We start from the raw sequence: 57671 nt of genomic DNA, 5'->3' as shown, positions 1-57671 counted from the left end.
TTCAGAACTTTAACTTATGGCCGCATAAAACGATTTTGCAAAATATCATTGAAGGGCCAACGCAAGTCCTGAAAATCAAAAAAGCCCAAGCCGTTAGTGACGCAGAAAAACTGCTCGATAAAGTGGGTCTATTGGATAAAAAAGACGCTTATCCAGCGAACCTATCTGGTGGTCAGCGCCAGCGTGTGGCCATCGCTCGAGCGCTCGCCATGCAGCCCCAAGTGCTCTTGTTTGATGAGCCGACCTCGGCGCTAGACCCTGAGCTGGTCAACGAAGTGCTGGCTGTCATGCGAGAGTTGGCAGAAGAAGGCCGTACCATGCTCATCGTCACTCATGAGATGCGTTTTGCTCGAGAAGTATCCAGCAAAGTTGTTTTCTTACATCAAGGCGTGATTGAAGAGATTGGTACGCCTGAGCAAGTCTTTGATAATCCTACCTCTGAGCGTGTCAAAGACTTTATGGCGTCGCATCGTCAGAACTAGTCTTATACTCAAAAACCAGTATTCAAAAACATAGGATGATAAAGATTTTATCATCCTAACGTCTTAGAGAACCCGTCAATAAATACTTCATAAGTCGCACTCACTGTTTATTACACTTTAATGACAGTTGGTATGCAAAATGTTTGTTTTTGATATTTGAGTCAGGTATTATCAGAAAGCTTACCGACAGCTAGTCATAGTAAGTTTCGGTATATTCTACGCTCTATATTGCTTGTCTGGCAGGGACGTCAGAAAACAAAATATCAGAACCTCGTATTAAAACCCATCAGAATTTAAGGAATATATGATGTCGAATTCTCGCCTATTGTGGTCATCGATGACTATTACCGCCGCGTTGATGCTGAGTGCTTGTAGTCAACCCGCTAATGATGCTACGGATGCCAGCGCTGATCCAGCGGCAGCAGACACGTCTGGCAAGACCATTCGTATTGCTACTGAGGGCGCTTACCCTCCTTTTAACTATACCAATGCTGATGGTAGCTTGGCAGGTTATGATATAGACGTCGCCAACGCTTTGTGTGATCAGATGCAAGCCAAGTGTGAAATCGTTGCTCAAGATTGGGATGGTATTATTCCTGGTTTGCTGGCACAAAAATATGACGCGGTTGTGGCTGGCATGTCGATCACGCCTGAACGCCAAGAAAAAGTGGATTTTACCGAACCTTACTTCGCCAACACCATGGTTTGGTTGACCAGTACCGACGGCAAATTTGATCCTATGGCGATTAGCAATTTAACGCTTGGCGGTCAACGCTCAACCACGCCTGGTGCGTATCTGCAAGACAACTATGAAGGCAAAAACGGTAATACCGTGCAGTTGTATGACAATTATGACAATGCTTATCTAGATCTGAAGTCTGGTCGTAGTGATGCCGTATTGGCAGAAAAAGTATCTGCAAAATCATGGTTGGCAGACAACCCTGAAGGCTTTGGTATTGTTGGCGATGAAATCGACAACGACGATAATATTGCCATTGCTGTTCGTAAAGGTGATGCCCTCAGAGACGACTTTAATAAAGCGCTCAGTGAAATCCGTAGTAATGGTGAACTGGCACGTCTTGAGCAAGCAAACTTTGGTCAATAACTCTCTATTGGTCCATAATCTTCTGATTGAAAAATGAAGGAATAGCAAACATGACAATCTCTATGACATCGTCTCTAAAACATAAGTCTCTAAAAAGCAAAGCGTTTTGGCTGGCACCACTCAGTGCCGCGGTATTAATGCTGGCAGGCTGTAACGACAGCTCAGCACCAGAAGAGGGTGCTGCTGCTGATACGCAAGCTGATGCCCCATTGAATATAAAAATAGCCACCGAATCAAGCTACAAACCATTTAGCTATACAGATGCTGATGGCAAATTGATTGGCTACGAAATCGAACTGGTTGACGCTCTGTGTGCGCAGATGCAGGCAAAGTGTGATGTTATTTCTCAAGATTGGGATGGCTTGATTCCAGGACTAAACGCACAGAAATTTGATGCCGTTATCGCTGGTATGACCATCACTCCTGAACGTCAAGAAGTCGTAGAATTCAGCGACCCGTATTTTCATACCGGTATTATTTTGATCGGTAAAAAAGGTGATGACGTCAGTGTGGCAGATCTGAAAGGTCAGCCTATCGCATCACAGCGTTCAACCGTTGCTTCACAATACTTGCAAGATGAGCATGCTGATGCTGATATCAAGCTCTATGATACCCAAGACAATGCGTATTTGGATCTGACATCAGGTCGTGTGCGTGCCATGATGTCTGATAAAGTCACAGGTATGGACTGGTTGAAAACTGATGCTGGTAAAGATTATGAAATAAAAGGCCAAGAAATCATTACTGACCAAGATGCGATGGGCATTGCGTTCCGTAAAGGCGATCCACTGATTGCCAAGTTCAACAAAGCTTTGGCTGAGCTAAAAGAAAAAGGGACTTACGATCAAATCACAGGTAGTTATTTCGGCACCAGCTCAACTGCCGCTGCACAAAAAGCAGCCACAACGGCAGACGTAGAAAAAGTGGTAGTGGTTGAAGGGGATAACACCAATGTTGATGCCAATGCTGTTATCGCTAATGAAGAGCAAGCAGAAGCAGCGACCAATTAATATTGTAGCTTTTGAACAAAGTGCCTTTTACCGAAGCACTTTTTATCGAAGTGTCTTTTTATCAAAGCAACTTTAAATGATGAGCAGATCTGGCAATGCGTGCATCGCATTGCCATTTTATAATGTGAAGCGTTATTTTTATTGGTAAATATCAAGGATGATCATGAGCGTTCATTTTGACCACTATTCTATGACCAAAAAATCTGTAACCAAAAAAGCAGCCGTTGCTACAGGTATAAAGGCACGACATTTACCTTTGTCGTTAGCTACAATGATGTTGGTATTCGCTTTGACAGGTTGCGGTAATGGTCGAAATGATACGACTGATACAGCGACTCAGGATAAAGCAGCATCAGGCGACGTATTGCGTATCGCTACCGAAGGCGCGTATGCACCTTTTAACTATACCAATTCTGATGGCACGCTTGGCGGTTTTGATGTCGATATTGCCAATGCGTTATGTGCTGATATTAACATGACTTGTGATATCACGTCACAAGATTGGGACGGTATCATTCCTGGTCTAAAAGCGGGTAAGTACGATGCGATTGTGGCTGCCATGTCAGTGACACCTGAGCGCGCGCAACAAGTGAGTTTTACAGAACCGTATTTTAGCAATACGCTGGTTTTTTTGGTCAAAAAAGACAGTAGTTTTGATCCTAGCAAGAGTGAGGACATCAATTCGCACTCTATTGCTGCTCAGCGCTCAACCATCTCTTCACAATGGCTTGAAAAGGCGTACCCAAAAGCGGAAATGAAGCTTTATGATACCCTAAGTAATGCGTTTTTGGATTTGGGCTCAAATCGGGTCGATGCGATGGTTTCTGATAAGTTGCCAGCGTTAGAGTGGCTTGGCACCAAATCAGGCAGTGCTTATGCGCTCAAAGGTGAAGAGATCGATATCAATGATGATTTTGCCATTGCTGTACGTCCAAACGATGCATTACAAGCGAAGCTCAATCAGGCATTGGCCAATATCAAGGCTGATGGCACCTATGATAAAATCCATCAAAAGTATTTTGCGATTCCAAAAACAAGTGCAGCAGAAAACACAGCGACAGAAAAACCTGCTGAATAGGTAATAGCCGTCTTGTACCAAGATAATAATGAGTACGCTGCTACCTATATTTGTTTTAAAAAAGATATTGTCTCAAAGGCAGTATCTTTTTTTATGGGTCATCAAAACGCTTCGATTCTGCCGTAATGACGGTTTGATTTTTGTGAATATGACCGATTCAACTCACTTTTAGGCGCATAAGTACCTATTTAGACACAGCTTTTACGCGTGAGTATTAACATAGCGCGTAGTGATTATGATAAAATCAGCGCTCATTTCTACCGTGTCAATTTTCGCAGCAGTCATCGTATTGATTTGACGTCAATTTATGACGCATAAGACCACCATGTGATGGGTCTAACATACGACTGTCAGCAGCGCTCAGCCATTGATGCTGATTCTTTTAACTCATATTTTGCAAATTGCTAATATAAAGAGACTGAGTGGATAATTGTGTTTGATTTACAAGGATTTGGCGCGCTATTACTAAGCGGCGCTACCGTCACCATCAAACTTGCCGTGACCAGTTTGGTCATTGGTATGGTTTTGGGACTACTCGGTGCCACAGCTAAGCTGTCAAATATTTGGCTGCTGCGTAAGATTGCGACTGTGTATACGGCGACAATGCGCGGTATTCCAGAGCTGTTATTGGTACTGTTTATCTATTATGGCGGCTCTATACTGCTGATGACACTGCTCAAAAAATTCGGCTATAACGAATATATCGAGATCAGTGCATTCTGGGGCGGCGTCATGGCGTTGTCTATCGCTTTTGGTGCTTATGCGACCGAAATTTTTCGTATGTCGATTCAAGAGATTCCGATAGGGCAGAGTGAGGCGGCGCAAGCGATTGGTATGCGTCCTTTGCAAACGTTTTATCGTATTACTTTACCGCAAGTGTGGCAGATTGCCTTACCGGGTTTGGGTAACTTGTTTTTGGTATTGCTAAAAGATACGGCATTGGTATCGGTCGTGGGTCTAAAAGACATTATGTATCAGTCATCGCGTGCCGCTCAGTCAACGCAGCAGCCATTTACGTTTTATATGGCAGCCGCGATTATTTATTTGGGTTTGACCATGTTGATTACCGGTTTTATGATGTGGCTTGAGTGGCGCGCCAATCCAGCGGCACGCTATGCCAAAAAAATAAGCCGTCAATCAACTCACAGTCAATCGACCATAGGATAGAGGAGAGATACTATGGATTGGAATTGGCAGGTCATTTTCGATAATATTCCTGAGCTGTTGAATGGGGCGGTTTTGACCGTACAGCTGGTCGTGCTTTCAGGCGTGATTGGACTGTTTTTCGGTTTGGTTTTGGCACAGCTGCGTCTGTCAAAAAACTGGTTGGTACAGATACTACCGTTTTCTTATATCTTCTTTTTCCGTGGTACACCACTACTGGTACAGATATTTTTGATTTACTATGGTTTGGGTCAGTTTGAAGCCGTACGTAATTCGTTCTTATGGGAGCCTGTGCTGAGCCAAGCGTATTGGTGTGCCATTATTGCGTTTACCATGAATACCAGTGCTTACTTAGCCGAAATCATTCGCGGTGCGATTCAGACGATTCCTGTTGGTGAGCTAGAAGCTGCTGATGCTATTGGTATGTCAAAATGGCAAAAGCTCACGCGCATCACGTTACCTCGTGCCTTTGGTATCGTGATTCCTGCCTATAGTAACGAAGTGATTTTTATGCTTAAAGGCAGTGCGCTGGCATCCACCATTGCATTGATGGATATTACAGGGGTTGCTCGTACCATTAGTGCGCGTACTTATACCTTGATGGAGTTATTCTTTGCAGCTGGTGTGATCTATCTTCTATTATCATGGGTGATATTATTTAGCTTTAGATTGTTTGAAAAAAGAATGAATCGCCATGCAAGCTATGTACCACCAGATGTGATTACCAACACCATACCTTAGTGGTTTGGCTCAAAATAGTATTAAAAAACACACGAAATAGCGGGTTAATATTCATATATTAACCCGCTATTTTTTCGTTGGATGGCCACTTATTTTGTTTTTAGGACTATCTTTAAAATGAAGACAAGCTCTAGAAAAATAGCGACAGATAGTGCAGTATGTATGGCCCACTTATCTATAATCTGCTGTGAGCGCCTAATATGAGTCAATCACCACATATGTCTTTAGTCGATGCCATTACTGATAACGTCAATGCTGATACGAGCACTACCAATGTCAATGACAACGTACGTGCCTCTATTGGCAAAGTAGTCTGCGTTGGTCGCAACTATGCCGAGCATGCTCGCGAGCTTGGTAATGAAGTGCCAAAATCGCCTATATTGTTTATGAAACCTGCCTCCTCAGTCGTCAGTGTACGTCATGATATTGTTCGCCCCAATCCTGAGGTGTATGGCGATACGCATTATGAAGCGGAGCTTTGTATTCAACTGTCAGCGGATTTGTCAGCGGCAACTGCTGAGCAAGCAAAGCAAGCGATTGGTGGGGTGACGTTGGGGCTTGATTTAACCTTACGTGATTTACAAAGTAAGCTGAAAGAAAAAGGTCACCCGTGGGAGCGTGCTAAGTGTTTTGATGGGGCGTGCGTGCTTGCTGATTGGCTCAAGCCAGAATCTTTTGGTGATTTTAGTCAAGTAAATTACCAACTCACCATCAATGATGAGCTAAAACAAGATGGCGATAGTGCGATGATGCTGTTTTCAGTTTATGAGCTACTGGCAGAGATTAGCCACGCTTTTAGCTTGCAGGCAGGGGATGTGATTATGACTGGAACGCCAAGCGGCGTTGGTATTTTACAAGCGAATGATAAATTGAAATTAACGCTTGGGGCGCACGAATGGCAGGTAAATGTTCGCTAAGTTGGTTGTATCAGAACTGCGTTATCTTTTTGATATAAATACATCCTATAGTCAGTTCGACATACAATCGATACGTTGAGGTTACGTGCGACTGGTATGAATTTTTCGTAGCCTCTGTGTTAGCAGCACGCAAGGAAAATTTATACCAGTTGCACTGTTTCGATTTTAAAGTCAATCGACTATATAAAAGTCCCAAGTGATTACTTGGGGATTTTTTTATGTCAAAATTTTAGCTATCTAGCATATTTAGATAGAATCAGCATAAAATTTCAACGTACTGTCACAAACCAGCAGTAAACTTGGACGTAATTCGTACTTTAGCGGTAAAAAATTTTAGCCGCATTTATCTTTTTACGCCAATCCAGCCAACTGCAAGGTGACTGATAATGACATTGTTAAATAAAGAGCTAGAACTCGCGCACGAAATCGTTGAAGATTCAAATCCTACCAATAACACTGATTTTCAGACCATTATCAATCGTCGTCTGAATCGCCGTAGTATTTTAAAAGGCGGTACAGGATTGACAGCAGCCGCATTCTTTGGGGCGCTACCTTTGGTGGGTTGTAGCGATGATGATGACAACAGCCGTCCTATCGTAGAAAATGGTAATGATGCAGCCATTCCTGCTCAAGGCGATTTAAAACGCCCTGAAACGTTAAAGTTCAAAGCCGTAGCGCATTCAACTGCCGAGACAATGACGGTAGCAGACGGTTATAAAGCAGAAATCATATTGCCACTTGGCACACCACTGATGCCTGGGATTGAGGATTGGAAAGACAATCGTGAGCAATCAGCTGAGTCCTTTGAATGGCGCATGGGCGACAACCATGATGGGATGTGGTTTTTTGGCAAAAAAGGCAACGCATATGATGCCAAGGCCGCAGAAAGTGGTCTGCTGGTAATGAATCATGAATATGTGAACAGTGAAGAGTTGAGCCCATTTGGTTATTACGTCACTCAAGATAAAGATGCCGCGCCTTTATTTCAAAGCCGTCGTCTTGCCAGTGATATCCGCCGAGAGGTCAACTGTCACGGAGTAGCAGTGGTCGAGATGACCCGCCGTGCAGACGGCAAAGGCTATGAGATGGTACCAACGTCAAGATACAATCGCCGTATTACCAGCAGTACGACTTCGCAGTTGGCTGGCCCCGTGGCTGGATCTGATTTGGTAAAGACCAAGTTCGATCCAACAGGGTATCAAACTCGCGGTATCAACAATAACTGCGGCGCAGGGTTGTCACCTTGGGGCACATACCTCACCACAGAAGAAAACTTCTTAGGTGTGTTCGCACGTGGGCAAGATGCCAGTCAATTAAGCGCTGGACACAACTATGGTCGTGAGCGTTATGGGGCATCAGAAAACTCTCCAGGCTCCAGATATTTATGGCATACCCCTGACGCAAAAGACGCCATCATACCAGATGAGTTTTCACGCTGGGATATGACGGCAGTTGGGACAAATGCCACTGAAGATTACCGTAATGGCTTTAATACTTTTGGCTATATCACAGAGATTGATCCTTTTGACCCAAAATCTATGCCACAAAAGCGCACAGCGATGGGACGTTTTGCTCATGAGAACTGTGCCTATGCGCCCGTGGAACAAGGCAAGCCCGTCGTTTTTTATATGGGTGATGATGCCCGAGGCGAATATATCTATAAGTTTGTCTCAAAAGCTGTGTGGTCAAACAGTGACATTGGTGGTGGCTTAAAAGCAGGCGATAAATATCTGAATGACGGCACACTATATGTGGCTATTTTCAATGAAGATGGCAGTGGTGAATGGAAAGCCTTGATTCATGGTCAAAATGGCTTGGATGCGTCTAATAGTGAACTGCCTTTTAGTGGACAAGATGAGGTATTGATTTTTGCCCGCGCAGCAGCTGATGTGGTTGGTGCCACTAAGATGGATCGACCTGAATGGGTGTCAGTCAGTCCAATGACAGGCGAGGTATATGTGACCTTGACCAATAACACCAATCGCGGCGTCAAAGATGACCAACCACTTTCTGCTTCTAATCCGCGCAGCTATAACGTTGATGGTAAACTCAGGGGTAATGAAAATGGTCACATCATTCGCTGGGCAGAAGCAGGCGGTGATCATACAGCGATGAGTTTTGAGTGGGATATTTATCTGTTTGCCACACCTTATGATCTGGCTGCAGAAAACTTGTCACAGTTAAATGATAGCAATGATTTGTCTTCTCCCGATGGTCTGTACTTCGACCCACGTGGCGTATTGTGGATTCAGACAGATGATGGCGCTTACACCGATACCACCAGCTGTATGTTGCTGGCAGCGTTGCCTGGTAAAGTCAGTGATGGAACCGCCATAACGACGTCGGCAGGACAACAAACACGAGTTGGAATGCCTGCTAGTAATGATAATATCAAACGTTTCTTTGTCGGTCCCGAAGGCTGCGAAGTGACAGGTATTACCATGACGCCAGACTTCAAAACCCTCTTTATCAATATCCAGCATCCAGGTAATAGTTGGGGAGCCATCGCAGGTGGTACGATTCCGCGCTCAGCCACGGTAATGATTACTCGTGATGATGGAGATGTTATCTTGGCAGAGTCCTTTGATACAGTAGAAAATGTGGCTTAAAAATCTAAGCGCTTAAAAATCCAAGCCCTTAAAAATCCAAGCGCTTATAAATAAGTGGCGAACGAAAAGAGTAGTCTTTGCTCAAACCACCAAAAATCCCAAGTTAAGGCTTGGGATTTTTTGTTTTTTGTGATTATCCCTTTGATAATAAACCACTTACCGATCAAATCATTCGCTTTTATTTCATGCGTTTAAAGGATAGTATAGGCAACTATTCTCTTCATTGAATGTGCCAACGTCATGAATGCTACGAGCAGTCCAGATTTATTCTATGATAACCGTACTAATCGAAATAGTAGTAACAGCGATGCCAACCTCGATATCGATGCGTATACGGATGCAAGTCAGGCGTTTGAAACCCATTCAAACCCAGATACCAGCGTGCCTTTACACAGCAATTTGTACGAGCAAATCGACCAGTTAGAAGCCATTGATGTCGATGAGCTGCTTAAGTTACTGGCAGATGAAGGTGATGAGACAACCACCCAATATGTCACGTTGGCTGATTTTTTTGAAGGCTTGGCACAGCTTGCGACGATGGGCGTGGTTGAGATTACTGATATTGTGGAAGCCATCCACCGTGAAGTTATTTTACGCCCGTTGGGTCTTTTTAATGAAAAATATCTCAATAACTGGCAGCGCGGTATCACTGGACGTATATACGGTACGATACGCCATATTGTACTATTGGTGGGCAACAATCTGGCTTCAGTGCTGCGCCTATACAAAAATAACGTGCGCCAAAAAACGGCACAGCCACTGCCTGATGCCTTAAAAAAATTGGTACATGTGCTCAATGGTGTCATGGGTGACCATCTTGTGACGCATAAAAATGTCCTTGCTGTGCCCATGAAGCTCTACGATAGAGAGGGCAAGCTGCAAACCAATACGCTATCAGGTCGTGTCACTATTTTATGCCATGGCCTGTGTATGAGTCATTTGAGCTGGCAATCACAAGACGACCATATTGGCTTGGGTGATGCCATCGCTAAGAGCCAACCAGACACGACGGTCTTATACCTTGATTACAATACAGGACGGCGTATCTCGCGTAGCGGTCGTCAGTTTTCGCAATTATTACAAGATTTAGTCGATGACAATCCCAACATCAGTCAGATAGATTTGGTCGGTCATAGCATGGGCGGCTTGGTTTCGCGCAGTGCGCTGTTTTATGCCGAACAAGAACATTTAGATTGGATCATGCGCGTCGGCAATCTGATCACGCTAGGCTCACCGCATCATGGTGCTGTGCTTGAGCGTATTGGCAATCATGTGCAAGACATCATTGCCAAGCTGCCGTTTGCAGGGTCACTTGCCAAGCTTGGGGATATGCGTAGTGCGGGTATTATTGATCTGCGTCATGGCAGTATTCGAGATGCTGACTGGAATGCACTAGAAGGTCGTAGCGTACTGCCACAAGATTTTCGCCACCCTGCGCGCTTGCCAAGTGGTATCAAAACTTATTTTGCTGCCAGTGCTTTGATTGAAACGCATTATGACTCTAAGATGACGAGCTTATTGGGTGATGGTTTGGTGTCAGTGGCATCAGCGCTTGGGGAAGATGATGTCGAGCACGCGTTATTTGTGCCAGATGGACACAAAGCGGTATTTTATGGCGTAAGTCACATGAACTTAATTAACAGTAGACGGGTTCGTGAGCAGGTAGTGGAGTGGCTCTTGGACAATGGGCACAGTGATTATGCGGACAGACCGCGAATATACTCTTATCCAAAAAGTTTGGCGTTGGTGTTATAGAGAAAAATGTTGATTTGAATAACAAGTATTGATCATTACATAATAAAAACCCTCAAGCATTACACTTGAGGGTTCTTTTACAAAGACTGATGTATAGTGATAAAAAACTACTCAGCAAATATCGCTGCCACATCGTCTTTATCAAACTTATAGACTTCACCGCAGAATCCGCAGTCCATCTCAAACGTACCGCCTTGCTCTTCAACGATCTCAAGCGCTTCCGCTTCGCCGATTTGCTCAATTGCCATTTCGCATTTTTCGCGTGAGCAAGTACAACCAAAAGATAACGACACAGGGTCCGGCGCGACGACACTTTCTTCATGGTACAAGCGATACAAAATTTCGTTGGCATCAAGCGTGGTCAGCTCTTCTGCTTTAAGCGTTCGTGTCAACACACTCAGACGTATCCACAAATCATCATCGATACCAGCGTCTTCGTTTTGCTCAACTTCATACGTCTCTTCTGCCGTACGAGGTAACATCTGTACCAATATGCCGCCCGCTTGTAAGCCATCAGAGGCCAAGTTAATCAAGGTTGGAATCTGCGCCGATTGTTTCTGATAATGTGCCAAGCAATCTGCCAAATTGTCATGACTGCGCTCAACGATACCTTGATATGGCTCGCCACCTTCAGGTTGGATATTGATAAACAATACGCCCTGACCGGGTGCACCAAGCTCTGCAAATGCTTCTTTGGCGTGGGTCATGTTTTCCCATGCCTGCACTTGCTCGTCCGTCTCGCCCTTCCAGCTGGCAAGCGCGCGAATGATGCCGTCTTGATCGCATTCTGCCATCGCCCAATTGAGCAGGCTGTCGCTGTCTGATGATTGCAGCTGAATCGACAAGCGGCCGTTTATTTTAACCGTACTAATGAGCAAACTTGCTGCCGTCAGCATCTCGCCTAATAAGCGTTTGATGGCTTCAGGATAAGGCTTTTGAGAAATGGTGCTCGCGTAGCTTCGTGATAGGCGCACCACATCACCGCGCACTGGCGAATCCTCGATAAAGAAACGTTGACGTACGTCATTGTCGCTATGGTGGCCAGTGGTTTGGCTGTCTGTATTAGGGACTTGAGTATCTTGTGTCATAGGTCAGTTATAGTATTAAGAAGTTGTTAGCTTTATGGGGATTCATCCTGATTTATCAATTGGCTTTTTTAGATTGAGTTACTGTTTTAAGCGATTTATACAGCACAAATAAGCGCATTTTCTTATAAATAACAGAGGGTATAAGACGGCATCAGACACACTTTATTTGAATATAGAAAGATAAATAGCGCACGAGCCACAAAATAATAGTCTCAATAAAAAAAACTTCCCTACACCTGTGAATTTGTTGTACAGTAACATTAAGTTGCATTGTGATAAATACTAGCAACAACCACAGGGATGCGTGGCAATAGGGTCGATGTCTACGACCTGTGTCGTCAAAGCACTCATTCAATATTGTGTAATGTGATAAAAGGATGTGTTTCATGAGCTATTTATTCTCCAAACCGTTGACGTTGGCTGCCTTTATGGCACTAGGCCTAGTGGGTTGTAATAACAGCAATCAGACTGCTACTGAGACAGCGCCAGCTGATGACGCCACAACAACAGAACCTGCAGCAAACACCAACGGTACGCTCCAAAAAATCAAAGATTCAGGCACTATCGTTGTTGGTCACCGTGACTCTTCTATTCCTTTTTCTTATATTGCTGATGATCCTAATCAACCTATCGGCTACGCGCATGACTTAGAAATGAAAGTGGTCGAAGCCGTTAAGCAAAAGCTTGATATGCCAGATCTAAAAATCCGCTATAACCTAATCACATCACAAACCCGTATTCCATTGGTACAAAATGGCACGGTAGATTTTGAGTGTGGTTCTACCACCAACAATGAAGAGCGCCAAAAACAGGTGGCATTCTCGAATGGTTTCTTCGAAATTGGTACGCGTCTACTGACCAGTAAAGATTCAGGCATTAAAGATTTTGCTGATCTAAAAGGCAAAACTTTGGTCACCACAGCCGGTACAACATCAGAGCGTTATATCCGTCAGTACAATGATGATAACAAAATGGATATGAATATCATCTCAGCAAAAGATCATGGCGAAGCATTCTTAATGCTAGAAAATGGCCGTGCCGATGCCTTTATGATGGATGATGTGCTATTGGCTGGCGAAAAAGCCAAAGCAAAAAATCCAGATCAGTGGGTTATCGTGGGTGAGCCGCAATCATTTGAGATCTATGGTTGTATGATGCGTAAAGATGATCCTGAATTTAAAGCAGTGGTCGATGAAGCGCTGAACAATGTCTTTAGCTCAGGCGAGATCAATAGTATCTATGATAAGTGGTTCTTAAACCCAGTCCCACCAAAAAACGTCAATCTAAACTTTGAGATGTCAGACAACTTAAAAGCTTTGATTGCCAATCCTCATGACGGTGCTCAGCCAAAAGCTGCGACCGCGCAATAATTTTTGTCTTTCACTATAGCGTTGCTTACGTATTTGCCTGACATCATCGTCAAGCTGATACGTGAGCTTTTTAATCGTTGCTCGGAGAGACAATCATGAATTATAGCTGGAACTGGGGTGTGCTCTTTGAGCAAGCTGGCATCGGTAATGAGCTGTATATCCACTGGATAATTACCGGTCTTGGCTGGTTGTTGTTGATTGGCAGTATCGCATGGGCTATCGCCATGGTTGTGGGTACCATCTTTGGCATCATGCGCACCTTACCCAACAAGACAGCTCGTGCAATCGGTACGGCTTATGTGACATTTTTTCGTAATATTCCCTTGCTTGTTCAACTGTTTTTTTGGTTTTATATTGCCCCTGGATGGCTGACACCTGCGATTCAAGATTGGTGGTATAAAGACTTATCGCCAAATACATCCGCTATGTTGTCGGCGAGTATTGGTCTTGGTTTATTTACTGCTGCTCGTATTGTCGAACAGGTGCGTACTGGTATCGAATCATTGCCGAAAGGACAGGTCAATGCCGCTTATGCACTTGGCTTTAATGTCTCACAAGTTTATAAAGAAGTGTTATTACCGCAAGCCTTTCGTATTATTTTGCCGCCGCTTAGCTCTGAGTTGACCAACTGCTTTAAAAACGCGTCCGTTGCGTCGCTGGTTGGGGTCATGGAGCTGATCAGTCAAACCAAAACCATCAGTGAATATACTCAAAATAGTATTGAGATCTATACGTACGCGACAATTATCTATTTGGTATTCAATCTGTCTTTGATTGCAATTATGGGTTTCATTGAACGTAAACTGCGCGTACCTGGACTGATTGCAGGAGGTCGCAAATGAATATGATGACCGAATTGGCAACCGCTTATCCCGGCCTGATGGGCGGCATGATGACCACCTTGAAAGTGCTGGTGTTGGCCATTATTGGTGGTATCAGTTTAGGAACAATACTGGCATTGATGCGTTTGTCTGGTATCAAAGCCCTTGAGATACCTGCAAAATTGTACGTCAACTATTTCCGTTCAGTGCCGCTGCTGCTGGTGTTGCTCTGGTTTTATTTTGCCGTACCGATGATTTATTTTTGGATAGCTGGCAAATATCTGCAACTTGATGCCGCTTTTGCGTCTTGTGTGGTGGCCTTTATGATGTTTGAGGCTGCTTACTTCTCAGAAGTGGTACGAGCAGGTATTCAGTCGATTGGTAGCGGGCAGGTCAATGCTGCAAAAGCGCTTGGCATGACTTATGGTCAGACCATGCGTCTGGTAATTTTGCCACAAGCGTTTCGAAAAATGCTGCCATTGATTTTGCAGCAATGTATTATTTTATTCCAAGACACGACACTGGTATTTGCCATTGGCCTGACGGACTTTTTCCGCGCAGCCTATGTTCGCGGCGAATTAATGGGACTGCTCACGCCTTATATCTTAGGCGCTGGCGCGATTTACTTCATCATCAGTTTGAGTGCGTCTATTGGCGTACAGCAGCTACAAAAACGGTTAAGATTTTAAGACCGTTTTTGTACCAGCTTTTTCGTGTTAACACTTTTATTGAGTAGCGACTATCAATAACAATTATCAAAAATAATGTGGTTAGGAGCCAGTGATGAGTAATGCTGATACGTATATAAACGCTTTTGGTGGACTGGTCACCAATAATGGTCATGCGAGTGACGAGATAGTCATTCAAATGAGTGAAGTCAGCAAATGGTATGGCGATTTCCAAGTACTAAAAGACTGTACCGCCCACGTTCATAAAGGCGATGTGGTGGTTGTTTGCGGCCCATCGGGTAGTGGTAAATCAACTCTGATTAAGACAGCCAACGGACTTGAACCTTTTCAAAAAGGTAAAATCATGGTCAATGGCATCTCTGTCGGTGACTCAAAAACCAATTTGCCCCAATTGCGTAGCCGCGTTGGGATGGTGTTTCAGCATTTTGAGTTGTTTCCGCATTTGACCATTATCGATAATTTGACAGTGGCGCAGATCAAGGTATTGGGACGCAAAGAGTCTGAAGCCAAGCAAAAGGCAATGGCGTATCTAGATCGTGTCGGTCTGACGGTACAAGCTGCCAAATATCCAGCGGAGCTGTCTGGTGGCCAGCAGCAACGTGTGGCAATCGCTCGAGCGCTTGCAATGGATCCAGTAGCGATGCTGTTCGACGAACCAACGTCGGCGCTTGATCCTGAAATGATTCAGGAAGTACTTGATGTCATGGTGGAGCTGACTCGTGATGGCATGACCATGATGTGTGTGACTCATGAAATGGGTTTCGCCAGTCAGGTAGCCAACCGAATCATCTTTATGGATGAGGGCAATATCGTCGAAAACTGTAGTAAAGATGAGTTCTTTGAAGGTGCAAAAAGTGAGCGTGCGCAGATGTTCTTATCGAAGATTCTCAATCATTAAAATATAGTTTTAACATTTTAGTTAAAGAGCATTTGATTTCGTTTAAAGAATACAGTGCTGCTGGGATGAACTTTGCGTAGCCTCTGCGTTGACAGCAAGCAAGGAAAGTTTATACCAGCGGCACTGGTTATTAACTCATACATCTTGTTTTTTCAATCTTATTTATAAAATAACTCATAAAAGCGTCTATTTATAGGCGCTTTTTTGTGTGATTGACTATTTGCAATTAGTACCTCTCACTGTTGAGGTGAGTGCATGTCTGTTTACTGGTACAATGGCTGCCATGATTTTTGATAATTAAAATAATCCCTTATTGATACTGGAGCTACTATGAACGCAGAAACCCTATCGGTAACATCATCAGACAATGGTGTCGTCATTATCGGAGCAGGCTTGGCAGGTTGGCATGTCATCGACGCCATTCGTGCAAAAGATAAAGATATTCCAATCACGTTGGTCACGACTGATAGTGGTGATCGTTATCATAAACCCATGCTTACGATGGCAATTAGCCAAAACAAACGCGCCTCAGACTTGGTACGGGCGACTGGCACTGATGCGGCAGAGGCGGCGCAAGTCACATTACTGGCCAATACTCATGTTGTCGATATTGATCCTGTGGCGCAAACCATACAGCTTGATACGACCGATTCGACAGGCGCACCGACCTCTCTTGGCTATGATAAAATGGTGCTGGCAATGGGTGCCCATCCCATTTTCCCAAAAAGCTTACCAGAGGATTTGGTCTGGCACGTCAACCATATTGAGCGCTTTGGGCAGCTGCAAGAAAAGCTTGCGACTGGTAGTCAGCATGTGGCCATTGTGGGCGCTGGCATGGTCGGTACTGAGATTGCCGAAGACTTACTCAAGGCAGGTCATCAGGTAACCTTGATTGACCTAAATGACGCGCCACTCTCGCAAATGCTACCAGCGAAAGCGACGGCTCGTATCGCCAAAGCGGTGCAATCACAGGGCATTAACTTTTTGGGTGGTTATCAGGTGTCTGGCGTCCGCCGTATCAGTAATGGCGACGAGGCTCATGAGAGTATCGGTAAGCTACAAGTCAGCTATGAGCCGATAGCATCATTTTCAGACGGCAATAATGACTCATCGGCTCAAACAGTGGTAGTTGACCATGTGATTGCCAGTACTGGTTTGACCGTTGATGATAAATTACCAACCGCTGCAGGCGTTGAGTTCGATCGCCGTACCGGTATCGTGGTTGATGCACCCACATTACGTACCCATACCGACAATATTTATGCCATTGGCGATTGCATGTCGATCAATGGGGTTGCTTGTCGCTACGTCGCACCATTGCGTGCGCAGGCGGCGACTATTGCTGATGATATCTTAGGTCTAGAACATGGTGGCTATGATCATAAACCACCCATGATACGCCTAAAAAACAAGGCCATCTCTGTCATGGCAACCGGTGTACCGCAGGCGAATGGCAATTGGCAAGTTAAGAGCGAAAGCGATGATGAGCTAGTCATGGAATTGTTTAATGATAATAATGACGTTAGCGCCACCGTGACTATCAAAGCACCAGCAACACCCAGCGCGTAAAGGCAGTCATCATATTCAAAAGCATGAAGCTCAATGAGACAGTTATTTGATCGTTGTCTCTAACGACTAAGCCAGTCATACTGAAATAGTATGACTGGCTTTTTTGTGTCAAATATTCGTCATGTTTTTATGGTATCTTTAATAAACGCTATAATTTGACAACTCAATTAAATGATACATTTTGTATTGATATTATTGACAGTCTTTCGTTTATGGCGGTATAGTAATTGACGTTATGTAAGAGCTGTTCAAGGAAGAGTGATTTATTTTAAGCTATTGATAAGTACCATAAAAGTAAAACGAAAGGACTCGTTATGACTCAAACCCCTGATTTTGAAAACATCCTCAATACTATCCCTAGTATTAATATGGGCGCGCGCTCAGCCAATGCCCCGCTTACTCAAAGTTATGATAAAGGCCCTGATGTACCGCTGATTGAAGCGACCATTGGCGACTTTTTTGACGCCATTGTCTTCAAATATCCTGAGCGTGAAGCACTGGTATCGTGCCATCAAAATATTCGTTGGACCTATCGAGAGCTACAACAACAAGTCAATCAATTGGCCAGCAGCATGATTGAGATGGGACTTGAGATTGGTGATCGTATCGGTATTTGGTCACATAACAATGCTGAATGGCTATTGATGCAACTTGCGACTGCCAAAGTCGGCGTTATCTTAGTCAATATCAATCCTGCCTATCGTACCTTTGAGTTGCAATACGCGCTGAATAAACTGGGCTGCTCGGCGCTTGTGCTCATGCGCCATTTCAAAAGCAGTGATTATGCCAGCTTGATTCGAGAGCTGTGCCCTGAGATTTATCATAAAGATTATACGCAGCTTGATTTGGTTGAGATTCCAACGATTGAGCGTATTATTTGGATTGATGAGCCAGAAAGCGACGAAGAGTTTGGCTTTATGCAAAAGTTCTCGGCGTGGATGCGTGAAGGCGATGCCAACGACCCAAGAGTGGCGGCGCGTCAAGCACAGCTTAAAAACACTGACGCTATTAATGTACAGTTCACCAGTGGGACGACAGGTACGCCAAAAGGGGCAACGCTCAGCCATCGCAATATCTTAAATAACGGTTACTTTATCGGTGAGGCCATGAATCTCACTGAAGAAGACAGACTCTGCATACCCGTTCCTTTATATCATTGTTTTGGTATGGTACTTGGTAATCTCGCCATTCTCACACATGGTGGCTGCATCGTTTATCCAAACGACGGTTTTGAGCCGTTATCTGTCTTGCAAGCAGTCGAAAACGAAAAATGCACGGGCTTGCATGGTGTGCCAACGATGTTTATTGCGGAACTTGATCATCCTGAATTTGAAAATTTTGATTTATCGACCTTGCGCACAGGCATCATGGCAGGTTCTAGCTGTCCGATTGAAGTCATGCGCCGCGTCATCGATAAGATGCACATGAGCGAGGTGACGATCGCTTATGGCATGACTGAGACCAGTCCGGTGTCTTGTCAAACCAATGAACACACACCACTTGAGAAGCAAGTATCGACTGTTGGATTGGTGCAGCCAGCGCTTGAGGTAAAAGTCGTCGATACTGAGACAGGTGACATTGTACCGCTTGGCGAGACAGGCGAGCTACTCACCCGAGGGTATTCGGTGATGAAGGGCTATTGGGGCAGTCGTTTTAAGACGCGCGAAGCCATTAAAGATGGCTGGATGCTGACAGGGGATTTGGCAACGATGGATGAAGAAGGCTATGTCAAAATCGTTGGTCGTAGCAAAGACATGGTCATTCGCGGCGGAGAAAATATCTATCCAGTAGAAATTGAAAACTATCTATACCGCCATCCCAAAATTCGTGACGTACAAATCGTTGGCGTACCGGACAAGCGTTATGGTGAAGTATTGGCGGCATGGATTATTGCAAAAGAGCCAGACAGTCTGACTGAGGAAGAAGTGCGTCAATTCTGTCGTGAGCACATTGCCCATTATAAAGTGCCTACCTACTATCGGTTCGTGACGGAATATCCCATGACCATCACAGGCAAGATTCAGAAATATAAAATCATTGAGCAAATGAAAGAAGAGTTGGGTTTGTTGTAAGCTTACTCTTACTTATCAACGCTAAAACACTAAAGATGAACTATGTGAGTAATACTTAAAAATAGCAGTTGGCGTCATTCATACAAAAAGCCACTCGCATTTACGTATCTATGTATCAAAGAAAAAGGGATATCATGAGCGCTATTATCACCAGTAAACTGAGTCCAAATGCTACTGAATTTCAGCAAAACAGTGCCGCCATGCAAGCGATCGTTGACGACTTATATGTGCACCTGCGCAAAGTTGCTCAGGGCGGATCAGAGCGTGCACGCGCCAAACATTTAGCAAGAGGCAAGCTCTTACCTCGCGAGCGTGTCGAGCGTCTGCTTGACGTCGGTACGCCATTTTTAGAAGTGGCGCCAATGGCAGCGCACGACATGTATGGTGAAGATATCCCAGCGGCAGGCGTCATTGCCGGTATTGGCCGTATCAATGGCGTCGAGTGTATGATCGTCTGTAATGATGCCACGGTAAAAGGCGGCACGTATTACCCAATGACCGTCAAAAAGCATCTACGCGCGCAAGAAATCGCGCAAGAAAACCATTTGCCTTGCGTGTATTTAGTCGATTCGGGCGGTGCCAATTTGCCCAATCAAGATGACGTGTTTCCGGATAAAGAGCATTTTGGCCGTATCTTTTTTAATCAAGCCAATCTCAGTGCCGCAGGTATTCCGCAGATTGCAGTGGTGATGGGCAGTTGCACTGCTGGCGGGGCGTATGTGCCAGCGATGAGTGATGAGTCTATTATTGTCAAAGACCAAGGGACTATCTTTTTGGGTGGGCCGCCACTGGTCAAAGCTGCCACAGGTGAAGAGGTTACAGCAGAAGATCTAGGCGGCGGTGATGTCCATACTCGTCTGTCGGGCGTGGTCGATCATTTGGCACAAAACGATACGCATGCCTTATCGATTGCTCGTAATATCGTCAGTCATCTCAATCGTCCTGCCAAAAACATACCGAATCAAATCACACCTCGTCCACCGCGTTTTGATACCAAAGAGCTGTACGGCATCATTCCCACAGACAAGCGCAAGCCATTTGATATCAGAGAAATCATCGCCCGTATCGTTGATGATAGCGCTTTTGATGAATTCAAAGCACGCTTTGGGACAACTTTAGTCTGTGGCTTTGCCCATATTGAAGGTATGCCAGTCGGCATTATTGCCAACAACGGCATCTTATTTAGTGAGTCTGCACAAAAAGGCACGCACTTTATTGAGCTGTGTTGCAAACGCAAAATTCCTTTAATCTTTTTGCAAAATATCACAGGCTTTATGGTCGGTCGCAAATACGAAAACGAAGGCATTGCCCGCCACGGTGCCAAAATGGTCATGGCGGTTGCCAATGCCAAAGTGCCAAAATTCACCGTTATCGTCGGTGGCTCGTTTGGGGCTGGCAACTATGGTATGTGTGGTCGTGCTTATAGTCCGCGTTTCTTATGGATGTGGCCAAATGCTCGTATCTCTGTGATGGGCGGCGAGCAAGCAGCGTCGGTGTTGGCAACGGTCAAGCGTGATAACTTCGATCGTAAAGGCGAGGCGTGGAGTGACGAGGACGAAGCTGCCTTTAAAGCACCGATTCGTGAGATGTACGAAAAACAAGGTCATCCCTATTATGCTACCGCACGCCTTTGGGATGATGGCGTGATTGACCCTGCTGACACCCGTAATGTACTGGCGTTAGGACTAAGCGCGGCGTATAACGCACCGATAGAAGAGACGACTTTTGGTGTTTTTAGAATGTAGCTGTGTAAAGGCTTGCCTAAAAATCACGATTGGCAATGTCAGTGATTAATCTTATCCGTCATCAAGAAGTCAAAATTTACGCTTATAGTGGCATGTGGTCGACAGATAGGGCTGAGCAATAGAATCTCTTAGCCCTAGGATTTTATCAAAATACAATAACAGCGCGAAAAAAAGAGAGAGTTATGCAAAAAGAGACAAATAATTATAAAAGTTTACTAGTTACTATCGAGCAGCATGTGGCGACGGTGACGTTAAATCGTCCTGAAATACGTAACGCCTTTAATGATGACATGATTGCCGAGCTAAACGATGTGTTTACTCATTTGGGTGCTAATGATGAGGTGCGAGTCATTGTATTAGCGGCGGCTGGCAAGGTGTTTTGTGCCGGTGCCGATCTGAATTGGATGCGCGCGATGGCAGATTACAGCCATGAAGAGAACTTAGCAGATGCGGACAAATTGGCGCAAATGCTCAAGACCATTTATCAATGTCCTAAACCCACGATTGCATCCATTCAAGGTGATGTGTATGCCGGTGGCATGGGCTTGGTCGCCGTTTGTGATATCGCCATCGCGGTTAAAATTGCCAATTTTTGTCTCAGTGAAGTGCGTTTAGGACTAGCGCCTGCCACCATCAGCCCTTATGTTATCAGAGCGATGGGTGCTAGAGCCGCTCAGCGTTATTTCCTAAGTGCCGAAGTATTCGATGCCAAAAAAGCGCGTCAGCTTGGTTTTATCCATAAGCGTGTGAGTGAAGAATGGCTAAAAGATGAAGTGGCGACGCTGTGTGCCAAAATAGTCAAAAACAGTCCCGATGCGGTCAAAACCTGCAAACGCTTATTGCATGATATAGCAGGCGCGCCTATCACGGATGACTTGATTGCGGATACTGTCAAAGGAATTGCTGATATCCGCGCATCAACACAAGGTAAGGAAGGCGTACAAGCATTTTTGCAAAAGCGTAAGCCTGATTGGCTGACAGTACCTGAATAACAAACTGGACAACAAAAAGTTTAAAACAGATAGATGTGACCATGCGCCGCTACGCTTAGTACCTATAATCAATAAAAATGACAAGACACAGGGATCGTTATGTTTTCTAAAATTCTAATCGCCAATCGTGGTGAAATTGCTTGCCGAGTGGCTGCCACTGCCAAACGTCTGGGTATTCAAACCGTCGCTGTTTATTCTGATGCGGACCGTACAGCCAAGCACGTGGCGGTGTGTGATGAAGCGGTTTATCTAGGCGGTTCAGCACCCAAAGACAGCTATCTTAAAGGCGATGCCATCATTGCGATTGCTAAGGAAACGGGCGCTGAGGTCATTCATCCTGGTTATGGATTTTTAAGCGAAAATGCCGACTTTGCTCAAGCTTGCCAAAATGCTGGCTTGGTCTTTATCGGGCCATCTGCCGATGCCATCCGTGCGATGGGCGGTAAATCTGAATCCAAGCGTTTGATGGAAGCTGCTGGTGTGCCTTTGATACCGGGCTATCATGGTGATAATCAAGATGCCACGTTTTTGCGAGAGCAAGCGGACAGTATTGGTTATCCTGTCTTGATTAAAGCAAGCGCTGGTGGCGGCGGTAAAGGCATGCGCATCGTTGAGCAAAGCCATGATTTTATTGATTTGCTAGATTCTTGTCGCCGTGAAGCCATTACCAGCTTTGGTAATGATCAAGTATTGATCGAAAAGTATGCCCTAAAACCACGTCATATCGAAATCCAAGTGTTTGGTGATACGCATGGCAATTATGTGCATCTGTTTGAGCGTGATTGCTCCGTGCAGCGTCGCCATCAAAAAGTGCTAGAAGAAGCGCCAGCCCCTGGGGTTGATGCGGCAATGCGTGAAGCGATGGGGACAGCGGCAATTGAAGCGGCACGTGCGGTTGACTATGTGGGCGCAGGCACGGTTGAATTCATTGTTGAGCAGCGCGCGGGTGCTATGAATTTTTACTTTATGGAGATGAATACGCGCTTGCAAGTGGAGCATCCTGTCAGCGAAGCCATTACGGGGGTCGATTTGGTTGAGTGGCAATTATTGGTCGCATCAGGTCAGCCTTTACCCAAAAAACAAGACGAGCTGGCGATCAACGGTCATGCGATTGAAGCACGTATTTGCGCTGAAAACCCTGACAATAACTTTTTGCCAGCGACGGGTACCTTGTTTACGTATCAAAAACCTGATCACAGCACCTTTGCCTTTAATAAAAGCGGCGCTGACGTGCGTATCGATGATGGGGTACGCGAGGGTGATGTTATCAGTCCGTTCTACGACTCTATGATTGCCAAGTTAATCGTACATGCACCTACGCGTGCACAAGCACTGGCGAAGCTCGACCGCGCATTGGCGCAGATGCGTATCGTTGGTTTGCCAAACAACGTGGCATTTTTACGCTATATTTTAAATACCGACTCGTTCAGCAAAGCCAATCTGGATACCGCACTGATTGAGCGTGAGCATGACGTACTTTTTGATCAGCATCCTGTAAGTTTATCGACGTTGGTGGTGACGGCGATTGCGCAGCAGCTTGCCAGTGAAGCTGCAATGCAAAAGACAAACAACGATCCATTTAGTAAAGCGACAGGCTTTCGTGCTTATAGCGATTATAGCCGCTCATTTAGCCTAATCTACGATGAACAGTCATACCTTGCTCGTATCAGCAACTGGCATAATGCGGACTGCGCAGATAGCAAAAAAGGCACAAAAGCGCTCAGTAGTTTCGATCTTACCATTGAGAAAACCAATATCGACAGCAATATAGATACTCAAACCATAAGTACAGGGGTGTCAGAAAACCCTATCTACAAAGGGCAAGTGAGCTATGACAGTCATGATGTTCACACTCATACCTTGTGGTTAGAGGGTGCTCGTATCAGTGCGCAGAGCTGGGTGAATAATGAGACGGTCTATGTATTTACAGATGGTGGCCGTGATGAGATCACACTGATTGATATCATGGCGCATGTGGGTGAGGAGACGGCAGCCGTTGGCAGCTTAAAATCACCGATGCCGGGACAAGTGGTGGCTTTTAAAGTCGCGGTTGGAGATGCGGTTAAAAAAGGCGAACCGCTTGCCGTCATCGAAGCCATGAAAATCGAACATACCATCACTGCACCGACAGATGGCGTGGTGGCAGAGCTGTTATTTGTAGCGGGCGATTTGGTCGCCGATGGTGATGAGTTGTTGCGCATCGACAGTGGTAGTGATAGTAGCGACAGTCAGTAAAAAGGATGAAAAAATGAATATCTCGTACCCAGATCATGTTTCAATCGTCGATGTCAGCCCACGTGATGGCTTACAAAACGAATCCATGATCGTACCGACAGCCGTCAAACAAGCATTGATTACTGACTTAATTGACGCTGGTATCAAAAAGCTTGAAGCGACCAGTTTTGTGTCTCCAAAGTGGGTGCCACAAATGGGCGACAATGGCGCGCTGTTAGAAGCGCTGGCGCCTAGCAGACAGTCAGATATATGTTATTCAGTACTGGTGCCTAACATGCGCGGTTTTGACAATGCCATCGTACATCGTCCTGATGAAATCGTTATTTTTGGCTCCGCCAGTGAAACCTTTAGCCAAAAAAACATCAACTGTAGTATCGATGAAAGCATTGAACGTTTTGCGCCCGTTGCTGCGGCGGCAAAAGCTCAAGGTATCAAAGTACGCGGCGTCATCTCTTGTACGGTCGGTTGTCCTTATGAAGGCGAGATTGATCCGAGCCAAGTGGCGTATGTGACTAAACGCTTAGTGGAGATTGGTTCAGAGCAAATCGGTATTGCTGATACGATTGGTGTTGGTACACCGCTCAAGGTGCAGCGAGCGTTACAAGCAGCGTTAGAGTATGCTGATATTGCGATGTTGTCTGGGCACTTTCATGATACTTACGGTCAGGCACTCAGTAATACCTTAGCAGCGTTACAAATGGGCGTCAGTGAGTTTGATACCTCCGTCGCTGGACTGGGCGGCTGTCCATATGCTAAAGGTGCCACAGGTAACGTTGCGACCGAAGATGTGGTGTATATGCTGCATGGTATGGGTATCAGTACGGGAATTGATTTGGAAAAATTGGTGATCGCGGGCGAGCGTATCAGTGCGTTCTTAGGTCGCGCCAATGGCTCAAACGTCGCCCATGCTTTAATCAATAAGCGTCAGTCTTAGCAAATAAGTGACACTAAATAAAAGGCAAACGCTATCATTTTTTTGGTAGCTGGGATGAATTCTTCTCGCTTGCTGAGCCGTTGCAGACAGAGGCGTCGAAAAATTCATCCCAGCCTTACTAATAACGTTTGCTTGAAATAGATGCAATTTTCATCTTGAACAGAATCAACTTTATCAAAAATAAAATATCAAAAAACAAGGAATGGTTATGAGTTTACCCGGATTGAATTTTCAGCTTGGCGAAGATATTGATGCATTACGTGACGTCGTCCAGCAGTTTGCCGCCAATGAAATTGCGCCGCGTGCCAGTGAGATTGATAGTAGTGATGAGTTTCCAATGGATCTGTGGCAAAAAATGGGCGATTTAGGTCTACATGGCATCACCGTTCCTGAAGAGTATGGCGGCTCTAATATGGGTTATGTCGCCCACATGGTAGCAATGGAAGAAATCAGCCGTGCGTCCGCCTCTGTCGCCTTAAGCTATGGCGCGCATTCTAACTTGTGTATCAATCAGATCAAACGTAATGGCTCTGAGTCACAAAAACAAAAATATTTACCAAAGCTCATCAGTGGTGAGTTCATCGGGGCGCTGGCGATGAGTGAAACGGGCGCAGGCTCCGATGTCGTCAGTATGAAGCTCAAAGCCGAAGAAAAAGACGGCAGCTACATATTGAACGGCAGCAAAATGTGGATCACCAACGGCCCTGATGCCGATGTGATGGTGGTCTATGCCAAGACCAATCCTGAGCTTGGTGCCAAAGGCATGACCGCTTTAATCGTCGAAAAAGGCATGGAAGGCTTTGGTACCGCGCAAAAGCTAGACAAGCTCGGCATGCGCGGTAGCCATACAGGTGAGATGACCTTTAACAACGTTGAAGTCCCAAGTGAAAACGTTTTGGGTGGGCTCAATGAAGGCGTCAAGGTACTCATGAGCGGGCTAGATTATGAGCGTGCCGTATTGGCCGCAGGTCCTATCGGCATCATGCAAGCGGTGATGGATAATGTCGTTCCTTATATCCACGACCGTAAGCAATTTGGTCAAGCGATTGGAGAGTTCCAACTTATCCAAGGCAAAGTCGCTGACATGTATACCATCCTGCAAGCAGGTCGCAGCTTCTTATATACGGTAGGTAAAAACCTTGATATGCTGGATGCGCGTGGTGCTGGTCACAGTCGAGAAGTGCGCAAAGATTGTGCTAGCGTGATCTTATGGTGCGCCGAAAAAGCCACATGGATGGCGGGCGAGGGTATTCAGATATTTGGCGGTAATGGCTATACCAACGAGTATCCGCTTGGACGTTTTTGGCGTGATGCCAAGCTGTACGAGATTGGCGCGGGTACCAGCGAAATTCGCCGTATGCTGGTCGGTCGTGAGCTGTTTAATGAGACCAAGTAGTATAAAGATATAAGATTCTAATAGGTGACTTTCTAAATTTGGCTAACCATACTACTTTAAGGTAATGGCTGGTTAATAATAAACAATTGTGCTAAGGTGCGGTTTTATTTTTTGATTAACAATGATCGATTAATAAAACTGCCTCTTAGCCTTTTTTATCTGCCATGTTTATAAGACACTGCTTATGATGCCGACTACTACCTCGCTCAAAACACCCTTAAAAACTAACCTTCGATTAACTACTATTTCTACGCTGACAAGGGTACTGCTTGTACTGAGTATATTTGCGACACACAGCGCAAATGCTGAGTTAGAAGACATGTCACCATCGCAACCCGTCATTCAGTTTGCAACTTCTGATGCGAAGTGGGTACATCAACCAAGGTTTGATAGTCGTCACATTCGCAACTTAGGAGGTCATTGTAATCCAGAGGAACCTTGCAAAAGCAAACGTGTTGAAATGGAGTTCTTATTAAAGGTAAACAAAGAAGGCAAAATCGAAAACATTACCGTATTGAAGAGTAGTGGCTCCGATAAAATTGATAGTGAGTTTATGAGAGAATTACGCCGCAGTCTTTTAAAACCATTTAGAAAAGATAGCAAAACAGTAGCAGGTAGCGTCGCTGTTCCGATAATTTTTGAGTATTACTAAAGCTTAAACAATAATAAAAAAGCAGTACGCCTCACACGTACTGCTTTTTTTATTTTCAATCTAAAAGTGTCTATTGAATACTAAGACTGCTTGGTATGATCAAAATAACGCGCCAACCCATTTAACAACAAGTCATCACGCAATCGTACTGGCCGATTGATGTGCTGGGCAATGATAGATGCATCACCGCCGGTCATAATCAGCTCAAAGTTTGGATGACGATGGCTGATCTCATTGATGGCACCAACAATGGATAAGAGTATTCCGCGATGAACGGCATCCTGTGTGGTTATCCCTTGACCGACGCTATCAAACGTCCCATTAGAGATGGTGATTTGCTTGGTGCCTGAAAACAACGACTCACGTTGTAGGTAAATACTGGGGAAGATATAACCGCCCAAATGCTCCGCATGATCAATCAAATCAATCGTCACTGCGGTGCCACAACCGATGATACATTGGCGTTTTTTCTTATCGACGGCGCCCAGCATTTGTAGCCAGCGATCACAGCCCAGCTGCTTATCGTTATAGGCACTTTTCATCAGTGGGTGTGCTGCATCGACGTGGACAAATTCAAACGGCGTATTTAGACGGCCTAACGTATCTGACACCTTCATATTCAGATCGTCACCCAGCACAGAGGAGATGCCAATAAAATCAGGGGCATAGCGCTCGAAGCGATCGGTCAGACCCATCAATAATTCGGCAGGGGCTTGCAAATGCTGTTTGGCATCATGCGCCACTATCTGCCCAATGTCATCAGTGAGCCAATATTTAAGACGAGTGTTCCCAAGATCAAGCCAGAGCATAAAAATCCCTTTATATAGTGACGCCATGATCAATAGATATGTGACTCACGTGAGTGCTCATGAAATAGGTGGTTTAAACCTGATGAATAACGTCGATGCGTCCGGTAAAAAGCGCAGAAATCTTACCGTCATCTTGGCGTAATTGCAAACACCCATGTGTATCGATACCGCAAGCAAAACCAGTCATTGTTTGTGCTTCATTACTATGGTCTTGAGTGACGCGTAAGCGCAGGCCAGCCAGCACATCCATCGAACTAAATTGCTCTAAAAAACTGTCTAAATAATAGGTGTGACCAGTGGGCTTCTCTAATGCCAAATGCTCAAAGCGTGTCATTGCTGCCATCAATGCCTTACTCATCTGCTGATAAAGCACGCGCAAACTTGGTAGCGTCACCGCGTTTGGGGGTAAGCACTCGCAGATATCTTGCAAGCTAATAGCCTTATAACTCATTCCCTCAGACGTTTGTGCTGTCAGTTTGGGCGCAGCTTTGACATTGAGACCGATGCCCATCACGACGCCCACCAGTTTGCCAGATTGCGTGACGGGCTCTATTAAAATACCTGCTAGCTTATTAAAAGGGAGTGTTTGTCCGGTGGGTTTAGAGTCACCCAGAGTGGATTGATCTTGCTGTCGAGAGTGGTTTTGAGGCTTATCAGAAAGTTGATAAAAGCCTAAATCATTGGCCCATTTTACACCAATGGTCGCCAAGCCTTGTGCGCGCAATTGCTCATTTAGCGTTTGAATAACGGGCATTTTTGCCAGTTCAACCCCAATAATTAAGGACAGCAAACCACTGATTGGCATGGGCATCGGATGATACAAAGACAGATAGACATTGCCATGTGGTGATTGCCATGAGCGTCCATGTTGACCACGACCTGAGCTTTGCGTTTCTGCGGTCAATAGATGCATTTTGGCAGTATTTAATGCACCAGTTTGCAGAGCATCGATAAGCTCGCTGTTGGTCGAGCCGCTGATTACAAGATGTCGGTGGTTAAGCTCTGGCAAATGATCAAGCGTAAGTGACTCGGGTACGGATAAACAGTGAGATTGAGGGGCAGATAATGGCATAAATTTGGTCGATGTGATGGCGGTAGTATGAGGAAACTTTGGTATACTGAGCGGTTGTCAAATTGTCATGAGTGAACAGTATAAAGTAGATAGCATAAAGGTCAGTTTACCATTTGGCAAATATAAATCATCTTGAGTGCGCGCCAGTGGTTGTGGTAAAAAAATCTTGGTAAAAACTTCAAAATTAAACTGGAATCATTATCAGTATGAAAGCGACAGAAAAATATCGCCGTGTTTTTGGTTCAATGAGCCATTTAAAAGAGTCGATGCCGTGGACGATGGGGCTATCTAACATGGTAGAGTTTTTGGTGTGGGAGCCGCAGCGGATTCTTGGTGTGAGCAAAAAACAATATGTACGCCAAATCATTGAATGGGCGACGGCGCCTGAGCTAAAAGATAAAGAGTTAGAAGAAATAGAAAGCATCATCAATAAAAAGCTGAACCATAAAATGAGTGAGTCTGAGCAATTAGAGACGTACTCAAAGCAAACGATGGGCATTTGTAATGCTCGCGAAGCCGTACGCCGAGTCATGTTTTTTTCTGAAGAGTATCTGAATAAAGAGCTCGATATTTTTTTGAGTCTGTGTAGCGACAACTATCTCGATCAGTTTTACGGGCAATTTATGTGCTTTGAGCAAGGCGGATCGTGGTCGACACATGGTAATAGCGGGATTTTTGAAGCCAGTACCGAGCTAAAAGCCATGTATATGGACAACTTGGCCTATAACCATCAATCGAATCTACTGGTCGCCAATGAATTAAAATTCAATGGCAGAAAAAACCCCGATCAACTCTTAAAGTACTGCTTGATGTACGAGCACTTGGTCGAAAAAGGTTTTATCGATAAAGACGCCAAGTTTTTATTGTTATTTATTGGTGGTAGCGCGTTAGAGAGCAATAAGCAACGCTTGGTAGACCGAGAGCTTGCGCTATGCCACAAAAGACCCAAAAAGTATCAGTATTTATTAAGACAAGAGCTGCTAGATATCGTTGATTGTTTAGAAGTGGCCAGTATCACGTGGCAGTCGTTGATTGAGTTTAACAATCGCTATTTAGCAGAAAACAGTCTCTGCCAAGTCGAACAAAAACTGCTGCAAGGATTCAATCAAAGCCTGCAATCAAAATCGTTTATGCACTTATCACGTTAACCCTAAAAACTCATGACAATTTCAGGTAGAATAGCCGCCTGTTTTCGCTAAGTTTATTGATCCTTCATGCGTTTAAAATCCCTAAAACTGGCAGGCTTTAAGTCTTTTGCCAACCCAACGACTTTCACTTTCCGTCATGGTATCACCGCCATTGTCGGGCCAAACGGCTGCGGCAAATCCAACGTGATTGATGCCATTCGCTGGGTGCTGGGTGAAACCTCTGCCAAACAGCTACGTGGCGGCGCGATGAGTGATGTCATCTTTGCAGGTACTCAAGACAAAGCCGCCAAAAGTGTGGCCAGCGTTGAGCTGACCTTTGAACACACGCAAGATGAGCAAAACGGCATTCGTCATGAGTTCAATCTCTATCAAGAGCTGTCCGTCCGTCGTCAGGTAAACTTGGAAGGACGCTCAGATTACTTCATCAACGGGACGCGCTGTCGCCGCCGTGACGTGGTTGATGTGTTCTTGGGTACGGGACTTGGCGCGCGCAGTTATGCGGTCATTGAGCAAGGCATGATTGGGCGTATTGTTGAGTCCAGTCCCATGCAGCTACGCGAGTTTATTGAAGAGGCGGCAGGGGTTTCGCGTTATCAAGCGCGCCGTGAAGAGACACAAAAAAAGCTAGAGAAAACCCAAGAAAACTTAGCCCGACTGCACGATATGCAAAGCGAGCTGGTACGCCAACAAAAGACACTGTCTAAGCAAGCAGCCAATGCTCAGCGCTATGAAGAGATGGCCTTGACGCTTGCAGATATTAAGCAGCAGCTCTCCATTCAGCAGCTCTATCAAGCTAAACATAACCAGCAGCAGCAAAAACTCGCTCACGAGCGTAGCGCTGCCGACGTTACCACCTTACAAGCCAGCTATGAGGCGCTAAAAGCCAAACAAGACAAGCTTGGCGCGCATATCAACCAAGAACAATGGCTGAAGGACGATGCGCAGAGTGCCCACTATGAGCAGCAGCTCGCTCATCAAAAGTCCGAGCATCAACTAAGCGATGTAACCTCACAGCTGACAGCTATCAAGCAGCAGTTGACTAGCTTGGATCAGCAGCGCGAGCAGGCGTTGAGTGAGAGAGATAGACTAAAAGCTGAGCAAACTGAGCAGCAAACGACAGTAGAAGCCCTGCGCCCACAGCTTACCCAACTGACACAAAAACGCGATACTCATAAACGCAATGAGCAGCCATTGCAGCGCGCTTGGCATGAAGCACAAAACCAATTAAACCGCTTACAAGACAATGCGCGCGCGCTTGAGCAACAGCAAGCGATTAACGCCCAATCACAAAAACGCTATCAGCAAAGTTATGATAAATGGCAACGTCGCCAGTCAAATTGGCAGCAGTTATGGCAACAACTGCAACAGTCTGTCTCGCCGTCCGATAATGTAAATGCCCAAGAGTCGTTAGATACCCAAGTCTTAAGTCAGGCGTTAGAGACGCAAGTTAGTGAGCTCAATAAACGATTGCAGCAGATCGAGCGGCAGCAAGACAGCGTGGATGAGCGTCTGTCTGAATTACAGCCACAAGCGCACAACATACAACAACGCCTAATCGCACAGCAGCGTGAATTGAGTGAGCATGAAAAACGTCATGCATTGTTGGCAGGTGAGTACGATACGCTGCATCAGATACTGCATCCCAAACCAGTACCAAGCGCTCAGCAAAAAGCCATACCAACGACGGACTCAACAACCAAGGTTGCTAATCGTGCTGCTGGTCGTTATAGCGAACTAGACATAACCACAGTACGTGAGCAGATTGAGCTGAGCGCCACAGGGCAAGCGTATGCATCGCTGCTTGATAGCATATTGTCGCTATGGTTAGACAGTCATGTGCTTATCACTCATAAGACTCATCATTCAAGTGTTAATTATGATAACGATGATTCTCAACAAGCGGATAGTTTATGGCAGGCGCTCACGCCTCATGTGAGCGACTTGCTGACGTATCAAGCTGGACAAAACCAGAATGCTGATACAAAAGGTAAGTCAGCATTGGAAACGAGTCATAGCTTATGGCTAGAGACTGCTAAGCAAAGTGAAGATAGCGCACGTCAAGTAGACACGTTGAGCAGTCCCTTGTCCGAGACATTACCAGAAGCACTGACTGACAAAGTGTGGCCTTTATCACAATTGATTGTGCAGCCCACCTTGGCGCTGTGGCAGTACTGTTATTTGTATACTGCATCGATTGACTCAAATGATGAGCAAACATCAGAGGCGCTAGTAACGGTCTTAAAAGCGCTACCAGCGTCCGCTATTTTGCTCACTGCTGACGGATGGATAGTCAGTCGTCAAGGAACGATTAACCTTAGCAAATTTGCTGGCACGCAAGAGGGAAGTAACAGTCAGTTCTTAACCCAGCGTTTGCAGCAGCGTACGCGCTTACAAGCGTTAGAAGAGTTGCTTAATGAGCTTGAGACGACCATAGAAGATCAGAAAAAAACTATTGCTAAAAACCAGTGTGATCATGATGCTTTGAGCATCCATGTAGAAGAAGCGCGTGCACAATCAGCTGAGCTAACCCGTGATAAACATCAATATCAGCAGCAGCTCACCACTCAGCAAGCCAGTCTTGAGCGCCTACAGGCGGACAGCAAGCGTCTGATTATCGACAAAGCGGCTCTCGAACAAGAGCAGCAAGAATTGGAGCAAGAGCAGCAAACACTTCATCATGAGCAGCAGAATATTGACAGCGAGATTGCAGCGCTGACACCCAAGATACTAGAGGCACGAGTAACCAGTCAGCAATTACAAGCTGAGCGCAGTGAGCTTGCGCGCGCGCGGCAAGCAGATGAGGATGCATGGCAAGCGTTGCAGCTACGTATTCAGCAAAGCGAGATGCGTTTGGAGCATAGCGCCAGCAGTTTGGTGCGGGCGACCGAGCACTATGACAAATCACGACAAAGCGAGCAAGGTCTCAAAGTTAGTTACGATCAGCAGCAAAATAAACTGCCTGCCTTGCAAGCGGCATTACAAACCGCGCAGACCGCGCGTGATGAGCAGCAAGCCATACTGCTAGAGCGCGAAACGACATTGGCAGCACTTAAGACAGAGTATGCTCAGCAGCAAACGCAGCTTGAGGCGCAGCAAGACACATTGCAAAAACAGCAAAGTGCACTTGCACAGTACGCTACCGAACTGGCATTGAGCGCGGCGCGTTTGGAAGATGTCAGTCAGCAGACGCAAGACGCTCTCACTGCATTTTATGAGGTAAGTAATAAGTATAAAGCGGCGTCAAACTTGCAGCCGCAGCAACGAATGAGTGTTTCAAACTTACTGGCGGATTTCATCGCGCATGATCGCCGTGTACGTCCAGATAAAATCGCTGATCTTGAAAAAGAACGAACCAAGCTTGAACAGCAATTAGGCAAAATTGGCGCAGTCAATCTGGCGGCGATGGCAGAACTGGCAGAAGTCAACGAGCGCTTAGAACCACTTGAGCAACAGACCACAGATATTGCGGCAAGTATGGAAACCTTGACTCAAGCGATTGCCTCGATTGATGAGACGACCAAGACGCTATTTATGCAGACGCTCGATGCGGTCAATCAAGAGCTGGCCAATTTGTTTGCCAAAGTCTTTGGCGGCGGACAAGCAAGCCTAACCTTGAGCGTTGATGACATGCCAGCCAACATTCCTGCGGACAAACACAAAGCAGAGCAGTGGCGAGCAGGGCTGACGCTCATGGCACAGCCAAAAGGTAAACGTAACAGTCGTTTGGCGGTGCTATCGGGCGGTGAAAAAACCCTGACCGCCCTGAGTTTGATTTTTGCGATTTTTAAGCAACATCCTGCGCCATTCTGCGTGCTCGATGAAGTCGATGCGCCACTTGATGATGCCAACGTCGCCCGCTTTACCAGTTTGATTCATGAGCTGGCCGATGATTTGCAATTTATCTTTATCAGTCACAATAAGCTGACGATGCAGATTGCCCATGAATTAAAAGGCGTCACCATGCCAAGCGCTGGTATTTCGACTTTGGTCAGCGTGTCGCTTGATGAGGCCGAACGCTATATTTCTGAATAAAAGCAATAAATATAGTCGATTCTAAATAAAACAGAACCATTATAGTTCGACGCGGAACTGGTATGAATTTTTCTTGCTTGCTGTGCCTACGCAGACAGAGTCTGCAAAAAACTCATTCCAGCCGCGTTGTATCACTTTTATACTGAATTCACTATACAGTGCTGCCAACGATACATTAAGGCTCGGATAACAACGTCATACAAGTGTATCGGGCTGACGATAAACGATGACTATATGGTGACGATATGAATTAGCCATGCTAGACTATTGCCATTTATCCCCTCTTATGTATTCCCTTTTGTCATATATTAGGATGTATTTCTCATGACCGCTATTCAGTTTATATTGATTGCCATTGCTGCATTTATCGTGCTTGCAGGGCTATTTATGGTCATTCGTAGCTTCAAGCGTCGCAAAGAAGCTGAAGTTGCAGCGGTCGATTATGATAAAAACGGTATTCCTATCATACCGCGTCATGAGCGCAATCTTATCGACCAGCCAGATTTGGATGATGCGGTCGCTGGCGAGACGAGCATTGGTCCTGACCGCAGTTATTTAAATGCAGTGGTCGAAGAAGAGCCGTTGACTCATTCACATACCAACGTTGATGCGCAGCTAACAGCTGGACGTAATAATGTGAGTCATGATAACGATATGGTAGAAAATACCGATTACGCTCGCTGGCAAGATGAAGAGCAGCGTACCGACAATGTAGAGTTTGCCGAAACAGCTGAGCAAATGAATGTCGAACAAGAGCCTGATGCCTTTTCAAGCTTGATGTCGGCGACTGACAGTCTGATGCCAGCGATTGATACAGCAGATGAGCCAAGCTTCGATAACAACAGTCCTATCCTTGATCAGCATCTGTCAGAGCCAGTCGATGAAGCACAAAATGGCCCCTTGATTAATGCCAAAGACAACATCAATATCACGATTTTGCCACATCAGTATCGTGATCGTCCTGTCTCTTTCATTCGTGGTCGTGATCTATTAGCCTTGATTGATAAATACGGTCTACGCTATGGCGCGATGAACATGTTCCATCGTTATGAGCAAAAAGACGGTACTGGCATGTTGTGGTTCAGTATGATGGGTATCACGGATGATGGTATTGCGCCTTTTGATCCGCATAGTGTTGCGACCAACAACTATAACGGTGTGGTGGTGTTTTTATCGTTGCCGCATCCGCAAGCCCTGCGTAGTTTTGATAGTATGATGAGCATTGCCTATATGATGGCAAGCGATTTGGATGCCATCATGCTGGATGAAGAAAACGAACCAATCACGCCAGAGTATAAACAGCAGCTGCGTAACCAAGTTCGTGACTATGAAGGCTAAGCGCTTAAAGGCTAAGCTAATCAGCATCTAAAAGTGGTTATAAGTTTTAAAAAGGCAAATAGCGACTGACGTTATTTGCCTTTTTTAATGGGTTTTCATTTCTTTAAAATATTATCCGAGCATCCTGCAAACTTGTTATCATATCGACATCTTGAATCGCAAAAAAGACGCCCACTATGACCGACTCTACCTCACCAAATAATTCTAAAAACCTATCTGCTCAAGTGGAAAGAAAAGCACCTGCAACATCTAATATAGCCAGTTCGACCGATGGCAGTGTGGTTAATAGCACAGAGATTGTCTCGCGGATGCGCACGTTGATCGAGACGATTAAGACGAATAATTACGCGTATTACGTGCTCGACAATCCTACCTTAGAAGACAGCGAATACGATCAATTGCGTCGCACGTTGCTCGAATTAGAAGAAGCATATCCAGATTTGGTGCAGCCTGACAGTCCGATCAATCAAGTTGGCGATGTACCGTTATCCGCCTTTACTCAAGTGACGCATGACATTCCAATGCTATCGCTGGGCAATGTCTTTGAATACGATGATTTGCGCGATTTTATGCGCCGCGTCAATGACCGCCTTAGCGTCTCACAGCAAAACCCTGAGTATGAGATGGAGCTAAAACTGGATGGTCTGGCAGTCTCATTGAAATACGAGCACGGCAAGTTTGTCCAAGCGGTCACGCGCGGTGATGGGCAGACGGGTGAAGACATCACCCAAAATGCCAAGACCATTCGCAATCTGCCGCTTTGGTTGGCTGATGCTGCCGACATTGAATTGTTAGAAGTGCGCGGTGAGGTGCTGATGCCAAAGGCGGGTTTTGAGCGTTTAAACCGACTTGCCGAAGAGAACGAAGGTAAAACCTTTGCCAATCCACGCAATGCGGCCGCTGGAAGCTTACGTCAGCTAGACTCAAGCGTAGCAGCCAGTCGCCCATTGGCGTTTTATGTGTATTCGGTCAATCAGGGCTTGCCTGAAAATATCGAGACCCAATCAGACGCGCTTGCATGGCTAAAAACCCTTGGCTTTAGCGTCAGTGCGGTGGAGGTAATAAAAAATCCAAGAGAGGCGCAAGCCTATTATGAGTCGGTGATAGAAGGGCGTAATGATTTGCCGTTCGAAATCGATGGCATGGTGATCAAGGTCAACAGCCTTGCGTTACAGCAACAACTTGGGTTTTTATCGCGTGAGCCGCGCTGGGCAACGGCTTATAAGTTCCCTGCCGAAACAGTCATGACGCGCTTGCATGCCATCGAATGGCAAGTTGGACGGACAGGACAAATCACGCCAGTCGGTAAGCTCGAACCTGTCAAAGTCGGCGGCGTCACCGTCAGCAATGTCACCTTGCATAACTTTGGTGAGATTCAGCGCTTGGATGTGCGCGCAGGCGACATGGTCAGTGTCCACCGTGCAGGCGACGTCATTCCCAAAGTCACACGCGTTTGGACAGATCAGCGTCCAGAAAACTCCGAACCTGTCACTTTGCCATCGACTTGTCCGGTCTGCGACTCGCCTGTAGTCTTGCCCGAAGACGAAGCGTTAGCACGTTGTACCGGCGGTCTGTTCTGTCCCGCACAGCAGACCGAGGCGCTCATTCACTTCGTCTCGCGTCGTGCCATGGATATCGATGGCTTAGGCGCAAGCTGGCTCATTAGCTTCTTTGAGCATGGTCTGGTCAAAACCGTCGCTGATATCTATAAGCTCCATGAGCATCAGGACGCGATGGTTAATTTTGAAAAACTGGGCGAAAAATCCGTTCAAAACATCATCAATGCCATCGATGCCAGCAAGCATACGACACTGGCTCGCTTTATCTATGCGCTTGGCATTCGGGGCGTTGGCGAAGGGACGGCACAGAACTTCGCGCAGCAATTTGGTGATCTTGACGCCTTAATGACTGCCGATATTGAAACTTTAGTAAAAACCCCTGATGTGGGCGAAATCACCGCAGAGCTGACCTATAAGTTCTTCCGTGCGCCGCACAATATCGAAGTCATCACCGCGCTGCGTGAAGCAGGCGTGCACTGGGATAAAGTCGAGCAAAAGGCGACGACGGGTTTGCCACTCGATGGGCAAACGTGGGTCATCACGGGTGCGCTTAGTAGCATGGCACGTGATGAAGCCAAAGCCAAACTACAAGCGCTGGGCGCAAAAGTCTCGGGCAGTATCTCCGCAAAAACCACTGCGCTATTGGCAGGCGAAAAGGCTGGCTCAAAAATGGCAAAAGCGGAAAAGCTGGGTGTCAAAGTGGTGGGTGAAGATGAGTTTTTGGCGATGATTGGGGAGTAGGGTATGAATATTGATGACATGGAAGGTCTAGACGAAGAAACTCGGAAAGAAGTTGAGAAGTTGAGAAGTTGCAAAAGGTGACGCGTGAAAAAGATGGTGATGAAGAATATATAAGTGCTCAGTTTGAGCTAGAAGACTACATGGATAGGAATAGAAAATATGAATTAGGTGTGAAGTATTTAAAGAATATAAGAAAAGATGATGGTGCTATTTACTATAAAGCATTAATACTTATATTTGTTAATCAATACTTTGGTATTAATGATTTAGATGCTTCTTATGACTCTATAGTTGAGTTCTTAGAAGGTACTAAACATAATTCTAATGATTTTAAAGAGGATATTTTTGATGACATAAGAGGCGATGCTCTTGAGGTTGCAAAAAAATATTTTTACCAAGATGATTATATAAAATCTCTAAATTTATTTAAATTAATTGAAGGTTCTTATTCATATCAGTCCAGCTGCTATGAAAAAATATGCAAATTAAAAATGAATGTTGAGACTAAGAAAATAGGAGAGATGAGTAACGATTTGAAAGGCAAGGTAGAAGAAATTATAGACATCTTAAAACTAGATTTTCTTCCTTTATCAGAAGACGAGCAAGCTCCTGAAAGAAAACTGGCACACTATACAGGTACATATACAACCAATAAGCTGCTTTCTAAAGAAGAAAATAAAGACAAGCCAAGCGCTTTTCGTTTAAATACCATCAATAATGTTAATGACCCTAGCGAAGGTAAATTGCTTACAAACTACCTTGATTCCGTGAAAGAGAACTCTTTTTATAAGCCTGATTTTGATGAAAAGTTGCATGCGTTTATTAGCTGCTTTACTTTCAACCATGATAGCTTGAATCAATTTAGATTGTATGGAAAAGAAGATAACAAAGAAGCCTCTGGTGTTAGTTTGGTTTTTAATAAAGATTTCTTTAAGGAAACTGATACTCAGTCTAGTATGACTAATATATCTATTGATAGAACAATAAAAAATGTAAATAATAATTCAGATAAAGAAGATAGTTCAGTTAAGAGAATAGAAAAGCAATCAGTCATGAGATGTGTTTATATTGATCCTACTTCCGACTATATCCATCTAGCTCAGAGGAATCGCCTAACATTTTTCCGTGAGTTTGGTCGTGAAAATTTGGAAGGAGGTAGTATCGCTAAAGCCGAAATTGAGTGCATTGAATATGAGAATTATATAGAAAAGAAAACCGAAGATTTTAGAGAGGCGTTTGTAGAGTTAAAAAATATTTATAACGGTGCTATAGATAAGAAGAGGTCTTTAAACAACCTAAGTAAAGAAGATTCAGCTGAAATAGATAGCTTATTGGATATGATAATCCTACCTCTAAAATATCTAGTTAAGCATTCAGCATTTCAAGAAGAGCAGGAATGTCGCATGGTATATATTACGTCACTAGATGATCCTAGAGTGCAGATGGACTTTGGCAAGTTTCTATACGTAGAATACGAGCCAGAGGTAAAGCCACATTTAGATAAAATCTACATCGCACCAGCCGCAACGCAATATCAGCCTTATTTGGCAAAGCTATTGTGCGGTACGAATAGTTTAGGAAAAAAAATAAAAATCGACCTTTCAAACAATCCTTATCGCTTACCAACCAGCCATTAAAAAAAGCGTGCGTTAATCCAGCGCACGCCACCTACCTTTGTTCTTCGCACCTTCCTTAGTTAGACTGTACTCTACGGACAACTCACCAAAACCGATCACTTATCATTAAACCTAACAAAGTTAACAAGACTGATTCAGATCGCCCTTATTGATACCTATAAAATAATAGTCACGGAGATAAAAAAAGTCATTATCAAGCAGTGAATAAGCAAAACGTAAGGAGCGCGTTATGGCAGACCATACCAATCATCAGTCTGAGTCCGACACCATAGGCAATAGCCAAAGTCCGCAAGTACAGCATCTCATCGATACCCTACAAGGCGAGCATATCCAAGAGAAGGGCGGGCAGAAAGCTATCATCTTTCGTATGGTGATGCCAGACCATCTATGCCCGTTTGGCCTCAAGTCAATCGATGCGCTCAAGCACGCAGGCTATGACATCATTGATCGCCATATCGCGACCCAAGATGAGAATACACTGGTCAAAGAGACGCTTGGGGTCAAGACCACGCCGCAGATCTTTATTGATGGCAAGCGTGTTGGCGGTAATGATGAACTGCAAGTATTTTTGGGCAATCATGAACCCGAGACAGACGACGACACCACTTACGCGCCCATTATTGCGATATTTGCTGTTACCGCGCTGATGACACTGGCATTATGCTGGGCATTTGCCGTCAGCGTCTTATCGATGCAAGCGCTTATGTGGTTTGTCGCGCTGTCCATGTGTGTATTGGCGATTAAAAAGCTTGAGGATTTAGAAGGGTTTACGACGGGGTTTTTGGGTTATGATTTACTCGCACGCCGCGTGGTACGCTATGCCTATGTGTATCCGTTTTTAGAAGCGTTCGCCGGTATCGCTATGCTTGCCGATCAGCCTTGGCTCAATCCGATTGCGGGTTTGGTCGCCTTTATCATCGGCTTAATTGGCGGGGTATCGGTTATTAAAGCCGTCTATATCGATAAGCGCGAGCTAAAATGCGCCTGCGTCGGCGGCGATAGTAACGTGCCACTGGGCGCGATCTCTTTGACCGAAAACATCATGATGTTCGGTATGGGTAGTTATATGCTGATTCGCGCTTTATTATAATCAAGTGGTTTGATGATGTGTAAAAAATACATCGAGCTACTCTACCACCTCTCCATGCGCCTTCACATCACCTTTCTTGCCGTCAGGTTTGATTTCGATCGGTAATAGCAGCCCTTTAGCGAATTTGTCTGACAGTACATAATCATAACTGCTAGCAGCGACATCAGGTGTGGTATGAATGATCAACTTCATCTCGTCATCATCGGTCAGCTCATGTGAGACATACTGTTCACTCAACTGATCCAACACTTTAGACAGTGCCTCATTGCTCGCCATACTGATGGTCAGATTATGCTGAGCGGTAGCGGTGTCTACATCGAAGTAATCGGCATAATCAAGAACGTTTTGGCTATCGAGCGCAAACGGATACTGATAATTTGCGAGATTGGCAGGCGTTTCGCCACTATCGACTAGCGACCAATCAATAGTATGGGTAGTCACGGCTGACGTCTCTACGGTTGTTCCTGCTGCCTCGGAGGATTGACTGGCGGTTTCAGCACCTTGGTCGCATCCAGTCAGCGCCCACATACTGGCCGCTGCAATGATGATCATACTTGTGAGGCGCTTAGCCATCGACGTATCCTCTTTATTATTGATGACAACCACAGTAGTGGTGGGGTCTATAATCGCTATTTTGACAGGTTTCCCAGCGCTTCTCTAGATAAAAGCGCCAAACTATTCACTTTAATGAAACTATTTATGAGGCTGCGGATGTCCTATCATGATTTTTGTCATGATGACCTTAACAAACGCACATAAAAAAACAGCCATCCAATGATGACTGTTTTTAGTGACTGCTTTTTAAAAGCCAATTTTTAAATATTCTATATTATTAGATTTGGCAGTTTACTTGATACTCTTTGCCGTTAGCCCATTTGATAGCGAAGATGCCTTTGTCGCCTTTCATGTGCCATGCATAGGTTGCTTCTGGGTTTGAGTCATTCACATAGCTTGCTGTATCGCCTTGTACACCGCCGTTTAAGACGATCTTTTGCTCTGTCCATTTTACTTTTGGCAAGGTAGCATTGATCATGGCTTGATTTTTATTAATAGACTGTTTTGCCATGATTTTGCTGTTATCAGTACAGGTATAAGGAGCTGCTGCCATACGGTCATAAGCGGCATCTGGCATGCTGTCTTTCACAGGTGTGTCTGATGCATTCGGCGTCGTTGGAGCCGTGGTGGCACACGCACTCAGTAAGGCAAGGGCAGGTAGGGCAGTTACAATTTTAGTTAAAGTATTCATCGGGTTCTCCAAAAATATCAGAATTATCGTACATTTCTATTTAACAATGCGTTAAGCATATAGCGCTTATGGTAACCAAAAGCTTTCTTGGAGAATGTTAGAAATTGTTTGTTACATGTTTGCTTCGTTACTCGATCATTGACTAATGTAACACTCCTTTCAGATAAATTTGGAATAACGTCACAGGTGAGTTATCAATCTTCAGAAGAAAAATTGACTGGTATAAAAAAGCGCGTATCAACCTCATAGCCGATACGCGCTTTTTGTAAAGCCAATTGAACTATTTGGTTTTGCGTGGTGGTAAACCCGTATGCTGGGTTTGGAAGTTGCCTTTACTTACACGCTTTTTGGTGTTCTTGCTGGTAGTGTTTTTACCAGCATTTGGGTTGTTTGAAGAAGTATGACTACGCTTCACTGAGTCATTGCCAAGACGACTGTTCTTTTTGCGCGCAGATTGATAGCTGTCTTGCGCCGCATCGCGACCTTCCAAGCTGGCATTGAATGGCGGAATCAAGCAGCCACGGTTTTTACCGATCAGATCACTGCGACCCATATCTTGCAATGCCTTACGCAGCATTACCCAGTTTTTTGGGTCATGATAACGCAAGAACGCTTTATGCAATTTGCGTTGTTTGCCAGACTTGACGATATCCATGTCGCCTTCATCACGACTGATTTTACGTAGTGGGTCTTTGTGGGTGTGGTACATGGTGGTCGCTGTCGCCATTGGACTGGGATAAAACGCCTGTACTTGGTCAGCGCGGTAGCCATGACTTTTTAGCCAAAGGGCAAGGTTCATCATGTCTTCATCTTTGGTGCCCGGATGGGCGGCGATGAAGTAAGGAATCAGATATTGCTCTTTGCCTGCCTCTTGGCTGTATTGCTCAAACATGGCTTTAAATTGGTCATAACTGCCCATGCCAGGCTTCATCATCTTCGATAGCACGCCTTCTTCAGAATGCTCAGGGGCAATCTTGAGATAGCCGCCAACGTGATGACTGACAAGCTCTTTGACATACTCAGGGTCTTTAACCGCCAAGTCATAACGCAGACCAGACGCGATAAGGATTTTTTTCACGCCTTTGATATCACGCGCTTTGCGATATAGCTTGGTCAAATTACTGTGATCGGTCAGCAAGTTTTCGCAGACATCAGGATAGACGCAAGACGGCTTACGGCAGTTCTTTTCAATGGTTTCGTCTTTACAGCTCAGACGATACATATTGGCTGTTGGCCCACCAAGGTCGGATATCACGCCAGTATAGTTAGGTGCGGTATCGCGAATGGCTTCTACTTCGCGCAAGATCGACTCTTCTGAGCGATTTTGAATAATACGGCCTTCGTGCTCGGTGATTGAGCAGAAGGTACAACCACCGAAACAGCCGCGCATGATATTGACCGAGAACTTAATCATGTCATAAGCAGGGATACGCGCATCGCCATAGCTTGGATGCGGCAAACGCGCATACGGCAAGTCAAACACGTAATCCATCTCTTCGGTTGAGAGTGGAATCGGTGGCGGATTGAGCCACACATCGATAGAGGTGTGAGAGTTACCTGCGCCGCTACTATGACGCTGCACCAGCGCACGTGCGTTACCCGGATTGGTCTCAAGATGTAGGATGCGGTTGGCATGCGCATAGAGCACAGGATCAGATTTGACATGCTCATAATCAGGCAGGCGAATGACCGTTTGCTCGCGTGGTGGCATTTTGAGTTTATGCTTACGTGCCGTCATAGGCTTATCAAAGCCGCGCAGTTGTACCACTTGAGTCTCTTCGTCCACTTGCTCAGCGTTGATAATCTTATTGGTGACAGGTTCTGCGACAAAGCCCTGATATTGCGAGGACATTGACGACGGCATCGCTTGCCCAACAGGCGAGTCAGATGGCTTGTTTTGCTCGATTGAACAGCTATCAACGTCTTCGGTCATCACATACGGGTTGATGATCGGATCAACACGGCCGACAGTATCGACATCGTTACTGGCAACTTCGGTCATGCCTGCTTGCCAATGACGACGCGTTGGGGTCAATAGATAAGACGTCCCACGCAACTTACTCATTTGCTCAAAGCTATAGCCTTTTGAGAGACCATGTACCACATCGACGATGGCACGCTCAGCATTACCATAAAGCAAAACATCGGCACGCGCATCCATCAAAATACTGCGGCGGACTTTATCTGACCAATAATCATAATGCGCGATACGGCGCAAACTGCCCTCAATACCGCCTAAGATGATCGGCACATCAGGATAGGCCTCACGGCAGCGCTGACTATAGACAATCGCCGCACGGTCAGGGCGCTTGTTGGCCACATTGCCTGGAGAGTACGCGTCATCGCTACGAATCTTGCGATCAGCAGTATAGCGGTTGATCATACTGTCCATGTTGCCTGCGGTCACGCCATAAGCATAGACAGGTTTGCCAAGTTCCATAAAGGCGTCTTTACTCTTCCAATCGGGCTGAGCAATGATACCAACGCGAAAGCCTTGCGATTCTAGCAGGCGACCAATTATCGCCATACCGAAGCTTGGATGATCAACATAAGCGTCCCCTGAGATGATAATGACATCACAAGCATCCCAGCCCAAATCGTCCATCTCTTTTCGGCTCATAGGTAGGTAAGGCGCAGGCTCGTAGCAGCTCGCCCAATGTTTGTCGTAATCATAAAGTGGTTTGGTGCCTTGTTTAAAGGCGGTGCGGGCAATGGTATCGGCAGACATGGGCGGACCTGTTGATTAGAAAAAATGTACTAAAAATATAGCCGTTATTAACGAATATGTTAATGCTGGAATGGATGGCTAATTTAAAAACGCTCATTTTAACATGAATTCGACTCAGGTAGGGATAAGTTATTGATAGCGTAAGAGAAACTGCATATATAAAGCAAGTTATTAGACAATGCACGTAATAATAAAGTCAGATTGATAAATTGATTAACAACTGTCTGTTTTTATAAAAGCAAGCGTATTTCCTGATACAAGAAAATAGGATTTGGCATAGGTTTTGCTCCAGCAATAGTAGGGCTTATTGGTGTGCATTCATGCGTAAAAACAGTGCATCAATAAAATTTTTTGGGATAGATAAATGTTTGGAGAGAAGATGAAACCATCATTTGCTGGGCTAGATGCTGTTGCGCTAAATCCTGTTGGGCTAAACAAAGCCAAGATTTTGCCAAAATCATGGTCGCGCCTTTTGCCACTGTTCAGTGTGCTGCTATTGGGAACGATAAGTCGTGCCCATGCTGCGGCAGCAGAGACCTTAACGGTGGCACAGCTGCTTGAGTACCAAAACATTGCTTGGATTATTTGGGGCGGCGTCTTGGTGTTCTTTATGCAGGCAGGTTTTGCTTTGCTTGAGAGCGGATCAGTACGCGCAAAAAATGCGGTCAACGTCATGATGAAAAACTACACCGATATGTGTATTGGTGGACTAGCATTTTATTTGGTGGGTTTTGGGCTCATGATGGGCAGCAATCAGACAGGGTTTGTCGGTACCGATCATTTTATGCCAGTCGATTTGTCCAATATGGACTGGGCGGTGATGTTTTTTCAGATGATGTTTGCGGCAACAGCGGTGACGATTGCGAGTGGCGCGATGGCAGAGCGCGTATCGTTTATCGGCTATGCGGTCGCTGCGTGTCTGATTTGCTTATTTATTTATCCAGTATTCGCCAGTTGGGTATGGGGCGGCTATTTTGGCGGGTCAGGTTGGTTGGCTGAGCTTGGGTTTATTGACTTTGCTGGATCTACCGTAGTGCATTCTATCGGTGGGTGGTTGGCGCTGGCAGGTATATTGGTCATCGGCCCAAGGCTTGGCCGCTTCGCGCCAGATGGATCGCCCAGATTGATTGCAGGCCACAACATGACTTTGTTGGCGCTTGGCGGTTTTATCTTATGGTTTGGTTGGTTCGGGTTTAATGCTGGCTCGACGTTGTCTATCACAGGCAATATTGGTCTGATCGCAGTCAATACCTTCATCGCGGCGGTCAGCGCGGTCGTAAGTTATATGCTGATATCAAGAACGCTCAACAAAGCGATTTTGCTGAGCGACAGCGTCAACGCAAGCTTGATTGGTTTGGTGTCCATTACCGCAGGCTGTGCCACAACCTCGCCTATCTTTGCTATTATCATTGGGGCGGTGGCCTCCGTCGTCTATGTCTTATCAACGCAAGCTTTATTGAAGCTCAAAATAGATGACGTGGTTTCGGCCGTTGCCGTGCATGGTTTTGGCGGTGCATGGGGAACGCTGGCGGCGGGATTGTTTTATACAGGAGATTTATTCAACCTATCACGAGTGGGCGTACAAGCGTTAGGCGTTGGTGTGGCGCTCGCTTGGGGATTGGGATTGGGTCTCGTGATGTATAAGCTGATTGATTTAAGTTTTGGACTAAAGGCAAGCCGTTTACATGAGCAGCGCGGCCTTGATTATACTGAGCATGCTGAGCTAGGTTATCCTGAGTTTCAAAAGCAGATGTTTGATACCAAAACTCTCACCGAGCGTCATTTATAGGAGCAAACGGATGAATATGGATACTCAATCAGTAGATCAAACCGTGTCCGCGATGGCAGATGTATTGGCAGAATATCTGAACCCTGAAGAGGTGCGGCTACTCACTCGTCAGTGGCAACAGTACTCGATAGTCTCTGTAAAAATGATGCAGCAATGCGTATTGGATGCGACGAGGCGCTATCCTGAGCTACAAGTGTACAAGTCTGATATTCGTAAAGGTTTTTGGGATACGATGCAGGCAGACAATCTGCAAACAGCGGACAGCCATAGCAAGGACGTAACTGAAAAAATACCTACGTCTGAAGTGGTGGAAGTGTTTTATACCGTGATGGAAACGCTGAGCAAGCAATTGACCGCATCAGAACGTCGCAGTCTGTTTCAAGATGTGCACCAAGCTGTCTCGCAAGAACGCACCTTTAAGGGGCATGTTATCAATATGAGTCAGTTTTTAGAGGGCAGTCGCCCACCTGTGCCTGATGATGAATACCTGTTGAATAATGTGGTGCAGCTTGTCTATGTGTATCTGTGTGACATTGCAGGCCCCGTTGAAGCAGACGACATTTTGTTTCGAGCCGCTGAGACGGCCAAACAAAGTTATCCAAAAGCCGTCGTCGAAAAACTATTTTGATACGTCAATTGGGCACGTTACGAATACGTATAGAAGCGTATTCATAACGTGCCACACATTCAAACAGCCCCTGAATCGGACAAAAATACTGTTAATTGTCCAGTAATTGAAAGGGGAAAGTCACTACGTCAAAGGCAAGCGCAAAAGGCAGTAAGATTAGTTTCTGCGCGGCATTGGTGCCACTTCGGTTGATTTGGTCTTGCTGCGTTTGTGTATAAAAGCTGACCGTATAAGGTTTGCTCAAAGCGCGATAATTTGACTGAATCATGCTTAAATTACTGACCTGCGGATAAATAGCACCTTTCACAGGAACACTAAAACAAAAGCGCTGTGCATCAATACGTTGATCACTGGCAGAGGTACAATCACGGCCATTATTTTGTAAAAAGAATTGATAGTCTGAACGCTTAAACTCATCTTTTAATTTGGCGTAAGACAGCTTCATTTCTCCTTGAAAGTAGCCATTATTATTGGGCACATAAAAACTCATGTCGTTATCAACTTGAATGTTCTTTGGCGTCAAATTACTCAATAAGCTGACCATCTCCGTACCGCCTTGGGTCAACACATAGCTGTTTTTTTCACCAACGATGACCATGGTTGCATTCGGCGTTTTTGGTAGAGCTTGAGCAGGACGTCCAAAAGCCACAATCTGATCTTCAGACAAAATGGTTTTTGTCGTTTGAGTACTAAATTGGCTATTGCTCTCTAGCAATGAGCTGGTGGCACAGCCTGAGCTGGCGAGTAATGTAGTGAGCGCTGCGCCTATCACGACTGTTTTTACATTCAACTGTGCTTGCAACGTCTTTTTATGTTTGCGGCTATCTGCTTTTTGCGGCTTATTAAAGGCAGGGTCTTTGTACTGGCTCATAGTAGGATTTCCTTATCTATACCGATGCTATCTGGTGAATGATGCTGATTGATGATGAATTTATAACTCGTTCGACATAATATCGATACACTGCAGGCTAGAGGCGACTGTTACACATTTTCCTTGAGTGCTGCGAATACAGAGGCTGCAAAAAATGTATCCCAGTCGCGCTGTCTTGTTTTTATAGTGAATCGATTGTATGTCGTTTTATGATCAAACTTTCGTTTACATCTTACTCTGTTTGATTGGGGTTTATCTACTCATCATTGACTACATAGACCGATTATCTTCGATGATCACAGACTTATTTTTAATCGAGCAAAATTTTTGTGCCACTCTTAGTAAAATTCATCACAAACTGACTGGTAAAGTGACGCACGTTATTTTCGTAGGTTAGTAAACCGCGCGTAAATTGATGGTAGTCGTTCATGTTTTTGGCGTTCACCATCAGCATAAAATCGGCATCACCAGACACTTCATAGCAGCTCATGACTTGTGGCTGTGCATGCATCAAGCGCTCAAATCGATGCTGCATAGAGTTATTGGAGCGCGCCATCTCTATCATCACCACGGCCGTAAGCCCGTAGCCCACCTTATTAGGATCAACAATAGCGACTTGCTTGGTAATGACACCATTGCTGATCAGCAACTGGATACGGCGTTGAGCCGTGGCAATAGACACATGAACCCGTTCTGCCACTGTTTTTAAGGGTAGCGTCGCATCATCTTGTAGCAAATTTAAAATCGCTTTGTCGATCGCGTCCAGATTTTCACTCATCGTTTTTCTCCTAGCACCGTAGGGTTATACATTTCCGTATCATTATAAGTTGTCACTATAAATCAAAAAATGATAAATAATTCAGATATCAGAAGAAATACAATAATTTTTCTCATTAATTTTTCTGGATAGAGAAATTTTATCTTAAAGCATTAGTAAAATAGATATTAACAACCGATGCTGCTCTATAAAAGAACAGTCAGCTTTTTTACATCTATAGTCGATTTCATTTAAAAGAAGACAGTACTTCTGGGATAAATATTGCGAAGCCTCTGGAGTACGAAGGACACAGCAAGCGAGAAAAATGTATCCCAAAATAACGCTGCTTTGAACGCATCTCTTTTATGTGGAAATGACTATACTCAAATTTATGGTGCTTATATGTCTACCTCAATGCTATCGAATGTATTTGCCAATACAGTAGCAACCGCTGTTTCGCGTGTGCCTTTGCCGACCATTTGGACAGCAGGTAGCATTCAACAACGTACCTTGATAGTGGGTGTGATATTGGCCGTGCTATCCAATGTATTGTTTGGCGTACTTTATGCTTATAGCAGCTTTCTAGCGCCGTTATCAGGCACGCAAGTATTCATCTGGCGAATGCTTGCGATGTGGGCGGTGCTGATTGGGTATTTATGGGTGAGTGGCAGCTTTGGTCTACACATCAATAAGCTAAAAGCATTACGCACCGTAAAGCAATGGGCTTGGCTGCTGTTACCAATGCCGATCTTTCTCAGTCAACTTTGGTTGTTTGTATGGGCACCCGTGAATGGTCAAGGCGTCCAAACAGCGATGGGGTATTTTTTATTCCCATTAATGATGGTGATATTTGGGTGCGTCTTGTTTGGCGAAAAGTTGAGCCGTCTACAATGGCTGGCAGTGGCACTGGCGGTATTGGGCGTGAGCAGTGAGATTGTACGTACGCAAAGCGTGTCTTGGGCAACGCTGTGGGTGTGCGGTACGTATCCTATTTATTATATCTTGCGCCGTATGCAAGGTATCGGTGCCATCACTGGGTTGTTGGTTGATTTGACCATTTTTGCTCCCTTTGCTTTGGCGTATTTATTTTTCTTTGAGCCAAGTAGCTTAATGCTGGTGACAGGGTCAGGTTTTTTTATCGCGATGCTGGCAGGATTGGGACTGCTTAGTGTGTTGGCAATGAAAACCAACATTGATGCCAGCCAAATGCTACCAGTCAATGTTTATGGCATGATGAGCTATTTAGAGCCAGCATTGTTGTTTATTTTGGCCATAACGATATTGGGCAACCCTTTTGAATCGGCCATGATTTATAGTTATGGGTTGATTTGGCTTGGCATTGCTTGTTTGATTGTCCACGGTGTGCGTCAGTTCCGCCAAGCTCATAGAGACATACAAGTCACAAAAATGGCGGAAGTGGTGTAAAGCATTAGAGAAACGCCCTAATCAATTGATCAAAAAAGGACGACTCACTATGAAGTGGATCCTCCTTTTTGCTGTCAACCAATCTGTTATAGAGTGACCTTAGACTTTTGAATATCGCACTTTAGCCTAGATGCTGCTTAAAGCCGCGCTGCTTATCACGTTCCCAATCACGGTCTTTAAGAGTTTTTCGTTTGTCGTGCTGTTTTTTACCCAATGCTAAGCCAATTTGGCATTTTACCAGTGAGTTTTTCCAGTAGCAAGACAAGGGTACGCAGGCATAGCCTTTTTGATTGACCGCACCAAATAACTTTTCAATTTCACGGCGATTGAGCAGCAGTTTACGAGTACGCATACTGTCAGGGCTGACGTGCGTTGAACTGGATAACAACGGCTGAATATGCGCACCGAATAAGAAAGCTTCGTTGTTGCGAAAGATCACATAAGCTTCCGTGATGGTCATTTTCCCCGCACGAATCGCTTTGACTTCCCAACCTTGCAGCGCCAGACCAGCTTCAAAGGCCTCTTCAATAAAGTACTCATGACGCGCCTTTTTATTGGCACAAATCTGATTGTCCGGTTTTTTTGATTTTTTCGACATAATTTCTCCATAAGAACGGATAAAAATACAGCGCTCTTATAATCAATCCTACTAATTCCTCATGCTAATCCTAGCATCAAGCTTGTCTTTTGCTTGACGGATAAGACAGATGAGTCGAACCAAGTATTGTAGCAAAGCCGCTGATGAAAAGGTAAGTCAGCTGTTAGGACAAATGTAGCAGATAAGTATTAAGTTTGAGCAAAATTTGCTAGCATATGCCCTAATACTACCGAACCTATTAGTCACGCTATGAGCATTCCTACGTCTTCTGCCAATTCATCAAAGCTACACACCAAAATCTTGTATCCGGGTACTTTTGACCCCATTACCAACGGTCATGTGGACTTGGTCACACGCGCCACCAAACTATTCGATGAGGTGGTGATTGCTGTCGCCTCAGGTCATCATAAAAAACCGCTGTTTAATTTTGAGGAGCGCGTGTCTTTGGTCAAAACCGTATTCGCGGACTTGCCGCAGGTATCGGTGATTGGCTTTGAAGGGCTGCTCGTCGATTTTATGCGCGAAAAAAACGCCACCGCCGTCTTACGCGGTTTGCGTGCCATGTCAGATTTTGAGTATGAGTTTCAGCTGGCCAATATGAACCGCGAGCTTGATGAAAACTTTGAAGCCGTCTTTTTGACGCCCTCTCAAAATTACTCCTTTATCTCATCGACCATGATTCGTGAAATTGCCAAGCTTGGCGGTGATGTGAATAAATTTGTCCCGCCCTGTGTCTCGCAAGCATTTATTGAAAAGTTGAATCTTAAATAGATTGGATTACTAATATCTTTTGTACCTACTGTATTTAGCATCAACTATATGACAAACGATTTGAGCAAATTAAAAAGGAGCAGTTTATGGCGCTATTAATCACTGATGAATGCATCAATTGTGACGTCTGCGAGCCTGCCTGCCCGAATGAGGCGATTTCAGAAGGGGATGATATTTATGTCATTAACCCTGATTTGTGTACCGAATGTGTGGGTCATTTTGATGAGCCGCAATGCGTGGTGATTTGCCCTGTTGATTGTATTCCTCATGACCCAAACCATGTCGAAACCGAAAATGATTTATTGGCCAAATACAAACGTATTACAGGTCAGTAAATGATGGAAAAAGCATAGCTAAGAGTAGACGTAACACGTTTTAGGGACAAAACCATGACGACAGATATACTTCAGTCAACAAGCGATTTTGATCAAAAGCACCTTTGGCACCCATACGCCAGCCTGCCACCGACTTACCGTAATATTGTGATTGACCATGCCGATGGGATCTATATTGTTACCCAAGATGGCACTCGTCTCATCGATGGTATGTCATCGTGGTGGGCGAGTGTTCACGGTTACAATCATTCCGCGCTCAATGAGGCGATTGTGCAACAGTTAGGTAAAATGGCGCACGTGATGTTTGGTGGTTTGACCCATCAGCCCGCCATCGATTTGGGCAAAAAGCTACTCGACATTGTCCCTGCTGGACTTGAGGCGATATTTTATGGCGATAGTGGCAGTATCGCGGTTGAGGTTGCCCTAAAAATGGCTTTACAATATCAAACTGCTGCCAATCGCCCTACTAAGCAGCAGTTTGCCTCAACCCACTCAGGTTATTACGGTGATACGTGGCACGCCATGAGCGTGTGCGACCCCGTGAATGGTATGCACAGCTTGTATGGCAAACAGCTGCCAATGCAGCACTTTGTACCAGCGCCGCCACTCGGGTTTGAGCGTGCTCTAACGACGGAGGATCGTGCGGCCTTATCTGAGTTCTTTGTAGAACACGGCGCGCAGCTGGCAGGATTTATTATCGAGCCGATTATTCAGGGCGCAGGTGGTATGCGTTTTTATAGTCCTGAGTATTTGCAGCTATTGCGGCAGTTATGTGATGAACATGACGTATTGTTGATTGCGGACGAGATTGCCACTGGTTTTGGTCGTAGCGGTAAGCTATTTGCTTGTGAACACGCTGATATCAGCCCTGATATTATGACGATTGGTAAGGCATTGACGGGTGGTTATATGACCTTTGCGGCAACTTTATGCACGCGCAAGGTTGTAGATACGATTCATCATAGTGACTATCCAGCGCTGATGCATGGACCGACCTTTATGGGCAATCCGCTCGCTTGTGCCGTCGCTTGTGCGTCGATTGACTTGATATTGTCTTACGATATCGAAACGCGTACCGCTAATATGCAACGCACGATGGAGCAACAATTATCCCCAGCTGCACTGCTAGTAGGTGTAGCCGAGGTACGTTGTTTGGGTGCAGTCGCTGTGATTGAGTTAGAAACAGCAGTCGATATGCCCATTTTTCAATCGTTGCTGATTGAGCATGGTATTTGGGTCAGACCATTTGGTAAGCTGGTATACATCATGCCGCCTTATATTATCACTGATGATGAGCTTATCACTTTGTGTCAGTCACTGTTAAAAGTGGTTCATACGTATTTAGAAAATCGAGGTCAACCATGAGCGTGTTATTTGTCTCTGGTATCGATACCGACATTGGCAAAACCTACGTAACAGGCTTGCTTGCTAAGGCGCTTATGCAGCAGGGTACGAATATCATTACTCAAAAGCTAGTCCAAACGGGCGTCGCAGTCGATGAATGTAGCGGTGAGATGAGCATTGCCGATGATATTATCATGCATCGGCAATTAATGAGCCTGCCGTTACAGCCGTGTGATTTGGATTTTACCACTTGTCCTTACCGCTACGAAAAACCTGCATCACCGCATCTGTCCGCAAGATTGTCAAAGCAAACGCTTAATATCGAGATGATTACTGAAGCGACGCACTGCTTACAAGCGAATTATGACGTGGTTTTATTAGAAGGCGCAGGTGGTTTGCTTGTGCCGATTACAGAGCACCTACTTACCTTGGATTATATTGCTGAGCAAGGCCATCCTATCGTATTGGTTACGTCGGGGCGCTTGGGCAGTATCAATCATACGTTACTCAGTTTAGAAGCCATCACAGCACGCGGTTTATCTGTACATAGTGTTGTTTATAATCATATCCATGACGACACTGACAATACGGATTTTGAGATTGCCAATAGCACGATTGATTTTCTTCAGCAGTATCTTAAACAACACTATCCAGCCACGCATTGGTTACAAATACCTTATCTAAATAACGCCGTCCCCACTCATGCCGATATACTGGTAGATGATCATTGTTTAGCGTTACCGAAAGATTTTATTTAAATTTTTCTGTTCGTGTCAAAAATAAACCAAAAAGAAATTCCCAGCCAAGCATGAGGTTTGTTATACTAGCGCGCTTGGTAGACTAGGCAATCGCCGCTGCACACTGGCAACAGATGAAGCAGGGGAGGAAAGTCCGGGCTACATAGGGCAGCGTGCCAGCTAACGGCTGGGCAGGGTAACTTGACGACCAGTGCAGCAGAGAGGAGACCGCCTTTGGTATCCTAGATATCATCGGTAAGGGTGAAAGGGTGCGGTAAGAGCGCACCGCGTGAATGGCAACATCTCACGGCATGGTAAACTCCACGCGTAGCAAGACCAAATAGGCATCGGCATGGCGCGGCCCGCGTTCGATGCGGGTAGGTTGCTTGAGCGTATCAGCGATGATACGCCTAGAGGAATGATTGTCCACGACAGAACCCGGCTTATCGGTTTACCAAACCTTTTTTATCGTTCGTGGTAGTAATACTTGCAGTTAATTTAAATGAAAATTCAGTTTTTTGCAAAAAATGCCTTTTAGGGGTTGACGAGAGTCAGCAGCTTGGGCATAATGTGCAGCCTAAAACGGCGATGTAGCTCAGCTGGTTAGAGCGCATGACTCATAATCGTGAGGTCAAGAGTTCAAGTCTCTTCATCGCCACCATATTTAGTAGTATTAAAAAAACCAATCCTTTGTGATTGGTTTTTTTTTGGCTTGAGTAAATGCGAAAGCTGAAGATAAGCTAGGAACGGAATAGGCTTAAATTCAACGAAATAGAAGCGAGTTCCCTACTGCTTTCTTGCTAAATCATAGGTTTATCTGTTTAGAAACAGATTAATTGTTGTAACTTATGTCCCGCTTACTTATCATAGGGACTGTTTTCGGTAAAGTCCTGTAACGTCATGTCTGTTCAACTACCCCCATATCGTCCTATCAAGCATCGCAGTGGCCTAAAAGTCATGGGTGCAGCATTCCACGCTTTGCTCATGCGCGAGCTGCAAACGCGCTTTGGCGGTTATCGACTGGGTTATTTGTGGGCGCCATTAGAGGTAGTGTTTCAAGTACTTATTTTTTTAGTCATATTTGGTGCCATTCGTGAACGTTTAGTACCGGGAATGGACTTTTCTTTGTTTTTAGTCGTTGGAATGGTGCCATTTCGCATGTTCCAAAGAATAGCTGTAAGAGCATTAGGTGCTGCTGATGCAAATAAAGGCTTGTTGATGTATCGTTCAATCAAGCATATCGATGTCATCATTGCTCGCTCATTTTTAGAGTTAGTGATTTACTTCTTTACCTCTATATTACTACTGGTCGGCTTGGCATTTTTTGATATTTATGCAAATCTAGAAAATTTGCACATTGTTCTGTTTTGCTGGTTGACGTTATTCATATTCAGCTTCGGTGTCGCATTGATTATGATGGTTATCGGGCATTATGGTGGCGAGATTAGTAAAGTTATCACGATATTTTTTACCATATTATATTTTCTATCAGGTATTGTTTATCCCATTCATATTATTCCTGAGCCTTATTTTAGCTACCTACTTTATAACCCTTTTATCCATAATATTGAACTGATGCGTCATGCATTTGCTCCTAACTATCCAGCTTATCATATTGATATGGGCTATTTTTTGAAATGGATGTTTGCGGTCAATTTTTTAGGATTATTACTTTATAAGTATGCTGAGCGTGATATGTTGCGTTCTCGATAGATATAAATAGATAAAACAAACAAAAAGGTAAATAAATGATTGAAGTTAGAAATGTTTCTAAGTCATTTATGACCAAGAAGGGTCGGCACTATTTATTTAAAGATTTAAATCTGACCATTGGTGATAGACAAAGCGTGGGTTTATTAGGGCGTAATGGTGCTGGCAAATCGACTTTGCTGCGTATTATTTGTGGACTTGATGAACCAGACAAGGGTGAAATCATTACTGATTCGACGATTTCTTGGCCAGTAGGAGTAGCAGGCGGTTTCCAGGGAAGCCTGACTGGTAGACAAAACGTCCGTTTTGTTTGTCGCCTATATTCAAGCGGCCCCTATATTGATGAAAAGATTCGTTTTGTTGAGGAGTTTGCCGATATTGGCAGTTATTTTGATATGCCAGTGAAAAGTTACTCGTCTGGTATGAAGGCACGTCTCACCTTTGGGTTGAGCTTGGCCTTTGATTTCGACTACTATATGCTCGATGAAGCGGGCGCGGTTGGTGATGCCGCTTTTCGTAAACGTAGCGAAGAGATTTTGGCGGCGCGTCGGGCACAAGCGGGATTTTTAATCGTGTCGCACAACATTGGTGATATTAAGCGTAACTGCGATATTGGTATTGTGCTGATGGATCAAACAGCACACGTCTTTGACGATACAACAGAAGCGATTGAAGTTTATGAAAAGCATATCCACAAAGCAAAAAAGTAAGGTAATTAACTTCTCGCTGTTTATCGGCTTGGTAATACTACCTTGGGCACTCGTGATATTTTATGTCATGACAATTGCGCACCCGCGTTTTATATCGACTGCTGATGTCGTGGTAAAACAGGTAAGCGATACCAGTGTGCCTTCTGGTGGCGGTCTATCAGCTTTACTGGGTGTTAATAGTACCAGCAAAGAAGATGCAACCTATCTGACTGAATATATTTTGTCCAATGATATGGTAAAGCGACTTGATAACAAGTTTAAGTTCCGAGAAGCGTACCATGTAGATGGTTCGGACCCGATTAATGAGATCGATCCTGATGCCACGCAAGAAGAGTTACTTGAGTACTTTAAAAAGCGCGTTCATATCAACTTAGATGAACAAAGTTATGTGCTTTCAGTGTCGACAGAAGCCTTTGATTCAAGATATGCTTTTGAGCTTAACAAAACGATTTTAAATGAGTCTGAGCAGTTCGTGAACCGTATCTCTCAAGAAGTTGCACGCGATCAGCTGGTGTTTGCAGAGACCCAATTAGACGAATCACAAGAACGACTTAATGATGCCAAAGAGCAATTATTAAAGTATCAGAACGAAAATGAGATTTATGATCCAGAATCGAATGCTCAAGTGGTTAATCAGCTGATAGGCAGTTTGCAAGCGCAGCTTAGCTCGTTACGTACAGAAGAGCGACAGCTATTGAGCTATTTGAATCCAGATGCACCGCAGGTAGTGTCATTGAGAAGTCAGATTAAAGCAGTTGAAGAACAAATTGCTCAAGAACAAACCAAACTGACATCGTCAAACACGACTAAATTGAACCGTCAGGCAATACAGTTTGAGACCATCAAAGCCGATGTTGATTTTGCGACTGAGCTATATAAGTTATCGTTGTCATCACTTGAAAAAGCACGCTTAGAAGCATTCAAGAAAATGAAAAACTTGATTGTCATCTCAACGCCGTATGAAGCTGAAGAAGCAACCTATCCACGTCGTGCTTATATAATTTGGACATCGCTCGCTTTACTCTTGATGCTTTATGGATTTGTGCGCTTAGTGATGGCAGTTGTTCGTGATCATCGCAGCTAGTTTGGATAAAACAGATATCAGTAATGATCGAGAGATCAGCAAAGGAATATGACGCATGAATATGAAACCACGTGCTATCGTGACAATGATAAGTTTGGCAATGGCAGCGATGAGTATGCCAGTCATGGCAGCCACCAGTTATGCTGATCAGATATCAGGCTCTGGCTTTGGTACTAGCAACAATAATATG

The 57671-nt window shown here is 44.9% G+C and carries 47 protein-coding genes, 1 tRNA gene and 1 other RNA gene (2 of these 49 cut by a window edge); 40 read left to right on the top strand and 9 right to left on the bottom strand.

The window, feature by feature from the left end; genetic code table 11:
- The 9 genes from FW759_RS06475 to FW759_RS06435 form a co-directional block, all read left to right on the top strand.
- Positions 1-482, top strand: partial view of an ABC transporter ATP-binding protein gene (locus tag FW759_RS06475; protein ID WP_446442489.1) — the 3' portion only. 316 nt of this gene lie to the left of the window's left edge; 482 of the gene's 798 nt are visible here — the last part of the coding sequence; its start codon lies off the left edge, out of view; the stop codon is at positions 480-482.
- A 304-nt stretch (positions 483-786) separates the two neighbouring features.
- A complete protein-coding gene (locus FW759_RS06470; RefSeq protein WP_179288327.1) occupies positions 787-1587 on the top strand; it encodes a transporter substrate-binding domain-containing protein in 801 nt (266 codons plus the stop codon).
- A gap of 50 nt (positions 1588-1637) precedes the next feature.
- A complete protein-coding gene (locus FW759_RS06465) occupies positions 1638-2597 on the top strand; it encodes a transporter substrate-binding domain-containing protein (protein WP_446442488.1) in 960 nt (319 codons plus the stop codon).
- Between the two features lie 271 nt (positions 2598-2868).
- The gene (locus FW759_RS06460) at positions 2869-3675 is read left to right on the top strand and encodes a transporter substrate-binding domain-containing protein (RefSeq protein WP_446442620.1); all 807 of its coding nucleotides are present in this window, start codon (positions 2869-2871) and stop codon (positions 3673-3675) included.
- 432 nt (positions 3676-4107) lie between these two features.
- A complete protein-coding gene (locus tag FW759_RS06455) occupies positions 4108-4842 on the top strand; it encodes an ABC transporter permease (RefSeq protein WP_062843771.1) in 735 nt (244 codons plus the stop codon).
- A 12-nt stretch (positions 4843-4854) separates the two neighbouring features.
- A complete protein-coding gene (locus tag FW759_RS06450; protein ID WP_095569136.1) occupies positions 4855-5580 on the top strand; it encodes an ABC transporter permease in 726 nt (241 codons plus the stop codon).
- A 200-nt stretch (positions 5581-5780) separates the two neighbouring features.
- Positions 5781-6497, top strand: a complete 717-nt coding sequence (locus FW759_RS06445) for a fumarylacetoacetate hydrolase family protein (RefSeq protein WP_443529149.1) — start codon at positions 5781-5783, stop codon at positions 6495-6497.
- 386 nt (positions 6498-6883) lie between these two features.
- Positions 6884-9106, top strand: a complete 2223-nt coding sequence (locus FW759_RS06440; protein WP_446442487.1) for a PhoX family protein — start codon at positions 6884-6886, stop codon at positions 9104-9106.
- A gap of 240 nt (positions 9107-9346) precedes the next feature.
- On the top strand, positions 9347-10861 hold the full coding sequence (locus tag FW759_RS06435) for an alpha/beta fold hydrolase (RefSeq protein WP_446442486.1): 1515 nt from the start codon (positions 9347-9349) through the stop codon (positions 10859-10861).
- A gap of 107 nt (positions 10862-10968) precedes the next feature.
- On the opposite strand, the gene hslO is transcribed toward FW759_RS06435, so the two are convergent.
- Complete coding sequence (gene hslO / locus FW759_RS06430) at positions 10969-11949, bottom strand: Hsp33 family molecular chaperone HslO (RefSeq protein ID WP_443529155.1); 981 nt, start codon at positions 11947-11949, stop codon at positions 10969-10971.
- Positions 11950-12335: 386 nt separating this feature from the next.
- Between hslO and FW759_RS06425 the strand changes: the two genes are divergently transcribed.
- From FW759_RS06425 to FW759_RS06370, 12 genes are all read left to right on the top strand, one after another.
- Positions 12336-13319, top strand: coding sequence for a glutamate/aspartate ABC transporter substrate-binding protein (locus tag FW759_RS06425; RefSeq protein WP_095569131.1), 984 nt, complete (start codon positions 12336-12338; stop codon positions 13317-13319).
- 95 nt (positions 13320-13414) lie between these two features.
- Entirely contained in the window at positions 13415-14161 is a 747-nt protein-coding gene (locus FW759_RS06420; RefSeq protein ID WP_446442485.1) for an amino acid ABC transporter permease, read from the top strand.
- Positions 14158-14829, top strand: a complete 672-nt coding sequence (locus FW759_RS06415) for an ABC transporter permease subunit (protein WP_062843779.1) — start codon at positions 14158-14160, stop codon at positions 14827-14829. Before FW759_RS06420 ends, FW759_RS06415 begins: the two co-directional genes overlap by 4 nt.
- A 178-nt stretch (positions 14830-15007) precedes the next feature.
- Positions 15008-15727: an amino acid ABC transporter ATP-binding protein gene (locus tag FW759_RS06410; protein WP_446442619.1), complete on the top strand. Its 720-nt coding sequence runs from the start codon at positions 15008-15010 to the stop codon at positions 15725-15727.
- Between the two features lie 330 nt (positions 15728-16057).
- Positions 16058-17296: an FAD-dependent oxidoreductase gene (locus FW759_RS06405; RefSeq protein WP_446442484.1), complete on the top strand. Its 1239-nt coding sequence runs from the start codon at positions 16058-16060 to the stop codon at positions 17294-17296.
- A 314-nt stretch (positions 17297-17610) separates the two neighbouring features.
- Positions 17611-19368 (top strand): AMP-binding protein, encoded by a 1758-nt coding sequence (locus tag FW759_RS06400; protein WP_446442483.1) that lies wholly within the window; start codon positions 17611-17613, stop codon positions 19366-19368.
- Positions 19369-19502: 134 nt separating this feature from the next.
- Positions 19503-21113 (top strand): carboxyl transferase domain-containing protein, encoded by a 1611-nt coding sequence (locus tag FW759_RS06395; protein ID WP_446442482.1) that lies wholly within the window; start codon positions 19503-19505, stop codon positions 21111-21113.
- Between the two features lie 182 nt (positions 21114-21295).
- Positions 21296-22105, top strand: a complete 810-nt coding sequence (locus FW759_RS06390; protein ID WP_446442481.1) for an enoyl-CoA hydratase/isomerase family protein — start codon at positions 21296-21298, stop codon at positions 22103-22105.
- Positions 22106-22204: 99 nt separating this feature from the next.
- Positions 22205-24340 (top strand): acetyl/propionyl/methylcrotonyl-CoA carboxylase subunit alpha, encoded by a 2136-nt coding sequence (locus FW759_RS06385; protein WP_446442480.1) that lies wholly within the window; start codon positions 22205-22207, stop codon positions 24338-24340.
- A gap of 13 nt (positions 24341-24353) precedes the next feature.
- Complete coding sequence (locus tag FW759_RS06380; protein WP_446442479.1) at positions 24354-25274, top strand: hydroxymethylglutaryl-CoA lyase; 921 nt, start codon at positions 24354-24356, stop codon at positions 25272-25274.
- 208 nt (positions 25275-25482) lie between these two features.
- Positions 25483-26670: an isovaleryl-CoA dehydrogenase gene (locus FW759_RS06375; protein ID WP_062843786.1), complete on the top strand. Its 1188-nt coding sequence runs from the start codon at positions 25483-25485 to the stop codon at positions 26668-26670.
- A 184-nt stretch (positions 26671-26854) separates the two neighbouring features.
- Complete coding sequence (locus FW759_RS06370; RefSeq protein WP_062843787.1) at positions 26855-27322, top strand: energy transducer TonB; 468 nt, start codon at positions 26855-26857, stop codon at positions 27320-27322.
- 80 nt (positions 27323-27402) lie between these two features.
- Here FW759_RS06370 and FW759_RS06365 read toward each other — a convergent pair whose 3' ends face one another.
- Positions 27403-28131, bottom strand: coding sequence for a pantothenate kinase (locus FW759_RS06365; RefSeq protein WP_062843788.1), 729 nt, complete (start codon positions 28129-28131; stop codon positions 27403-27405).
- Positions 28132-28204: 73 nt separating this feature from the next.
- The gene (locus FW759_RS06360; protein WP_443571534.1) at positions 28205-29203 is read right to left on the bottom strand and encodes a biotin--[acetyl-CoA-carboxylase] ligase; all 999 of its coding nucleotides are present in this window, start codon (positions 29201-29203) and stop codon (positions 28205-28207) included.
- Between the two features lie 206 nt (positions 29204-29409).
- On the opposite strand from FW759_RS06360, the gene FW759_RS06355 reads away from it, so the two are divergent.
- The 6 genes from FW759_RS06355 to FW759_RS06330 all read left to right on the top strand — a co-directional run bounded on the left by FW759_RS06355 (position 29410) and on the right by FW759_RS06330 (position 40748).
- Positions 29410-30351: a hypothetical protein gene (locus tag FW759_RS06355; protein ID WP_446442478.1), complete on the top strand. Its 942-nt coding sequence runs from the start codon at positions 29410-29412 to the stop codon at positions 30349-30351.
- Between the two features lie 66 nt (positions 30352-30417).
- On the top strand, positions 30418-34383 hold the full coding sequence (locus tag FW759_RS06350) for an AAA family ATPase (RefSeq protein ID WP_446442477.1): 3966 nt from the start codon (positions 30418-30420) through the stop codon (positions 34381-34383).
- A 324-nt stretch (positions 34384-34707) separates the two neighbouring features.
- Positions 34708-35721 carry a cell division protein ZipA C-terminal FtsZ-binding domain-containing protein gene (locus FW759_RS06345; protein WP_446442476.1) on the top strand — a complete coding sequence of 338 codons (1014 nt, stop codon included), beginning with the start codon at positions 34708-34710 and terminating at the stop codon, positions 35719-35721.
- A 176-nt stretch (positions 35722-35897) separates the two neighbouring features.
- Positions 35898-38021: an NAD-dependent DNA ligase LigA gene (gene ligA / locus FW759_RS06340; RefSeq protein WP_446442475.1), complete on the top strand. Its 2124-nt coding sequence runs from the start codon at positions 35898-35900 to the stop codon at positions 38019-38021.
- 77 nt (positions 38022-38098) lie between these two features.
- The gene (locus FW759_RS06335; protein ID WP_446442474.1) at positions 38099-39658 is read left to right on the top strand and encodes a hypothetical protein; all 1560 of its coding nucleotides are present in this window, start codon (positions 38099-38101) and stop codon (positions 39656-39658) included.
- A 229-nt stretch (positions 39659-39887) separates the two neighbouring features.
- Positions 39888-40748: a MauE/DoxX family redox-associated membrane protein gene (locus FW759_RS06330; protein ID WP_446442473.1), complete on the top strand. Its 861-nt coding sequence runs from the start codon at positions 39888-39890 to the stop codon at positions 40746-40748.
- Positions 40749-40784: 36 nt separating this feature from the next.
- On the opposite strand, the gene FW759_RS06325 is transcribed toward FW759_RS06330, so the two are convergent.
- The 3 genes from FW759_RS06325 to FW759_RS06315 all read right to left on the bottom strand — a co-directional run bounded on the left by FW759_RS06325 (position 40785) and on the right by FW759_RS06315 (position 44722).
- Positions 40785-41321 (bottom strand): hypothetical protein, encoded by a 537-nt coding sequence (locus tag FW759_RS06325; protein WP_446442472.1) that lies wholly within the window; start codon positions 41319-41321, stop codon positions 40785-40787.
- 259 nt (positions 41322-41580) lie between these two features.
- Positions 41581-41994 (bottom strand): hypothetical protein, encoded by a 414-nt coding sequence (locus FW759_RS06320; RefSeq protein WP_095569111.1) that lies wholly within the window; start codon positions 41992-41994, stop codon positions 41581-41583.
- 280 nt (positions 41995-42274) lie between these two features.
- The gene (locus FW759_RS06315; RefSeq protein WP_446442471.1) at positions 42275-44722 is read right to left on the bottom strand and encodes a YgiQ family radical SAM protein; all 2448 of its coding nucleotides are present in this window, start codon (positions 44720-44722) and stop codon (positions 42275-42277) included.
- Between the two features lie 379 nt (positions 44723-45101).
- Here FW759_RS06315 and FW759_RS06310 point away from each other — a divergent pair, with 379 nt between their 5' ends.
- Together FW759_RS06310 and FW759_RS06305 are read left to right on the top strand one after the other, a co-directional pair.
- Entirely contained in the window at positions 45102-46511 is a 1410-nt protein-coding gene (locus FW759_RS06310; RefSeq protein WP_446442470.1) for an ammonium transporter, read from the top strand.
- Positions 46512-46521: 10 nt separating this feature from the next.
- The gene (locus FW759_RS06305; protein WP_446442469.1) at positions 46522-47139 is read left to right on the top strand and encodes a hypothetical protein; all 618 of its coding nucleotides are present in this window, start codon (positions 46522-46524) and stop codon (positions 47137-47139) included.
- 91 nt (positions 47140-47230) lie between these two features.
- On the opposite strand, the gene FW759_RS06300 is transcribed toward FW759_RS06305, so the two are convergent.
- Both FW759_RS06300 and FW759_RS06295 read right to left on the bottom strand, forming a co-directional pair.
- Positions 47231-48010, bottom strand: a complete 780-nt coding sequence (locus FW759_RS06300) for a hypothetical protein (RefSeq protein WP_446442468.1) — start codon at positions 48008-48010, stop codon at positions 47231-47233.
- Between the two features lie 310 nt (positions 48011-48320).
- Positions 48321-48788, bottom strand: a complete 468-nt coding sequence (locus tag FW759_RS06295; protein WP_095569108.1) for an Lrp/AsnC family transcriptional regulator — start codon at positions 48786-48788, stop codon at positions 48321-48323.
- Positions 48789-49169: 381 nt separating this feature from the next.
- Between FW759_RS06295 and rarD the strand changes: the two genes are divergently transcribed.
- Complete coding sequence (gene rarD / locus FW759_RS06290; protein WP_446442467.1) at positions 49170-50192, top strand: EamA family transporter RarD; 1023 nt, start codon at positions 49170-49172, stop codon at positions 50190-50192.
- Between the two features lie 121 nt (positions 50193-50313).
- On the opposite strand, the gene smpB is transcribed toward rarD, so the two are convergent.
- On the bottom strand, positions 50314-50790 hold the full coding sequence (gene smpB, locus FW759_RS06285) for an SsrA-binding protein SmpB (RefSeq protein WP_062843801.1): 477 nt from the start codon (positions 50788-50790) through the stop codon (positions 50314-50316).
- 249 nt (positions 50791-51039) lie between these two features.
- Here smpB and coaD point away from each other — a divergent pair, with 249 nt between their 5' ends.
- The 10 genes from coaD to FW759_RS06235 all read left to right on the top strand — a co-directional run.
- Positions 51040-51561: a pantetheine-phosphate adenylyltransferase gene (gene coaD / locus FW759_RS06280; RefSeq protein ID WP_443505430.1), complete on the top strand. Its 522-nt coding sequence runs from the start codon at positions 51040-51042 to the stop codon at positions 51559-51561.
- Positions 51562-51647: 86 nt separating this feature from the next.
- On the top strand, positions 51648-51896 hold the full coding sequence (locus FW759_RS06275) for a YfhL family 4Fe-4S dicluster ferredoxin (protein ID WP_087042101.1): 249 nt from the start codon (positions 51648-51650) through the stop codon (positions 51894-51896).
- A gap of 54 nt (positions 51897-51950) precedes the next feature.
- Entirely contained in the window at positions 51951-53261 is a 1311-nt protein-coding gene (gene bioA, locus FW759_RS06270; RefSeq protein WP_443571537.1) for an adenosylmethionine--8-amino-7-oxononanoate transaminase, read from the top strand.
- Entirely contained in the window at positions 53258-53998 is a 741-nt protein-coding gene (gene bioD / locus FW759_RS06265; protein ID WP_443571538.1) for a dethiobiotin synthase, read from the top strand. The genes bioA and bioD overlap by 4 nt, the downstream gene beginning before the upstream one ends.
- A 74-nt stretch (positions 53999-54072) precedes the next feature.
- Positions 54073-54439, top strand: an RNA gene (gene rnpB, locus FW759_RS06260) — RNase P RNA component class A.
- A gap of 122 nt (positions 54440-54561) precedes the next feature.
- A tRNA-Met gene (locus tag FW759_RS06255) sits at positions 54562-54638 on the top strand.
- A gap of 239 nt (positions 54639-54877) precedes the next feature.
- Positions 54878-55690: an ABC transporter permease gene (locus tag FW759_RS06250; RefSeq protein WP_446442466.1), complete on the top strand. Its 813-nt coding sequence runs from the start codon at positions 54878-54880 to the stop codon at positions 55688-55690.
- 35 nt (positions 55691-55725) lie between these two features.
- On the top strand, positions 55726-56397 hold the full coding sequence (locus FW759_RS06245; RefSeq protein ID WP_353670930.1) for an ABC transporter ATP-binding protein: 672 nt from the start codon (positions 55726-55728) through the stop codon (positions 56395-56397).
- Entirely contained in the window at positions 56366-57481 is a 1116-nt protein-coding gene (locus FW759_RS06240; RefSeq protein WP_446442465.1) for a capsule biosynthesis protein, read from the top strand. The genes FW759_RS06245 and FW759_RS06240 overlap by 32 nt, the downstream gene beginning before the upstream one ends.
- A 55-nt stretch (positions 57482-57536) precedes the next feature.
- Positions 57537-57671 carry the 5' end (the start) of a polysaccharide biosynthesis/export family protein gene (locus FW759_RS06235; protein ID WP_062843808.1) on the top strand. It continues 1638 nt past the right edge of the window, so the window shows 135 of its 1773 coding nt (coding positions 1-135); its start codon is at positions 57537-57539; its stop codon lies off the right edge, out of view.

The organism is Psychrobacter sp. 1176_08 (assembly GCF_052850615.1).
This window is presented reverse-complemented; position numbering and strand designations above follow the sequence as displayed.

Bases quoted from the DNA above. Each gene is read 5' to 3' on its own strand.
- FW759_RS06470 (WP_179288327.1), top strand. From the start codon at position 787: ATGATGTCGAATTCTCGCCTATTGTGGTCATCGATGACTATTACCGCC.
- FW759_RS06465 (WP_446442488.1), top strand. From the start codon at position 1,638: ATGACAATCTCTATGACATCGTCTCTAAAACATAAGTCTCTAAAAAGC.
- FW759_RS06460 (WP_446442620.1), top strand. From the start codon at position 2,869: ATGATGTTGGTATTCGCTTTGACAGGTTGCGGTAATGGTCGAAATGAT.
- FW759_RS06450 (WP_095569136.1), top strand. From the start codon at position 4,855: ATGGATTGGAATTGGCAGGTCATTTTCGATAATATTCCTGAGCTGTTG.
- FW759_RS06445 (WP_443529149.1), top strand. From the start codon at position 5,781: ATGAGTCAATCACCACATATGTCTTTAGTCGATGCCATTACTGATAAC.
- FW759_RS06440 (WP_446442487.1), top strand. From the start codon at position 6,884: ATGACATTGTTAAATAAAGAGCTAGAACTCGCGCACGAAATCGTTGAA.
- FW759_RS06435 (WP_446442486.1), top strand. From the start codon at position 9,347: ATGAATGCTACGAGCAGTCCAGATTTATTCTATGATAACCGTACTAAT.
- hslO (WP_443529155.1), bottom strand. From the start codon at position 11,949: ATGACACAAGATACTCAAGTCCCTAATACAGACAGCCAAACCACTGGC.
- FW759_RS06425 (WP_095569131.1), top strand. From the start codon at position 12,336: ATGAGCTATTTATTCTCCAAACCGTTGACGTTGGCTGCCTTTATGGCA.
- FW759_RS06420 (WP_446442485.1), top strand. From the start codon at position 13,415: ATGAATTATAGCTGGAACTGGGGTGTGCTCTTTGAGCAAGCTGGCATC.
- FW759_RS06415 (WP_062843779.1), top strand. From the start codon at position 14,158: ATGAATATGATGACCGAATTGGCAACCGCTTATCCCGGCCTGATGGGC.
- FW759_RS06410 (WP_446442619.1), top strand. From the start codon at position 15,008: ATGAGTGAAGTCAGCAAATGGTATGGCGATTTCCAAGTACTAAAAGAC.
- FW759_RS06405 (WP_446442484.1), top strand. From the start codon at position 16,058: ATGAACGCAGAAACCCTATCGGTAACATCATCAGACAATGGTGTCGTC.
- FW759_RS06400 (WP_446442483.1), top strand. From the start codon at position 17,611: ATGACTCAAACCCCTGATTTTGAAAACATCCTCAATACTATCCCTAGT.
- FW759_RS06395 (WP_446442482.1), top strand. From the start codon at position 19,503: ATGAGCGCTATTATCACCAGTAAACTGAGTCCAAATGCTACTGAATTT.
- FW759_RS06390 (WP_446442481.1), top strand. From the start codon at position 21,296: ATGCAAAAAGAGACAAATAATTATAAAAGTTTACTAGTTACTATCGAG.
- FW759_RS06385 (WP_446442480.1), top strand. From the start codon at position 22,205: ATGTTTTCTAAAATTCTAATCGCCAATCGTGGTGAAATTGCTTGCCGA.
- FW759_RS06380 (WP_446442479.1), top strand. From the start codon at position 24,354: ATGAATATCTCGTACCCAGATCATGTTTCAATCGTCGATGTCAGCCCA.
- FW759_RS06375 (WP_062843786.1), top strand. From the start codon at position 25,483: ATGAGTTTACCCGGATTGAATTTTCAGCTTGGCGAAGATATTGATGCA.
- FW759_RS06370 (WP_062843787.1), top strand. From the start codon at position 26,855: ATGATGCCGACTACTACCTCGCTCAAAACACCCTTAAAAACTAACCTT.
- FW759_RS06365 (WP_062843788.1), bottom strand. From the start codon at position 28,131: ATGCTCTGGCTTGATCTTGGGAACACTCGTCTTAAATATTGGCTCACT.
- FW759_RS06360 (WP_443571534.1), bottom strand. From the start codon at position 29,203: ATGCCATTATCTGCCCCTCAATCTCACTGTTTATCCGTACCCGAGTCA.
- FW759_RS06355 (WP_446442478.1), top strand. From the start codon at position 29,410: ATGAAAGCGACAGAAAAATATCGCCGTGTTTTTGGTTCAATGAGCCAT.
- FW759_RS06350 (WP_446442477.1), top strand. From the start codon at position 30,418: ATGCGTTTAAAATCCCTAAAACTGGCAGGCTTTAAGTCTTTTGCCAAC.
- FW759_RS06345 (WP_446442476.1), top strand. From the start codon at position 34,708: ATGACCGCTATTCAGTTTATATTGATTGCCATTGCTGCATTTATCGTG.
- ligA (WP_446442475.1), top strand. From the start codon at position 35,898: ATGACCGACTCTACCTCACCAAATAATTCTAAAAACCTATCTGCTCAA.
- FW759_RS06330 (WP_446442473.1), top strand. From the start codon at position 39,888: ATGGCAGACCATACCAATCATCAGTCTGAGTCCGACACCATAGGCAAT.
- FW759_RS06325 (WP_446442472.1), bottom strand. From the start codon at position 41,321: ATGGCTAAGCGCCTCACAAGTATGATCATCATTGCAGCGGCCAGTATG.
- FW759_RS06320 (WP_095569111.1), bottom strand. From the start codon at position 41,994: ATGAATACTTTAACTAAAATTGTAACTGCCCTACCTGCCCTTGCCTTA.
- FW759_RS06315 (WP_446442471.1), bottom strand. From the start codon at position 44,722: ATGTCTGCCGATACCATTGCCCGCACCGCCTTTAAACAAGGCACCAAA.
- FW759_RS06310 (WP_446442470.1), top strand. From the start codon at position 45,102: ATGAAACCATCATTTGCTGGGCTAGATGCTGTTGCGCTAAATCCTGTT.
- FW759_RS06305 (WP_446442469.1), top strand. From the start codon at position 46,522: ATGAATATGGATACTCAATCAGTAGATCAAACCGTGTCCGCGATGGCA.
- FW759_RS06300 (WP_446442468.1), bottom strand. From the start codon at position 48,010: ATGAGCCAGTACAAAGACCCTGCCTTTAATAAGCCGCAAAAAGCAGAT.
- FW759_RS06295 (WP_095569108.1), bottom strand. From the start codon at position 48,788: ATGAGTGAAAATCTGGACGCGATCGACAAAGCGATTTTAAATTTGCTA.
- rarD (WP_446442467.1), top strand. From the start codon at position 49,170: ATGTCTACCTCAATGCTATCGAATGTATTTGCCAATACAGTAGCAACC.
- smpB (WP_062843801.1), bottom strand. From the start codon at position 50,790: ATGTCGAAAAAATCAAAAAAACCGGACAATCAGATTTGTGCCAATAAA.
- coaD (WP_443505430.1), top strand. From the start codon at position 51,040: ATGAGCATTCCTACGTCTTCTGCCAATTCATCAAAGCTACACACCAAA.
- FW759_RS06275 (WP_087042101.1), top strand. From the start codon at position 51,648: ATGGCGCTATTAATCACTGATGAATGCATCAATTGTGACGTCTGCGAG.
- bioA (WP_443571537.1), top strand. From the start codon at position 51,951: ATGACGACAGATATACTTCAGTCAACAAGCGATTTTGATCAAAAGCAC.
- bioD (WP_443571538.1), top strand. From the start codon at position 53,258: ATGAGCGTGTTATTTGTCTCTGGTATCGATACCGACATTGGCAAAACC.
- FW759_RS06250 (WP_446442466.1), top strand. From the start codon at position 54,878: ATGTCTGTTCAACTACCCCCATATCGTCCTATCAAGCATCGCAGTGGC.
- FW759_RS06245 (WP_353670930.1), top strand. From the start codon at position 55,726: ATGATTGAAGTTAGAAATGTTTCTAAGTCATTTATGACCAAGAAGGGT.
- FW759_RS06240 (WP_446442465.1), top strand. From the start codon at position 56,366: ATGAAAAGCATATCCACAAAGCAAAAAAGTAAGGTAATTAACTTCTCG.